The 45,600-nt window shown below is 67.7% G+C and carries 44 protein-coding genes and 1 pseudogene; 26 read left to right on the forward strand and 19 right to left on the reverse strand.

Translation table 11 applies throughout. The features are described from left to right. Window positions 1–94: 94 nt before the first annotated feature. The 4 genes and pseudogenes from VHB27_RS06570 to VHB27_RS06585 form a co-directional block, all read left to right on the forward strand. Window positions 95–301, forward strand: a pseudogene (locus tag VHB27_RS06570) (NAD-binding protein); the annotation flags it as partial. Window positions 302–407: 106 nt separating this feature from the next. Beyond that, window positions 408–2,114 (forward strand): AMP-binding protein, encoded by a 1,707-nt coding sequence (locus VHB27_RS06575; protein ID WP_325598444.1) that lies wholly within the window; start codon window positions 408–410, stop codon window positions 2,112–2,114. Between the two features lie 342 nt (window positions 2,115–2,456). After that, window positions 2,457–3,170: a glycoside hydrolase family 19 protein gene (locus VHB27_RS06580; RefSeq protein ID WP_325598446.1), complete on the forward strand. Its 714-nt coding sequence runs from the start codon at window positions 2,457–2,459 to the stop codon at window positions 3,168–3,170. Between the two features lies 1 nt (window position 3,171). Further along, window positions 3,172–3,816, forward strand: coding sequence for a hypothetical protein (locus VHB27_RS06585; protein WP_325598448.1), 645 nt, complete (start codon window positions 3,172–3,174; stop codon window positions 3,814–3,816). A 37-nt stretch (window positions 3,817–3,853) separates the two neighbouring features. Here VHB27_RS06585 and VHB27_RS06590 read toward each other — a convergent pair whose 3' ends face one another. Then, on the reverse strand, window positions 3,854–4,141 hold the full coding sequence (locus VHB27_RS06590; RefSeq protein ID WP_325598450.1) for a hypothetical protein: 288 nt from the start codon (window positions 4,139–4,141) through the stop codon (window positions 3,854–3,856). 170 nt (window positions 4,142–4,311) lie between these two features. Between VHB27_RS06590 and VHB27_RS06595 the strand changes: the two genes are divergently transcribed. Further along, a complete protein-coding gene (locus VHB27_RS06595; protein ID WP_325598452.1) occupies window positions 4,312–5,499 on the forward strand; it encodes an iron-containing alcohol dehydrogenase in 1,188 nt (395 codons plus the stop codon). Between the two features lie 6 nt (window positions 5,500–5,505). Here VHB27_RS06595 and VHB27_RS06600 read toward each other — a convergent pair whose 3' ends face one another. After that, window positions 5,506–6,084: a YqaA family protein gene (locus VHB27_RS06600; protein WP_325598454.1), complete on the reverse strand. Its 579-nt coding sequence runs from the start codon at window positions 6,082–6,084 to the stop codon at window positions 5,506–5,508. An 87-nt stretch (window positions 6,085–6,171) separates the two neighbouring features. Between VHB27_RS06600 and VHB27_RS06605 the strand changes: the two genes are divergently transcribed. Next, a complete protein-coding gene (locus VHB27_RS06605) occupies window positions 6,172–7,857 on the forward strand; it encodes a thiamine pyrophosphate-dependent enzyme (protein ID WP_325598456.1) in 1,686 nt (561 codons plus the stop codon). Between the two features lie 29 nt (window positions 7,858–7,886). On the opposite strand, the gene VHB27_RS06610 is transcribed toward VHB27_RS06605, so the two are convergent. Beyond that, the gene (locus VHB27_RS06610) at window positions 7,887–9,110 is read right to left on the reverse strand and encodes an MFS transporter (protein ID WP_325598458.1); all 1,224 of its coding nucleotides are present in this window, start codon (window positions 9,108–9,110) and stop codon (window positions 7,887–7,889) included. Between the two features lie 160 nt (window positions 9,111–9,270). Here VHB27_RS06610 and VHB27_RS06615 point away from each other — a divergent pair, with 160 nt between their 5' ends. Further along, the gene (locus VHB27_RS06615; protein ID WP_325598460.1) at window positions 9,271–10,161 is read left to right on the forward strand and encodes a VOC family protein; all 891 of its coding nucleotides are present in this window, start codon (window positions 9,271–9,273) and stop codon (window positions 10,159–10,161) included. A 113-nt stretch (window positions 10,162–10,274) separates the two neighbouring features. Beyond that, entirely contained in the window at window positions 10,275–11,072 is a 798-nt protein-coding gene (locus VHB27_RS06620; RefSeq protein WP_325598462.1) for a hypothetical protein, read from the forward strand. A gap of 22 nt (window positions 11,073–11,094) precedes the next feature. Here VHB27_RS06620 and VHB27_RS06625 read toward each other — a convergent pair whose 3' ends face one another. The 3 genes from VHB27_RS06625 to VHB27_RS06635 form a co-directional block, all read right to left on the reverse strand. Continuing rightward, entirely contained in the window at window positions 11,095–11,577 is a 483-nt protein-coding gene (locus VHB27_RS06625) for an RES family NAD+ phosphorylase (RefSeq protein ID WP_325598464.1), read from the reverse strand. Between the two features lie 11 nt (window positions 11,578–11,588). After that, window positions 11,589–12,134, reverse strand: a complete 546-nt coding sequence (locus VHB27_RS06630) for an antitoxin Xre/MbcA/ParS toxin-binding domain-containing protein (RefSeq protein ID WP_325598466.1) — start codon at window positions 12,132–12,134, stop codon at window positions 11,589–11,591. 62 nt (window positions 12,135–12,196) lie between these two features. Then, window positions 12,197–13,510, reverse strand: coding sequence for an MFS transporter (locus tag VHB27_RS06635; RefSeq protein WP_325598468.1), 1,314 nt, complete (start codon window positions 13,508–13,510; stop codon window positions 12,197–12,199). A gap of 78 nt (window positions 13,511–13,588) precedes the next feature. Here VHB27_RS06635 and VHB27_RS06640 point away from each other — a divergent pair, with 78 nt between their 5' ends. Genes VHB27_RS06640 through VHB27_RS06680 form a run of 9 tightly spaced genes read left to right on the forward strand, consistent with a single transcriptional unit; the run spans window position 13,589 to window position 20,951 of the window. Next, window positions 13,589–14,104, forward strand: coding sequence for a thioesterase family protein (locus VHB27_RS06640; protein ID WP_325598470.1), 516 nt, complete (start codon window positions 13,589–13,591; stop codon window positions 14,102–14,104). Between the two features lie 3 nt (window positions 14,105–14,107). Beyond that, window positions 14,108–14,728 carry a Uma2 family endonuclease gene (locus VHB27_RS06645; RefSeq protein WP_325598472.1) on the forward strand — a complete coding sequence of 207 codons (621 nt, stop codon included), beginning with the start codon at window positions 14,108–14,110 and terminating at the stop codon, window positions 14,726–14,728. Between the two features lie 11 nt (window positions 14,729–14,739). Beyond that, window positions 14,740–15,393 (forward strand): TIGR04283 family arsenosugar biosynthesis glycosyltransferase, encoded by a 654-nt coding sequence (locus VHB27_RS06650; protein WP_325598474.1) that lies wholly within the window; start codon window positions 14,740–14,742, stop codon window positions 15,391–15,393. Next, window positions 15,390–16,019, forward strand: a complete 630-nt coding sequence (locus VHB27_RS06655; RefSeq protein WP_325598476.1) for a TIGR04282 family arsenosugar biosynthesis glycosyltransferase — start codon at window positions 15,390–15,392, stop codon at window positions 16,017–16,019. The genes VHB27_RS06650 and VHB27_RS06655 overlap by 4 nt, the downstream gene beginning before the upstream one ends. After that, entirely contained in the window at window positions 16,019–17,134 is a 1,116-nt protein-coding gene (locus VHB27_RS06660; protein WP_325598478.1) for a serine hydrolase domain-containing protein, read from the forward strand. Before VHB27_RS06655 ends, VHB27_RS06660 begins: the two co-directional genes overlap by 1 nt. After that, window positions 17,131–17,922, forward strand: a complete 792-nt coding sequence (locus VHB27_RS06665; RefSeq protein WP_325598480.1) for an enoyl-CoA hydratase-related protein — start codon at window positions 17,131–17,133, stop codon at window positions 17,920–17,922. Before VHB27_RS06660 ends, VHB27_RS06665 begins: the two co-directional genes overlap by 4 nt. A 16-nt stretch (window positions 17,923–17,938) precedes the next feature. Continuing rightward, on the forward strand, window positions 17,939–19,309 hold the full coding sequence (locus VHB27_RS06670) for an MmgE/PrpD family protein (RefSeq protein ID WP_325598482.1): 1,371 nt from the start codon (window positions 17,939–17,941) through the stop codon (window positions 19,307–19,309). After that, the gene (locus VHB27_RS06675; RefSeq protein WP_325598484.1) at window positions 19,306–20,049 is read left to right on the forward strand and encodes a glucose 1-dehydrogenase; all 744 of its coding nucleotides are present in this window, start codon (window positions 19,306–19,308) and stop codon (window positions 20,047–20,049) included. The genes VHB27_RS06670 and VHB27_RS06675 overlap by 4 nt, the downstream gene beginning before the upstream one ends. Window positions 20,050–20,063: 14 nt before the next feature. After that, window positions 20,064–20,951, forward strand: a complete 888-nt coding sequence (locus VHB27_RS06680) for an MBL fold metallo-hydrolase (RefSeq protein ID WP_325598486.1) — start codon at window positions 20,064–20,066, stop codon at window positions 20,949–20,951. A gap of 90 nt (window positions 20,952–21,041) precedes the next feature. Here VHB27_RS06680 and VHB27_RS06685 read toward each other — a convergent pair whose 3' ends face one another. From VHB27_RS06685 to VHB27_RS06695, 3 genes are all read right to left on the reverse strand, one after another. Continuing rightward, the gene (locus VHB27_RS06685) at window positions 21,042–22,694 is read right to left on the reverse strand and encodes a thiamine pyrophosphate-binding protein (protein WP_325598488.1); all 1,653 of its coding nucleotides are present in this window, start codon (window positions 22,692–22,694) and stop codon (window positions 21,042–21,044) included. A gap of 129 nt (window positions 22,695–22,823) precedes the next feature. Beyond that, window positions 22,824–24,332, reverse strand: a complete 1,509-nt coding sequence (locus tag VHB27_RS06690; protein ID WP_325598490.1) for a pyruvate kinase — start codon at window positions 24,330–24,332, stop codon at window positions 22,824–22,826. A gap of 107 nt (window positions 24,333–24,439) precedes the next feature. Continuing rightward, window positions 24,440–25,672 (reverse strand): CaiB/BaiF CoA transferase family protein, encoded by a 1,233-nt coding sequence (locus VHB27_RS06695; protein WP_325598492.1) that lies wholly within the window; start codon window positions 25,670–25,672, stop codon window positions 24,440–24,442. A gap of 123 nt (window positions 25,673–25,795) precedes the next feature. Here VHB27_RS06695 and VHB27_RS06700 point away from each other — a divergent pair, with 123 nt between their 5' ends. After that, window positions 25,796–27,781, forward strand: a complete 1,986-nt coding sequence (locus tag VHB27_RS06700) for a protein-disulfide reductase DsbD family protein (RefSeq protein ID WP_325598494.1) — start codon at window positions 25,796–25,798, stop codon at window positions 27,779–27,781. Here VHB27_RS06700 and VHB27_RS06705 read toward each other — a convergent pair. From VHB27_RS06705 to VHB27_RS06715, 3 genes are all read right to left on the reverse strand, one after another. Next, a complete protein-coding gene (locus tag VHB27_RS06705; RefSeq protein WP_325598497.1) occupies window positions 27,758–29,377 on the reverse strand; it encodes a SulP family inorganic anion transporter in 1,620 nt (539 codons plus the stop codon). The two genes, VHB27_RS06700 and VHB27_RS06705, sit on opposite strands and share 24 nt — an antisense overlap. A gap of 114 nt (window positions 29,378–29,491) precedes the next feature. Beyond that, the gene (gene thpR, locus VHB27_RS06710; protein ID WP_325598499.1) at window positions 29,492–30,028 is read right to left on the reverse strand and encodes an RNA 2',3'-cyclic phosphodiesterase; all 537 of its coding nucleotides are present in this window, start codon (window positions 30,026–30,028) and stop codon (window positions 29,492–29,494) included. Window positions 30,029–30,036: 8 nt separating this feature from the next. Further along, window positions 30,037–30,702: an arylesterase gene (locus VHB27_RS06715; protein ID WP_325598501.1), complete on the reverse strand. Its 666-nt coding sequence runs from the start codon at window positions 30,700–30,702 to the stop codon at window positions 30,037–30,039. Between the two features lie 219 nt (window positions 30,703–30,921). Between VHB27_RS06715 and VHB27_RS06720 the strand changes: the two genes are divergently transcribed. The 4 genes from VHB27_RS06720 to VHB27_RS06735 all read left to right on the forward strand — a co-directional run bounded on the left by VHB27_RS06720 (window position 30,922) and on the right by VHB27_RS06735 (window position 36,250). Next, complete coding sequence (locus VHB27_RS06720) at window positions 30,922–31,644, forward strand: ABC transporter ATP-binding protein (protein WP_325598503.1); 723 nt, start codon at window positions 30,922–30,924, stop codon at window positions 31,642–31,644. Continuing rightward, window positions 31,641–34,148, forward strand: coding sequence for an ABC transporter permease (locus VHB27_RS06725; protein WP_325598505.1), 2,508 nt, complete (start codon window positions 31,641–31,643; stop codon window positions 34,146–34,148). Before VHB27_RS06720 ends, VHB27_RS06725 begins: the two co-directional genes overlap by 4 nt. A 143-nt stretch (window positions 34,149–34,291) precedes the next feature. Then, complete coding sequence (locus VHB27_RS06730) at window positions 34,292–35,059, forward strand: Bax inhibitor-1/YccA family protein (protein ID WP_325598507.1); 768 nt, start codon at window positions 34,292–34,294, stop codon at window positions 35,057–35,059. A 414-nt stretch (window positions 35,060–35,473) separates the two neighbouring features. After that, the gene (locus VHB27_RS06735) at window positions 35,474–36,250 is read left to right on the forward strand and encodes a hypothetical protein (RefSeq protein ID WP_325598509.1); all 777 of its coding nucleotides are present in this window, start codon (window positions 35,474–35,476) and stop codon (window positions 36,248–36,250) included. A gap of 61 nt (window positions 36,251–36,311) precedes the next feature. Here the strand turns inward: VHB27_RS06735 and VHB27_RS06740 are convergent, their stop codons facing one another. From VHB27_RS06740 to VHB27_RS06750, 3 genes are all read right to left on the reverse strand, one after another. Then, window positions 36,312–37,577, reverse strand: coding sequence for an NAD(P)/FAD-dependent oxidoreductase (locus VHB27_RS06740; RefSeq protein ID WP_325598511.1), 1,266 nt, complete (start codon window positions 37,575–37,577; stop codon window positions 36,312–36,314). A 94-nt stretch (window positions 37,578–37,671) separates the two neighbouring features. Continuing rightward, complete coding sequence (locus VHB27_RS06745; protein WP_325598513.1) at window positions 37,672–38,319, reverse strand: hypothetical protein; 648 nt, start codon at window positions 38,317–38,319, stop codon at window positions 37,672–37,674. A gap of 9 nt (window positions 38,320–38,328) precedes the next feature. Continuing rightward, a complete protein-coding gene (locus VHB27_RS06750; RefSeq protein WP_325598515.1) occupies window positions 38,329–39,549 on the reverse strand; it encodes a hypothetical protein in 1,221 nt (406 codons plus the stop codon). 105 nt (window positions 39,550–39,654) lie between these two features. On the opposite strand from VHB27_RS06750, the gene VHB27_RS06755 reads away from it, so the two are divergent. After that, window positions 39,655–39,873 (forward strand): hypothetical protein, encoded by a 219-nt coding sequence (locus VHB27_RS06755; RefSeq protein WP_325598517.1) that lies wholly within the window; start codon window positions 39,655–39,657, stop codon window positions 39,871–39,873. 16 nt (window positions 39,874–39,889) lie between these two features. Next, entirely contained in the window at window positions 39,890–40,579 is a 690-nt protein-coding gene (locus tag VHB27_RS06760) for a DUF899 domain-containing protein (protein ID WP_325598519.1), read from the forward strand. A gap of 94 nt (window positions 40,580–40,673) precedes the next feature. Here the strand turns inward: VHB27_RS06760 and dnaA are convergent, their stop codons facing one another. From dnaA to VHB27_RS06775, 3 genes are all read right to left on the reverse strand, one after another. Beyond that, window positions 40,674–42,167 carry a chromosomal replication initiator protein DnaA gene (dnaA, locus tag VHB27_RS06765; RefSeq protein ID WP_325598531.1) on the reverse strand — a complete coding sequence of 498 codons (1,494 nt, stop codon included), beginning with the start codon at window positions 42,165–42,167 and terminating at the stop codon, window positions 40,674–40,676. A 407-nt stretch (window positions 42,168–42,574) separates the two neighbouring features. Then, window positions 42,575–42,844 (reverse strand): 30S ribosomal protein S20, encoded by a 270-nt coding sequence (gene rpsT, locus VHB27_RS06770; RefSeq protein ID WP_325598521.1) that lies wholly within the window; start codon window positions 42,842–42,844, stop codon window positions 42,575–42,577. Between the two features lie 168 nt (window positions 42,845–43,012). Then, window positions 43,013–43,909, reverse strand: a complete 897-nt coding sequence (locus tag VHB27_RS06775; RefSeq protein ID WP_325598523.1) for a cation diffusion facilitator family transporter — start codon at window positions 43,907–43,909, stop codon at window positions 43,013–43,015. A gap of 294 nt (window positions 43,910–44,203) precedes the next feature. Here VHB27_RS06775 and VHB27_RS06780 point away from each other — a divergent pair, with 294 nt between their 5' ends. Together VHB27_RS06780 and VHB27_RS06785 are read left to right on the forward strand one after the other, a co-directional pair. Next, window positions 44,204–44,713 carry a hypothetical protein gene (locus VHB27_RS06780; protein WP_325598525.1) on the forward strand — a complete coding sequence of 170 codons (510 nt, stop codon included), beginning with the start codon at window positions 44,204–44,206 and terminating at the stop codon, window positions 44,711–44,713. A 7-nt stretch (window positions 44,714–44,720) separates the two neighbouring features. Next, on the forward strand, window positions 44,721–45,239 hold the full coding sequence (locus VHB27_RS06785; RefSeq protein ID WP_325598527.1) for a GNAT family N-acetyltransferase: 519 nt from the start codon (window positions 44,721–44,723) through the stop codon (window positions 45,237–45,239). Window positions 45,240–45,247: 8 nt separating this feature from the next. Here the strand turns inward: VHB27_RS06785 and VHB27_RS06790 are convergent. Beyond that, on the reverse strand, window positions 45,248–45,600 hold a 353-nt coding region (locus VHB27_RS06790), incomplete at its 5' end, for a TauD/TfdA dioxygenase family protein (protein ID WP_325598529.1).

Consider the following 45,600-nt stretch of genomic DNA (forward strand, 5'->3'; position numbering starts at 1 on the left):
CAGCATCATCAGCCCTGCCTCCTCGGCCGCCGCCGCGACGGTGCGGGCGCTGTCGACCTAGTGCCCGGCCCCCGGTCCGGCGCCGGCCGCGCCCTCGAACCGGGACTACGCGCCGGGCTTCATGACCAAGCTGATGGTAAAGGACGTGCGGCTGTCGCAGGCGGCGGCGGAGTCCGTCGGCGCGCCGACGCCGCTGGGGGCGCAGGCACTGAGCTTCTACGAGAAGGCGATGGAAGCAGGGGACGCGGAGAAGGATTTCTCGGTTGTGTTCCGCTGGCTGGCGGGGCAGACGCGGGGATAGCGGGCCGCGGCTGCCGTCTGACGGCCGTTCCGCGCGGTGTCGGGGTGCGCTATAACCACGCGCAACGACGCCCCGGAGATGGGCGGCGGGGAGACGGAGACGGATCATGACCACTCAGGCCTTCAAGACCGCGCGTGATTTCCTGTTCGCCCATCGCACTGACTACATCGCCGCCCATCGTGATTTCCGCTGGCCCGACCTGGACGATTTCAACTACGCGCTGGACTGGTTCGACGCCGAACTGGCCACGACCCACGCCAACGACCTGGCGCTGAAGATCGTCGGCGCCGGCGCCGCCACGCGGACGTTCGGCGCGCTTTCGGAAGCCTCCAGCCGCGTCGCCAACGGGTTGCGCGCACTTGGCGTCAAGCGGGGGGAGCGCATCCTGCTGATGCTGGGCAACATCGTTCCGCTGTGGGAGGTGATGCTGGCGGCGATGAAGCTGGGTGCCGTCGTGATCCCCGCGACGACCTTGCTGACGCCTGCGGACCTGAAGGACCGTTTCGACCGCGGGCGGGTGCGGCATCTGGTCGCCGCCGGCGCCGATGCGGCGAAGTTCGACGGCCTGGACCCGACCGTCACGCGGATCGCGGTCGGCGACGCGCCCGCCGGCTGGCACAGCTACGAGGCGCTGCTGCAAGCGCCGGCGGCGTTCGTCCCGGACGGGGCGACGAAGGCGACGGACCCGCTGCTGCTCTATTTCACCTCCGGCACGACGTCGCGGCCGAAGCTGGTGGAGCACACCCACCAATCCTATCCGGTCGGGCACCTGATCACGATGTACTGGATCGGGCTGCAGCCGGGGGACATGCACCTGAACATCTCCTCGCCGGGCTGGGCCAAGCATGCCTATTCCTGCTTCTTTTCCCCCTGGAACGCGGCGGCCACGGTGTTCATCGCCAACCAGCCGCGCTTCCACGCCGCCGGCATGCTGGACGCGATCGTCGAACACAAGGTCACCACGATCTGCGCCCCGCCCACGGTCTGGCGGATGTTCGTGCAGGAGGACCTGGCGCGCTGGAAGACCTCATTGCGGGAGGTCTGCTCCGCCGGCGAGCCGCTGAATCCCGAGGTCATCGAGCAAGTGCGGAAAGTCTGGGGCCATACCCCGCGCGAAGGCTACGGCCAGACCGAGACCACCCTGCTGATCGGCTGTTTCCCCGGCCAGGCGGTCAGGCCCGGCTCGATGGGCCTGGAATCCCCCGGCTATCGCATCGCGCTGCTCGACACCGAGGGGCAGAAGGCGGAGGAGGCCGAGGTCTGCGTGGAACTCGATCCCGCGCCGGTCGGGCTGATGCGCGGGTACCGGAACGACGACGGTTCGTTCGTGCCGCTGGGCCGCAAGACCGGCAACCACCTGGCCTATCGCACCGGCGATGTCGCAACGCGCGATGCCGACGGGTATTACACCTATGTCGGGCGGGCGGACGACGTGTTCAAAGCCTCGGATTACCGCATCAGCCCGTTCGAGCTGGAAAGCGCGCTGGTCGAGCACGCCGCGGTGGCCGAGGCGGCGGTGGTGCCGGCGCCCGATCCGGTGCGGATGGCGGTGCCGAAGGCCTATATCACCCTTGCCGCAGACCACGAACCGGACGCCGCCACGGCGCTGTCGATCTTCCAGCACCTGCGCGCGACGCTGGCGCCCTATAAGCGGGTGCGGCGGATCAGCTTCGGCGGGTTGCCCAAAACGATTTCCGGCAAGATCCGCAGGGTCGAGCTGCGGCAGACCGAAGAGAGACTGGCCAAGGCGAGACAGAGGGCGGACGGGGAGTTCCGGGAGGAGGATTTCCCTGAGCTTTCAGGACGGGGATAAGGGGTTGCAAAAGCGACGTTCCCGACGGGAACCGTGCCATCGGTGCGGTTGAAAGCCGGCCGTCGATAGGATGGTCGGCAGGCCGGCGGGAGAATGTCGGAAACGAAATTGCTTGACATTCGGCATGAAATGTGACTTAATTCCCACATTCGAGCCATGCCAGCCGCCCCGCATCTTTCAACCGGCGTTGATCCCGATCTCCGGGGAACGCGATTAGGGGGAGCGCGATCAGTGCCGGTCTACGGTTCCGTGATCTCCGTATCTCCGAAAGTCCGCTCGGCGGACGCCGCCGTACATTACATTGGAAACCATTTCACCTCGTCCCGATTTGAAGGAATCCCAGTGTCCGCCCCGACAGACCTGTTCGCCGAACCTTCACTGTCCCCAGCCGCCGCGGCGGCGACGCTCGTCCTCACCACGTCCCGCCCATCCCTTTCCGATCGTCTCGTTCGGGGCCTGCGTGCCGTCGCGCCGCGCCTCTCCGACGCCGATCGCGCCGCCTGGGCCCAAGCGCTGGCCACCCCGCTCGGACAGGCCGCCGTCACCACCCCCAACCGCATTGCCGCCTTCCTCGGGCAGTGTTCGGTCGAAAGCGACGGGTTCCGCGTGCTGGAGGAAAACCTCAGCTACAGCGCCGCGCGCCTCTGCGCCGTCTGGCCCAGCCGTTTCCCGTCCGAGGCCGCCGCCCAGTCCTGCGCGATGGAACCGGAACGGCTGGCGAATACCGTCTACGCGGACCGGCTGGGCAACGGCGACAGCGCCTCGGGCGACGGCTGGCGTTTTCGCGGCCGGGGCCTGATCCAGATCACCGGGCGGGAGACCTACACGAAGTTCGCCGCGGCGATGCACCTGGCGCTGGACGCGGCGGTCGAGCATGCCGCGACCCGGCAAGGGGCCGCCGACAGCGCCGCCTGGTTCTGGTCCTCGCGCAGGCTGAACGCTCTCGCCGACGCCTGGATGTTAGAAAAAATGACAATCACCATCAACGGCGGCTCCCAGGGCGCGGCGGAACGCGCGCGCCTGTGCGAGGCCGCGCGCCATGCCATAGGAGCCTGATATGTTCGCTGCCCTGATCCCCCTGGTGCTGACCCTGGCGCCGCAACTCGCCGGCCTGATCTTCGGGTCGAAAGGCGCCGACGCGACCGCGAAGGTCGCCTCCGTGGTGCAGACCGTCGTCGGCACTGCCGCCGACCTGACCGCGCCGGGCGGCGCGGAGGCGGCGGTGGCGCATCTGCAGGCCGATCCGCAAGCCTCCAACGAACTGGCGGCGAAGTTGGCGGAACTGCACGCGCAGATGCAGAAGGACGCGGACGCCGAGGCCGACGCGCTGCGCAAGGACGCGCTGGACGACCTCAAGACCCGCCTCGCGGACACCGGTTCGGCGCGCGACATGGCGACGGAACTGGCCAAGACGCATAGCGGGCTGGCGTACGGAGGCGTGGTGGTGTCGATCGTCATCGTCGCCGCGTTCGGCTGGACCACCTATTCCGTGCTGGCCAACCGCCTCAGCGCGTCCGACGGCCAGTTCGGCTCGATCCTGGTCGGCACGCTGGCGGCGATGGCCTCCCAGGTGGCGAATTACTGGCTGGGCTCCAGCGTGAGCAGCACCACCAAGAACGCGCTGCTGGCAAACGCGCAGAACACCTTGGCGACGAGCGTGCCCAGCAACCTGCTGCCGGCGGCGACGTCCCGCCGATCCTGAGCGATATCCGGCCGAGGCGTGCCGACGCCCCGGCCGGTCACGGCACGTGGACGATCTGGCCGGGCATCAGGACGTGCAGCAGGAGCAGCAGCAGCACGACGATCACCGCCAGCCGCAGAATGCCGCCGAGAAGCCGGAGCGCCGCCAGGATCACGATCACGGTCACGGCGATCAGGATGATCGACTGAAATCCCTGGGGAACGCCCGCGGTATCCATGGCCTGCCGCAACGCGGCTTCGATCGCCACGACCGCGGCCAGGATCAGGCCCCCCAGGCGGGCCAGCAACTGAACGATGTCGTTCAGGATCTGCTGTAGACTGGCCATCACACCCTCCGTTCCTGAAACGGCCATGCGCCGTTCCTCCCAACTCTACCTCTTCTGCTGGACGCAGCGTCGATTCGGGAGAGGGGATGAGGCCCATCCGGGTTCGATCGGGCGGTGACGACGCCCGCCGCGCGCGCTAAACCGCGCTGACAACGCCGGAGGAAGCCGCGATGACCCAGATCAACATGAATTTCGCCTCGCCCCGCCTGATGCTGGTCACCGGCGGCGCGGTGAAGCAGGTCGCCGAGGTACTGGGCAAGTTCGGCCTGTCGCGTCCCCTGGTGGTCACCGATCCGTTCATGGTGAAGTCGGGGCACGTGCAGCACTGCCTCGACCCGTTGGCGGCGGCGGGGATCGCGGCGTCCGTGTTCAGCGACACGGTGCCCGATCCGACCGACACGGTGGTCGAAACCGGCGTGGCGGAGTTGCGGAAGGGCCAATTCGACTGCCTGATCGGCTTCGGCGGCGGCTCGCCGATCGACACGGCGAAGGCGATGGCGATCCTGGCCGCAGGCGGCGGGAAGATGCGCGACTACAAGGCGCCGTTCGCCGCCGACAAGGGGACGCTGCCGGTCATCGCCATCCCCACCACCGCCGGCACGGGCAGCGAATGCACGCGCTTCACCGTCATCACCGATGTCGAGCGCGACGAGAAGATGCTGATCGCCGGCCTCGGCGCGCTGCCGCTGGCGGCGCTGGTAGATTACGAGCTGACCTACTCCGTCCCGCCGCGCACCACCGCCGACACCGGCGTCGACAGCCTGACGCACGCGCTGGAAGCCTATGTGTCGAAGCGCGCCAACCCGATCTCCGACGCGCTGGCGCTGTCGGCCATGGCGCTGATCGGGGCGAACATCCGCACCGCCTATGCCGAACCGCGCAACGCGGTGGCGCGCGAGGCGATGATGCTGGGCGCGACCGAGGCGGGGCTGGCGTTCTCCAATTCCTCCGTCGCGCTGGTGCACGGGATGTCGCGGCCGATCGGGGCGCATTTCCATGTGCCGCACGGGTTGTCGAACGCCATGCTGCTGCCGGCCATCACCCGCTTCTCCGTTCCGGGCGCCGAGGTTCGGTATGCCGCCGCCGCCCGCCGGATCGGCTTCGCGGCGGCCGGCGACGGCGATGCCGTCGCGGCGGCGAAACTGGTGACGGGCCTGGAGCAGCTCAACAAGGACCTCTCGGTGCCGACGCCGGCGGAATACGGCATCAAGGAAGCCGACTGGACCGGCAAGATGGCATTGATGGCGGAGCAGGCGCTGGCCTCCGGCAGTCCCGGCAACAATCCGCGCGTGCCCAGCGCGGCGGAGATCGTGGGCCTGTATCGGGAGGTGTGGATCGGCGCGGCGTCGAACCGCTGATCCGGCCTACAGGAATTTCAGCGCCAGGAAGCCGGCGACGATCCCCACCGCCAGCGCGGTGGTCACCAGGGTCAGCCGCTTCTCGATGAACACGCGCACCGAATCCCCGAAGAAGTGCAGCAGCGTGGCGACCAGGAAGAAGCGGCCGCCGCGGGTGACCAGGCTGGCCGCCATGAACAGGCCGAAGCTGAATTGCGCCGCGCCCGCGGCGATGGTGACGATCTTGTAGGGGATCGGCGTCAACCCTTTGATCAGGATGATCCACACGCCGTATTCCTGGAACCTCGCCTGGAACGCTGCATAGGCGTTGCCATAGCCGTAGAATTGCAGGATCGGCCGAGCGAGCTGGTCGAAGACGGCGTAGCCGATCAGGTAGCCGAGGGCGCCGCCCACGACCGACCCGATCGTGCAGACCAGCGCGAAGCGCCAGGCCGCGCGTGGTTTCGCCAGCGCCATCGGGATCAGCAGCGCGTCAGGCGGGATGGGGAAGAAGCTGGCCTCGGCGAAGGCGATCGCCGCCAGCCACCATGTCGCATAGGGAGAGGCCGCGAGCGCCATGACCCGGGCGTAGAACCGCTTGAGCATGGGCGCGCCTGTTAGCAGAGCCCGCCGGTCTGGTCACTTGAAGATCGCGCGCCTATCGTCGGCGTGACCGAAGGGAGAAATACCAGGATGACCACCACCGTCGCCCGCCTGCTGGCGGACAGCCTCGAAGCCCATGACGTCGACCAGATTTTCTGCGTGCCGGGCGAGAGCTATGTCGGCCTGACCAGCGTGCTGACCGAACGCAACTCCATCCGCATGATCGTCTGCCGGCACGAGGGTGGGGCCGGCTTCATGGCCGTCGCGGACGGGCGGCTGCGCAACCGGGCGGGGGTCTGCATCGTCTCGCGCGGGCCGGGATTGTCGAACGCGCTGGTGTCGCTGCATTCGGCCTATCACGACGCGACGCCGATGGTGATGCTGGTCGGACAGGTGGAGCGCAAGGATTTCGGCCGCCTGGCGTTGCAGGAGCAGAACTATTCCAAGCTGCTGGCCGACATCACGAAGTCGGTGATCGAGGTGAACGAGCCGGAAATGGCGTCCGAGGCCATCGCCCGCGCCTTCCATGTCGCCGAAAGCGGCACGCCCGGGCCGGTCGCGGTGATCTTGCCGGAAGACATCTTCGATGAAACCACCGACGCGGAGCTGAACCGGCCGCGCCCGCGCGTCGTCGCCGGGCCGCGCACGCAGGACCTCGACAAGCTCGCCGGGATGCTGGCGAAGGCGGAGCGCCCGCTGATCCTGACGGGCGGGGCGCTGCTGGCGGACAGCCTGCACGACCAGCAGGTCTACGCCGACCTGCGGAAACTGTCGGAGACCTGGGTGCTGCCGATCAGCCCGACGCATCGCCGGCCGCAACTGTTCGACGCGCATCATCCGAACTATGGCGGCTACATGGGCATCCGCGTCCCGCCGGCGCTGATCGGCGAGATGAAGAAGGCCGACCTGCTGGTCGCGCTGGGGGAGCGGCTGACGGACACGGTCAGCCAATCCTATACGTTCCCCTCGGCGCCGCAGCCGCAGCTTCCGCTGGTGCATGTCTGGCCGGACGCGAACGAGGTCGGCCGCGTCTGGCGCGCCGACCTGGGCATGCCCTGCGATCCGTATGAAGTCATCAAGGGCCTGCTTGCCCGCACGCCGCCGTCGGATGCCGCCAAGCGCCGCGGCTGGGTCGACGGGCTGCACAAGATCCATCTGTCGCTGCTGGAAAAGACCTGGGAGCCGACCACCGACGGGCTGAACTTCGCGGCCGTGGTCTGCGAGATCGACAAGCATCTGGCGCCGGACGCGGTGGTGACCTCGGATGCCGGCAATTTCGGGTCGTATCTACATCGGTATATCAGCTTCAAGCCGGGGCAGGAGTTCCTGTCGTCGGTGGTCGGGGCGATGGGGTCGGGGATGCCGATGGCCGTCGCCGGCTGCCTGCGCCGGCCGGGCCGGCAGGTCGTCGCGTTCATGGGCGACGGCGGCGCGTTGATGATGGGCAACGAGATCGCCACCGCCTGCCAGTATGGCGGCAATCCGATCGTGGTGATCTCGGACAATTCCATGTACGGCACGATCGGCATGCACAGCTATGTGCGCTATCCGGACCGCAAGTTCATGGACGCCACGCGCCTGACCAATCCGGACTTCGCAGCTTGGGGCCGGTCCTTCGGCGCCGAGGGGATCACCATCCGTTCCGAGGCGGAGGTTGCCGAGGGCATCGCCCGTGCCTTCGCGGTGAAGACGAAGCCGGTGGTGGTGCACTGCCTGACCTCGGCGATTCAAATGAGCGCGTGGCGCCGGTTCCAGAAGGGCGACGTGCTGCCCTGACGGTCCGGTGGCGGGAGGGAGGGGCGTGGTCAGGCCCGCCTTTCCCGCCGGCGCCAGACGACACCGATCGCCGTCACCGCGGCGAACCCGGCGGATGCGACGATGTCGATCGCCATCCTGGGGCCGGCGAAATCCGCGATCGTGCCCATCAGCAGGATGCCCAGCGGGCCCATGCCGATGCAGACGGTTAGCAGCCCCATCAGGCGCGAGCGGATCGGCATCGGCGCGTGCAGCACGATCAATGAGGTCTGCATGTTGGAAAACGCCGCCGACCCGAACCCGCCCAGCGCCAGCAGCCCGAACGCCAGCCAGAACGACGGCATCATCGGCATCGCCACGACGCAGGCCATGTAGAGCATCGACCCGCCGACCATCAGCACGCGCCCGCTGATCCGTGGCTCCTTCGTCGTCAGCCAGGCGCCCCCCAGGGCGGCGCCGAACGCTTCCGCCGCGGCCAGGACGCCCACCAGCGTGGCGGAGACGTGGAAGACCTGCCGGCCGATCGGGGCGAGCAGGGCGCTGTAGGGGAACCCCATCAGGTTCATCGCCACCGTCACCGCCAGCACGCCGCCGATCACGACGTCGCGGCGGACATGGCGCAGCCCTTCCATCAGGTCGCGCGGCACGTGGCCCAGGACCAGCCGCCGCGTTTCCTGCCGGTAGGACAGGCCCGATCCCAGCCAGGCCGACACGGCGTAGACGCAGGCCGACACGGTGAAGCACCCGCCCAGCCCGCAGCGCTGGTACAGCGCGCCTGCCGCCAGCGGTCCGACCAGGCGCGTAACGGAGTTCGACATCGTGTCGAGCGCCAGTGCCCGTGACACCAAAGGCGGTTCCACGCACTCGCCGACCATGCGGCGGCGGGTGGCGTTCTCGGTCGACCACACGATGCCGGCGACCGTCGCGGTCAGCACGATGTGCCAGGGACGGGCGATGCCGGCGAGGCCAAGCAGCGCGACGGCGGCGGAGGCAAGACAGGTCAGAACCTGGCCGGCGAACAGCACGTGCTTGCGGTTCAACGCCTCGGTCACCACGCCGGAGAAGGCGCCCAGCAGGAGCATCGGCATGGTCCGAGCGGCGGAGACGATCGCGACGGCGAAGCCGGACCCGGTGACGTCCAAGGTGAACAGCGCGGCCGCCAGCACTTCGAACCAGCGCATCGTGTTGACGCAGGAACCGATGGCCCAGAGGCGCAGGAAGGCGGCGGAACCGAACAGCGCGCCCAGGCCGGATCGGGTGGCGATTCCGGTCATGGCTGTCGGGCCGGCAATGGTCGGGCAGTCACGACGTTTCCCCGATGGTCTCGTTAGGCGGTCTCGTTATCCGGCACCTAAGCAAATCCGGGCCGCCATGGACCAGTCCCATAGCCCTGATTATAGTGCAACCCAGACGCAAATGATGGGGGCACTAGGGATGGACACAGTCATCACGCCGACCTTCGATCGCACGCAGGAAGACCTCGGCAACATCGTCGAACTCGGGCACGTCAACGTGCGCGTGCCGGACCAGGCGAAAGCGGTCGCCTATTACATCATGGGCCTTGGTCTCACCCGCGACCCGTACCTGATGGCGGGGCTGGAGAACATGTGGGTCAATGTCGGCCGCGGGCAGTTCCACCTGCCGACACGCGGCACCGACGTGGTGCGCGGCACCACGGGCCTGGTGATGCCGGACCTGGAAGCGCTGCTGCGCCGGCTGGACTATGCCAAGAAGTTCCTGGAAGGCACCAAGTTCAGCTTCAAGGAAGTCGGTGACACGGTCGAAACGACCTGCCCGTGGGGCAACCGCATCCGCGTGCACGCGCCGGATCATGCCAAGTTCGGCCCGATGCGCGTCGGCATGCCCTATGTCGAATGCGACATCGCCGCCGGCACCAACCTTGCCGCCATCGCCAAGTTCTACACCGAGATCCTGGGCGGCATCGCCGGCGTTGCCAGCGACGAACGCGGGCCATACGCCTGGGTCAGCACCTCGGCCGAGAGCAAGGTGACGTTCCGCGAAAGCAAGACGCCGCTGCCGGAGTACGACGGGCACCACATCCAGATCACGCTTGCGGACTTCTCCGGCCCGCACAAGAAACTGCTGGAGCGTGGGCTGATCAGCGAGGAAAGCGACCAGCACCAGTACCGGTTCCTGGATATCGTTGACGTCGATACCAACAAGCCGCTGCACCGGATCGAGCATGAGACGCGCAGCATGCGCCATCCGATGTTCAACCGGGTGTTCGTCAACCGGAACCCGGATATGAACAACCGCAACTTCGTGCCGGGCTATGAGGTCGGACTCTGGGCGATGCCGGCCTGACCATCGTTTCGACGTCAAACGGGCTCGTTCAAGGGGCCGATCGCGGCATCGGCCCCATACGGGACCGGAGAACCGGTCCGATGCCTGGCGCTCGCCGTCACGGGGAGAGATCCATGCCACTGACACCCTACCACGTCGAGGCGGTCAATACGGCCAAGGCGTCCGAGAACAAGATCCACGACGACGCCACCGCCCAGCGCTTCGGCTTCAAGGGCGGGTTCGTCGGCGGGGTCAATGTCTATGGCTACATGGCGCATCAACCCGTCGCGCGCTGGGGACGCGCCTGGCTGGAACGCGGCACCGGCGAGGCGCGCTTCGCCAAGCCGGTCTATGAAGGCGACATCGCCGAGGTCTCGGCGACCGAGGATGCCGGCGGCCTGTCGCTTCTGGTCACCAGCGACGGGGTCGAATGCGCGACCGGCCGCGCGGTGCTGCCGTCCGAACGGAGTCCGGTGGTGCTGGACGACTATGTGGCCGTCGCGCCGCGAACCCAGCGCCCGCCGGCCGACGAACGCTCCCTGCGCGTGGGCGACTGGCTGGGCATGCAGCCGCTCAAGGCAACCGCGGAATGGCATGCCGAAATGCTGCGCGACCTGCGGGAGACCGAAGGGCTGTACGCGCGTGAGGGGATCATCCATCCCGGCACGACGCTGCGGTGCTGTAACTGGGTGCTGACGCACAACGTCGTGCTGCCGGCCTGGATCCACATGGGTAGTTCGGTACGAAACCTCTCCCTCGCTCACATCAACGACACCCTGACCCTTCGCGCTCGGGTGACCCAGAACTACGAGCACAAGGGACATAAATGGGTGGAGCTGGAATGCCTTTTGGTTGCTGATGAAACAAGACCGGTGATGCACGCGATGCACATCGCGATCTATCGTCCCCGTCAGTTGGCCGAGGCGGCGTAGCTGCCCCGACATTGCCGTGTGCTCACACGACTTGGCGTCGTATTCGTTGCGAACCGAATAACCGTGGATCGAGCGTGACCGGATGGTCCGGCCCGACCGTGATCCGCCGGGAGTCCGGATGGTCCGGATTGACAATGACATTCGTGTCCCGTCCAGCCGTCACCACCGAGGGCACGATCAGCAGGGCGGACCGGCCACTTTCGATCCAGCCTCGACCGTAGGCCTGAGCGACGGAGGCATCCCGCGGATTGTCCCAACCGGGGTAGGCGGCTGGATCGAAGGTTTCGCGTGTTACGTTATCCGGCACGATCGCCTCGACAAACCGAGCGGCGCTGGGTGGTGTCTTGCGATTTGCGTGAACGAGGACTTCGAGCAGGCACACGGCGAAGCCGGTGCCCGTGTAGATCGCCGGCAGTCCCGGTGGGTTCCAACGCTGACCGAACAGCCGCGCGCCCTCACCGGACCAGATCGGGTGGCGGCCGGTCACGATGCGCCAGAGCCGCAAGGGGGAGTCGCTCAGAGAGCGAGGCCGTATTCGAGCGCGGTCAGAAGCTGTTCGACACGCCGTGTTCCCAGATCGGTCTTGACGGCGTCCATCGGGCTGCGTCCATCGAGTTCAGGATGCGGCGTCGTCATGAACGCGCGTGCTTCATCGATCGAGCCCAGGGCGCGGCAGGCATGGACGAAAAGCCGAGCGGCGCGTTCCGTGCGCTCGCTTTCCTGCAGAGACAACAGGTTGGTTCGGCGGTCGAGCGTCGTCTTCGGAACAATGCCCCATTCCAAGGCGGAAATCCGAACCTTGTCGTCACCGGCGATCGATTCCGCCACATGCCGCAGGGCAGCGCGGGGCAGGCCTTGCTCGACCGCCCGCGCGATGAAGACGGGAGACGGAGACGGCACGACGCCGGCCCCTCGCGCCGGCTTGACCTTGACGACGACCGAAGCGCCGTCGTCATCCCGGATCACCGGATCATGGTGTCCCCCGCGTGCCGTGACATGTCCCCGCAGGAACGCGAGACCCATGATGTCGGCGATGGCCTTCGCATCGTAGTCCGTGAGCATGTCCGATCCTGACCAGTTGGGAAGAAATAATGCCCCAGATGGCCAGATGCAAGGCCCGCAGCCTATCCCCGTCCCAGCCGCGAGAAGCTGATCACCGACGCCACGCCCGAGAACCCGGCCGCAACCCCCAGCGCCACCGTCACCTCCTGCCCCACTTTCCCCGCCAGCAGCCCGAAGATCACCGCCACCGTCACGCCGCCCGTGGTCATCCCTGCCAGCCGCGCGGTGGACAGCATCCCCGACGCCACCCCCGACCGCGACCGTGGCGCGGCAGCGATCAATGCTCGATTGTTCGGCGCCTGGAAGAATCCGAACCCGATCCCCGAGATCATCATCCGCCACACCACGTCGATGAACCGCGGATCGGGCGGCAGCATGTTCAGCAAGACGAGGCCCGCCGTCAGCACCACCAGCCCGATGCCTCCCAACAGCCCGGCCGGATAGCGGTCCGACAGCCGCCCGGCGATGGGTGCGACGACCATCACCACCGCCGGCCAGGGCGTGATCAGCAGCCCGATCTGCGACTGGGTCATGCCGCCGCCGATCGCGAAATAGAACGGCAGCGCCAGGTAGGCGATGCTCTGCGACGCATACGAGCAGACCGACGTCGCCACCGACAAAGCGAAGATCGGCTTGCGGAACAGGTCGACCGGCAGCATCGGCGCGGCCAGGCGCCTCTGCCGCCGCACGAGGAACCATGCGGCCGCCGCCCCCAGCGCCAGCAGCGTTCCCACCAACGCGCGGCCCTGTCCCTGGCCGATGCCATTGAGCCCCAGCAGCAGGAACCCGAAGGTCGCGGCGTTGAGTCCGGCGCTGATCCAGTCGAACCGGTGGCCGGCCAGCGGCGTCCGTGGCAGCGATCCGCGTGCCAGCACCAGGGCCACCACCCCCAGCGGGACGTTGAACAGGAACAGCCAGTGCCAGGACGCGACCGCCAGGATCGCCGCCGCCACCGACGGGCCGGCAGCCGAGGAGGTCGCCACCACCAGCGCCACCGACGCCACGCCCCGGCCGAGTTGCGCGCGCGGAAAGATGAACCGCACCAGTGCGGTGTTGACGCTCATGATCCCTGCCGCGCCAAAACCCTGCAGGACCCGAGCGGCGACGAGGGTGGGGAGGGAGGGGGCAAAGCCGCAGGCGAGGGAGGCGACGGTGAACGCCGTCAGGCCCACCCCGTAGATCACACGGTAGCCGATGATGTCGCCCAATGCCGCCAGCGGCAGCAGCGAAACCGTCACCGACAGTTCATACGCATTGACCACCCAGGTCGCCGCCGCCGGCGTGCTGTCCAGTTCCCGCATCATCGTCGGCAGGGCGATATTGGCGATCACCGTCCCCAGCACCGCCAGGATGATCGCGATCGTGATGGTCAGCATGGCCTTCCGGCGCGCAGCGGGAGGCAGTCCGTCCGATTCTTCGGCACGGATCGTGGCAGGGCTCGTCATGAGCCCAACTTGACCGAGGCCCGCTTCGGCAACAAGGTGCGCCGCACCATGAGCAAGCCTGTCATTGAAATCGAGGACGTGGTCCGTCCGGAATGGATCGATTCCAACGGTCACATGAATCTCGCGTATTATGTCGTCGTTTTCGACTACGCGACCGACGCGCTGTACGACGCGCTCGACATCGGCAACGCCTATCGCGCGCGTACCCAGTATTCCTGCTTCACCGCGGAAACCCACACGCTCTACGAACGCGAACTGCACCTGGGCGAGAAGCTGCGGGTGCGCAGTTGGCTGTTGGGTGCCGACGCCAAGCGGGTCCACTACTTCCACGAGATGTTCCACGACGCGAGCGGCGAACGGTCCTGCGTGCAGGAACTGATGGCGCTGCATATCGACATGCGCGTCCGCCGCGTCGCTCCGTTCGAGGCGGAGAAATACGCAACGATGCAGGCGCTCGTGCGCGAATACGCGCCGATGGAATTGCCGAAGGGCTGCGGACGGCGGATCGCTCTGCCCGGAGGCTGAGCCGTGATCCACGGGGTGTCGCACTACCTGCTGCGAAAGCTGCTCGTCCGCCCCAGCAAGCGCAAGCACAAGCCGTCGCCGGTCATGATGCTGGCTGAGTCGTTCCTGCCCTGGCTGGCGCAGCAACCGGCGGATGCGGACGGACGGCGCGAACTGGTCTGGGCCGAGGTCGTCACCCGGCCCGACCACGGCGCCGACCACGCTCGGGCCCGGGCGCATGTCGCCGACTGCCTGGCGCAGGCCCTGGCCGCCGCCGGCGTCAAGGCGGATGTCCATACGGACGGGACGCTGATCCGGATCGACGACCTGCACGTCTGGGCGCCGGACGTCGTGGTCCGGTTCGGCACGCCCCTGCCGCCGGACGTGCCGGCCTGCGACGATCCCGTGATCATCGCCGAGATCCTGCCGGCCGGCACGCCGCGCAAGGACATGCAGGAACGCGCCGCGTTCTATTTCCAGGTCGCGTCGCTGCGGCACTACCTGATCCTGCGGCTCGACGATCCGGTCGTCATCCATCATGGGCGCCAGGACGACATGGTCCAGGCGCGGATGGTCCGCGATGACACGCTGTACCTCGACCCTCCGGGCGTGAAGCTGGGCGATCCGCGCTGGCCGCCGCGTTGAGGGGGGGGGCGGTGGACCTGTCGGTCATCATCCCCACGCTGAACGCCGCGGCTGCGCTGCCGGCGACGCTGGCTGCCATCGGTCCGGGGCCGGAAATCGTCGTCGCCGACGGCGGCAGCACCGACGGCACGGCCTCGGCGGCGGACGGCATCCGCCTGGTGGCCGCGCCGCGCGGGCGGGGCAGTCAGCTTGCCGCCGGAATCGCCGCCGCGTCCCATCCCTGGCTGTTGCTGCTGCACGCCGACACGCGCCTGAGCGCGGGCTGGCGAGCGGCCGTCGCGGCGCACCAGGCGCGCACGCCCCGGGCCGCCGGCTATTTCCGCTTTCGCCTCGACAGTACCGATCCGCGGGCACGCCGGCTGGAACGCCTCGTCGCCTGGCGCTGCCGGGTGCTGGCGCTGCCCTATGGCGACCAGGGGCTGCTGATCCATCGGGACCTGCTGGCGGCTGCCGGCGGCATGCGTCCCTTGCCGTTGATGGAGGACGTGGACCTGGTCCGCCGCCTCGGCCGGCATCGGCTGGCGCCGCTGGCGGCCGACGCTGTCACCTCGGCCGTGAAATGGGAGCGGGATGGCTGGACCCGCCGGTCCGCGCGCAACCTGGCTTGCCTGTCGCTGTGGTTCGCCGGCGTGCCGCCGGAGGTCATCAAGAGGCTCTATGGATGAGGGACACCGTCATCGTCTTCGCGCGCGCCCCGCGCCTGGGCGCCGTCAAGCGGCGGCTGGCGCGCGATATCGGCGACCGCGCCGCGCTGCGTTTTCATGTGGCGACGCTGACCGCGCTGCTGAACGGGTTGATTTGCGACGGGCGGTTCGACGTGGTCCTGGCCCAGGCACCCGACCGTGCCCGTTTCCGTCTGTCCGCGCTGGCGCGGCCGGTGCGCCGGATCGGGCAGGGGCGGGGCGACCTCGGCGCACGCATGAACCGGTGCCTGCGGCCCTTTCGCCGCGTGGTGCTGATGGGGGCGGACATCCCGCTGGCCTCGGCGGTGGATGTCGCGGCAGCGTTCCGGCGCCTTGGAACCGCCGACGCCGTGTTCGGTCCGGCGCGCGACGGCGGCTATTGGCTGATCGCCCTGGGGCCGCGCCGGCCCGCTGACCTGTTCGGCCACACCCGCTGGTCCACCGAACACGCCCTGGCCGACACGCTGCGCCAATTCCGGCGTCACCGCGTGGCGTTCCTGCGTACCCTTTCCGATGTCGACACGATCGAGGACTGGCGCGCGACCCTGGTCACGTCACCCTCGGGAGGCCATAGTGCGCCGCCAACCGAACCGGAGGACCTGTCCTGATGCCGCTCCCGTCCATCGTGCCGCCGCCGCATGGCCAGGCATGGCCCGAGGCGCCCGCCGATGTCGCCGGCATGAACTGGATCTGGCTGGAGGAAGCCGGCCATTTCGCCACGGAGAACGAAATCCCCTGGCCGTACGACCTGCGCCTGCACCTGGAAAGCGGCTATTTCGAACCGCCGCCGTTCAACGAGATCCTGGGCCCCATCCGTCCGCGCGGCCCGGCCAACGGATTGGTGCTGCGCAACGGGTTCAAGGTCGCGACCTGGGGGGAGACGGACCAGGTCGACTACACGTTCTCGGCTGCCAAGAGTTATCTGAGCCTGCTGGCCGGTGTCGCCGTGACGGATGGGTTGATCGCCGACCTGGACGAACCCGTTGGACGCACCGTGCGGGACGGCGATTTCGACAGCGCGCAGAACCGCGACGTGACCTGGCGGCACTTGCTGCAGAACACATCGGAATGGGAAGGCGAACTGTTCGGCAAGTCCGACATGATCGACCGCAACCGCAACCTGGGCCTGGAAGGCAAAGGCAGGAAAGGCGACGCTCGGCCCTTGTCGGCGCCCGGAACGCACTGGGAATACAACGACGTCCGCGTCAACCGTCTGAGCCTGGCGCTGCTGCACCGGTTCGGCCGGCCGCTGCCCGAGGTGTTCGCCGAACGCATCATGCGGCCGATCGGCGCGTCGGACGATTGGCGATGGGACGGGTATCGGACGTCGTTCGTGGATGTCGGCGGCCAGATGCTGCAAAGCGTGCCCGGCGGCACGCATTGGGGCGGTGGCGTGCTGATCCATGCCGAGGACCAGGCGCGCATCGGGCTGCTGATGCTGCGGCGGGGCGAATGGGGCGGCAGGCGCATCTTGCCGGAAAGCTGGATCGCTGAATCGCTGAAGCCGTGCGCGCTGAACCCAAGCTACGGGCTGCTATGGTGGCGCAACGCCGGCCACCGGCTCTACAAGAACGCGCCCGAGGACAGCATCTTCGCGCGCGGCGCCGGCGGCAACCTGACCTGGATCGCCCCGTCTCTGGGCATCGTCGCCGTGCTGCGCTGGAACGATCCGACCGCCGCCGACACGTTTTTCCGACTGATCATGCAGGCTATCGAGCAATGAGCACTTACGAAACGATCACCGTCACCCATCCGCAGGACCACACCGTGCTGGTCACGCTGAACCGGCCGGAGGTCGCGAATGCGATGAACACCCAGATGGGCCTCGACCTGCTGGCGGTGTTCGACGGGTTCTGCGCCGCGCCGAACAAGCAGCGCTGCGTCGTGCTGACCGGTGCGGGCGCCAAGGCCTTCTGTGCCGGTGGCGACCTGAAGCAGCGCAACGGCATGACCGACGAGCAGTGGCAGGACCAGCATCTGATCTTCGAGCGGATGGTGCGCGCCATCATCGCCTGTCCGGTGCCGGTGATCGCGGCGGTCAACGGGGCGGCCTATGCCGGCGGGATGGAGATTTCGCTTGCCTGCGACTTCATCTATGCCGCGGACCATGCCCGCTTCGCCCTGACCGAGGTCACGCTGGGCATCATGCCCGGTGCAGGCGGAACGCAGAACCTGCCGCGCGCGGTGGGGCCGCGACGCGCCAAGGAGATCCTGCTGACCGGCAAGCCCTTCACGGTGCAGCAGGCGTATGACTGGGGTATGGTCAATCGTATCTGCAAGGCGGATACGCTGGTCGCCGAAGCGTTGGAGACCGCGGCCGCCATAGCGGCCAACGCGCCGATCTCCACGCGGCAGGTGAAGCACGCGGTCAATTACGGGATGAACATGGACCTGCAGAGCGGGATGATGTTCGAAATCGAGGTCTATAACCGCATGGTCCCGACCGAGGACCGGCGCGAAGGCATCCGCGCCTTCAACGAAAAGCGGAAACCGGTCTACAAAGGGCGATAAAACCACGGAGGAACCCATGAACGCGATCAGCGACATCCGAACCGGCGAGGGCCTGACCCGCGCCCTGGCCGAACAGGCGCGCGCGCTGCGCCACCAGGACATCCCCGACACGGCCCGCCTGTGGGCCAGGCAATGCATCCTGGATGCGATCGGCTGCGGGATCGCCGGCACCTCGGATGAGCTGGTCGACCTGCTGCTGGCGGAAATGCGCGAACAAGGCGGCGTCGAAACGGCCTCGGTCTTCGCTCGACCCGGCAAGCTGCCGCCGCTGTCGGCGGCGCTGGTGAACGGCGCGGCGGCGCATGCGCTGGATTTCGACGACGTGAACCTGGCGATGCCGGGCCACCCCTCGGTCGCGATCCTGCCCGCGCTGCTGGCGTTGGCCGAGGAGCGCGGTTCCAGCGGCGCCGACGTGCTGACAGCGTTCGTCGCGGGGTATGAACTGCAATGCCGCGTCGGCAAGGTGATCGCGCCGGGCCACTACGACAAGTTGGGGTTCCATGCGACGGCGACGGTGGGCAGCTTCGGCGCGGCGGCGGCGTGCGCGCACCTGCTGGGGCTGGACGGCGAAAAATTTGCCCGTGCCCTGGGCATCGCAGGCACCCAGGCGGCGGGGCTGAAGTCGCAGTTCGGCACGATGTGCAAGCCGCTGCATGCCGGCAAGGCATCCTATAACGGGCTGCTGGCCGCGAAGCTGGCGGCGCGCGGCTTCACCAGCCGCACCGACATCATCGAATGCGGCCAGGGTTTCGCCCGCACCCACAGCCCGGACTTCAATCCGCAGCGCGCCTTCGACACGCCGCCGAGCGGTTGGTACGTTTGCAACAATCTCTTCAAGTACCACGCGTCCTGCTACATGACGCATGCCGCGATCGACGCGTCCCGGTCGTTGCGGGAGGAACATGGCTTTGCCCCTGAGGACATCGAGTCGGTCGGCGTGCGGATCGAGGAAGCCTGCGACCGCATCTGCAACATCCCCGCGCCCACCACGGGGCTGGAAGCGAAGTTCTCCCTGCGCCTGACCACGGCGATGGGGCTGGCGGGGGTCGATACGTCGCGGCTGGGTTCTTACTCGACGGAGGTCGCGGCCGATCCGGTGCTGGTCGGGCTGCGCGACAAAGTGTCGCTGGACCTGCGTCCCGGCATCAGCAACACGTTCAGCGAGGTGTCGCTGAAGCTGCGGGACGGACGGTCGATCTCGGCCCAGCACGACTCCGGCGTGCCGGCCGCCGACGCGGTCAAGCAGGGGGAACGCCTGGAGAAGAAGTTCATCGCCCTGGTCGATCCGGTGCTGGGCGCGGAAGCCGCCGGCACGCTGGTCAGCGCTATCCGCCATTTCGACGAGCAGCCCGATATCCGCGGCATCATGGCGGAGGTTTCGGCATGAGACTGAAAGACAAGGTCGCCATCATCAGCGGCGGCGCCCATGGCATGGGTGAATCCGAGGCACGCCTGTTCGCCAAGGAAGGCGCGGCCGTCGTCATCGCCGACGTGCTGGACAAGGAAGGCCAGCATGTCGCCGCGGATATCGAAGCGGGGCAGGGCCGAGCGCGCTTCATCCATTGCGACGTGACGTCGGAGGCCGATTGGAAGAAGGTCATCGATGAAACCATCGCGACCTATGGCCGCCTGGACATCCTGGTGAACAACGCCGGCATCAGCGGCAGCTCGGTTGGCGATGCCGACGACCTGCAGGGCTGGCAGCGCATCATGGCGATCAACGCGCAGGGCGTCTTCCTGGGCACCAAGCTGGCGGCCGCGGCGATGATCCCGAACGGCCGCGGGTCGATCGTCAACATCTCCTCGATCATGGGCTTCGTCGGCAGCGCGGACAGCCACCCCGGCTATGCGGCGTCGAAAGGCGCCGTGCGGCTCTATACCAAGGCGGCGGCGGCGAAATACGGGCCGCACGGCGTTCGCGTGAACTCGGTGCATCCGGGCTACATGCCGCCGATGCTGAACGCCACAAACGCGGCGGGCCGAGCGGCGAAGATCGAGCAGACCCCGCTGCGCAGGCTGGGGGAGCCGATCGAGGTCGCGTATGGCGTGCTGTTCCTGGCGTCCGACGAAGCGTCCTTCGTCACGGGCACGGAACTGGTGATCGACGGCGGATATATCGCGCAATAACGAGAGGACAGAGGATGGTTCAGGTTCCAAACGCCCAGATTCCGGGCGTTTATCACCGTAAGATCGGCGACATCGTGGTGACTGCGCTGTCCGACGGGTATCTGGATGGCACGGTGGAAGTGATGCAGAACATCGCGCCGCCCGACGCCGAGAAAATCCTGTCGGATGCGTATCGTCCAGGGCGGCGGACCTCGGTCAACTGCTACCTGGTCTACTCCGCCGGGCGATTGGCGCTGATCGAGACCGGGTCGGGCGACTACCTGCTGCCGACAGCGGGCAAGCTGCAGCAGAACCTGAAGGCCGCAGGCGTGAACCCGGCGGATATCGAGGCGGTGATCCTGACGCATATGCACCCGGACCACTCCGCCGGCCTCGCCAACCCGAAGACCGGCGAGAAGTTCTTTCCGAATGCCGAACTGATCGTTCATCAGAACGAACCGCGGCATTGGAACGACGACGGGGCGATGTCACGCGCCGACGACCGCGCCAAGCGCCTGTATTTCGCCGCCGCTCGGGAACAGATGGCGCCGTACCACAACCAGATGCGGACCTTCGACGGGGCTGTCGAGGTGTTTCCAGGCGTAACGTCCGTGCCGCTGCATGGACATACGCCGGGGCATTCGGGCTATATGATCGCGTCCGGCGGCAAGTCGCTGCTGATCTGGGGCGATATCGTGCATGTGCCGGAGGTGCAGGTGCCTCGGCCCGAGGTGACGATGGCCTTCGACACGGACCCCAATGCGGCGGCCGCGACGCGGAGGCGGATCTTCGACCAGGTGCTGGCGGACCGGCAGTTGATCGCGGGGATGCACGTGCATTTCCCCGGCTTCGCGCATCTGGTGAAGCAGGGGGACCGCTATTTCATGCTGAACGAGCCGTGGGACCAGGCGTTCGGAGGGTAATCCGGTTTTCCTCTCGTGGCCCGGCTTGACCGGGCCACCCATCGGTTCAGGGGAGAGAGATGGCCCGGCCAGGCCGGGCCATGACAGTGATCAGGTCGAGTAATCCGAGAACGCCACGCCGGCGAACCGCGCGCGGTAGTCCGTGCGGACGTTCACCAGCGCGACCATGCCCTCATCGACTTTCTTCTGCGCCCGTTCCAGCGCCGGCATGATATCCTCGGCCTTGGTGATGTATTCGCCATAGCCGCCCAGCGCTTCGCAGATTTTGTCGTATCGAGTGTAACCAAGGTCGCGGCCGGGCTTTTCCCGCTTCGGATCGCCGGTCCAGCCGCCGTTCAGGCTGACGACGACCAGCAGCGGGATCTTGTGACGGATCGCGGTGTCCAACTCCATCGCGTTCAGTCCCAGGCTGCCGTCGCCGTGCACCACGATCACCTGCTTGTCCGGGCAGGCCACCTTGGCGCCCACGCCGAACGGCAGGCCCACGCCCATGGTGCCGAACGGACCCGAGTTCAGGCGATGCCCCGGCGCGAAGGTCGACATGGTCTGGCGACCGAAATTCAGCGTTTCCTGCCCGTCCACGCACAGGATCGCGTCGCGGTTCATGAAGTCGCGCACCGCCTCCAGCATGCGGACCGGATGGATGTCGCCGTCCTCGGCATATTTGTTCGCGCCCGAACCGGCGCGCTTGGCGGTCTCGCCGTCCTTCAGCGTCTTGCGCCAGTCGGCGTAGAGGCCCGGCTCGACGCGGCCCTTGATGCCTTCCAGCAACTGTCCCAGCACCGCCTTGCAGTCGCCCACGATCGGGATGTCGACATAGCGGGCGGCGGTGCCGATCTCCGCCGGATCGATATCGATACGGGCGATCTTCGCGGAAGGCCCGAACCGGGGCGGGGAGGCATGGCCGATGATGTAGTTCATCCGCGTGCCCAGCACGAGGATCAGGTCGGCGTCGCGGAACGCGCCCGATCGCATCGTCAGATACGAATACGGGTGATCGTCCGGCACGACGCCGCGGCCTTGCGGGGTGGTGTAGAACGGGATGCCGGCGGCCTCGACGAACGCCTCCATCTCTTTCCACGCTTGCGACCAGATCACGCCCGATCCGGACACGATCAGCGGCTTCTTGGCTTCCGACAGGGCCTGGATCAGCGCTTCGACCTGGCGCGGGTCACCCAGCGGACGGCTGTCCAGCAGCGGCCGGCCGGCGAAGCTCCAATCCACCAGGTTCTCGTCGATCTTCTGGTACAGCATGTCGCCGGGGCAATCGAGATATACGGGTCCCGGCTTGCCGGTCATCGCCTTCTGGAAGGCGAAGCTGATCTGCTGCGGGATGCGCTTGAGGTTGATTAGCCGGTCGACATGCTTGCAGCAGCCGCGCATCAGCTCGACCTGGTCGATTTCCTGGAACACCTGCCGGCCGAACTGCGACAGCGGCGACGACCCGCCGAAGGCGATGACCGGGCAGCAATCGATCAGCGCGTTGGCGATGCCGGTGATCAGGTTGGTGACGCCAGGACCCGAAGCGGCCATGCAGACCGACGGCACCTGCTTCAGGCGCGAATAGGCCTGGCAGGCGAACGCGGCCGCCTGCTCGTGGCGGACGTCGATCATCCGGATGCCTTCCTTGATGCAGGTGGCCTCGGCCAGCAGCATCGGCCCGCCCATGATGAAAAAGAGGTCCTTGACGCCCTCTTTCTGCAAACACCGAGCGATGATTTCCGAACCGGTGATTTCCGCCATTGTGAACGTCTCCTTCCCTCGCTGACCGCTGGCTGATCCGGCCCCCGTCGTCGTCTTGCTTGCCCGGTGATGCCGTCGCGCGCGCCGCCGTCGTAAGACCGCGCCACGCGCCGCCGTCACGATACCGCATTATGCCGCGCTGTCGAATCGCGGCAGCCCCAGATCGCTCAGCGGCCAGGACTGCAACGCGCCGAATCGCGCGGTTTTCTTGTCCTGGTGGCGGTCCATCCGGCGCAGCACGTCGGCGAGGAATCGCACGCCCTCCACCACGAACGGTCCTTTGTTCAGCATCACGCATTCCGCCCGCTGCGCCATCGCCGCGTCGGTGGCTTCCGGACGGCTGGGCATGCCTTCGGCGACAAGGTCGCTCAGCACCTCCGTCGCCCAGACGACGGGCACCCGCGCGGCTTCGCACAGCCACATGATCTCTTCCTGGATCTCCGACATGCGGGCGAAGCCGAGTTCGATCGCGAGGTCGCCGCGGGCGATCATGACGGCGGCCGGTCCCATCGCGGCGGCCTGCACGATCAGGCGCGGCAGGTTGCGCACGGCCAGCGGCGTCTCGATCTTCAGGATCACCGGCAGTGCCGGCTTGCCGGGTCGCCGGCGTTGCAGTTCACGGTGCAGCATGGCGATGTCCTCGGGCCGCTGCACGAAGGAGAAACCGACGCTGTCGGCGATCTCGGCCACCGTATCCAGGTCCTGCCGGTCCTTGTCGCACAGCGGGGACAGGTGCAGTTCGGTATCCGGGAAGTTGACGCCCTTTTCCGCGCGCAGGCGGACGCCCTTGGCGCGGGCGCTGAACACCTCCACCTCGACCCGGCCTTTGTCTTTCGCGATGACGCGGGTGCCCAGCTTGCCGTCGTCGATCCAAAGGTCCTGTCCGACCTGAAGGTGATCCAGTATCTCAGGAAACGAAATGGTCGCGATCGTCGTGTCGCCGTCCCGCGCCTCGGCCATCCCGGCAACGAAGGCGATGCGGTCGCCACGGAAGGCGCGCGGCTTTTCGGCGATGGTGTGCAATGTTTCGATCCGGCATTTCGGTCCGGCGACATCCATCAGGATGCGGCATTGCCGGCCCGCCGCCGTGGCCGAAGCCCGTACCAGCGCCGCCATCGCGCGCCAGGTGGCGGGGTCGTCGTGGGCGCAGTTGATGCGCGCGCAGGTCATTCCGGCTTCGACCAGGCCGTCGATCAGCGCCCGGTCCGTCGCGGCCTCGGTCGGCAGCGTCACCATGATCCGCGTGCTGGCGCCGATCGCATCGGCGCCGAAGAAGCGGTGCTGTTCCATCCGAAGCGTCCGTTCGCCCGCCGCCATCCGTCCCGGCGGCGGGTAAGGGGCGTCGGTCTCGCCGCACAGCCGCGCGAGCGTGGTGCATAGCGCGTCCAGGGACGCCATCACGTGTGCCTCGCTGCGTCCCAGGGACGACAGGCCGAACCGCGACAGCGACGGCTGCAGGTCGGACAGGTCATGGCGGCGAAGCGCCAGATAGGCGGCCAGGTTCGCCATCGCCGGCATCAGCCGGTGGTCCATGGCGGTCGCTTGCCAGGATTGGACGACCGTCCCCGCCTCCCGCTCCACCGCGTCGCGAAGAGCGCGCATCTGTGTCAGCAGGTTCGCCACCGATTGCTCCGTCATCGTCCGGCCCCTTTTGTCCGGACGGCAGGATAACCGCCTGGGAGGTCGCCGGGTTGACGGCGCGCAATCCGAACGATGAAGAAATCGAGACGCCCAGGAGGACCTTGTCAGCCGATGACCTTGCCGGTGCGCAGGTCGCCGATCTGGTCCTTGCCCAGGCCCAACCAGCCGGCCAGCACGTCGTCGTTGTTCGCGCCCAGCAGCGGCGCGGGCTTCAGTTCCGGTGGGCGCCCGCCGAAGCGCACCGGCCAGGCGACCATCTTGAAGGCGCCGCGCTCGGGATGCTCGAAGGTCTGGATGATGCCGCGGTCCTCGAAGCTCTTTTCGTTGTACAGCTCCATCGTATCCAAGACGGCCCCGGCGGGGATTCCGGCGGCGCCGATGATCTCCATCGCTTCGTGCTTGTCGTGTTGGCGCGTCCACGCCGCGACCATCTCGTCGACCTCCTGCTTGCGTTCCGCACGCGCCGCCGGGCTGTCGTAGCGCGCGTCGCCGATCAGATCCTCGCGCCCGATCACCGCCAGCAGGCGGCGCCAGTGCTCCGGATTGGCGCGGGAGGTGTAGACGTAGACGTAATCGTTCGGACCGCCGCCCTTGCAGGGGAACGTGCCCATCGGCGGGTTGCCGCCGGTGACCGAGGTATCCGCCGCCCGCGGCGCTGCCTTGCCGGTCGCCGCCTGCACCGCGAACGCGATCCGAAGGTAGTGCATCATGGCGTCCTGCATCGCGACCTGCAGGTGTTCCCCCTCGCCGGTGCGGCTGCGGCGGAACAGCGCGCCCAGGACGGAGATCGCCAGCAGCATCCCCGTGCCGGTGTCGCCCAGCGACGGGCCCGGCTTCAGCGGCCGCCCATCCAGCTCGCCGGTCGTGCTCATGATGCCCGAGCAGGCCTGGGCGATCATGTCGAACGCGAGGTTCTTCTCATACGGGCTGCCTTCGCCGAAGCCCTTCACCTGGCAGTAGACGATCGAAGGATTGATCGCCTTGATCACCTCATAGCCCAGGCCCAGGCGCTCGATCGCGCCGGGGGCGAAGTTCTCCACCATCACGTCGGCCTTGGCGGCCATGTCCTTGACCAGCTGCAGGCCCTTGGGGTCCTTCAGGTTGACGGTGATCGACTTCTTGTTGGCGTTGAACTCCAGGAAATACGGATGATCGGGGCCGGGCCCCGGTCCGCCCAGCTTCCGGCCCGGATCGCCGGCGGCGGGGTTCTCGACCTTCACCACCTCGGCCCCCAGCCATGCCAGGACTTCGGTGCAGGACGGTCCCGCCTCGAACTGGGTCATGTCCAGAACCCGTATCCCGGAAAGGCAGTCCGCGCCGAAGCTGTTGCTTGTCATTTACGTTTTCCCGTTTTTCGTGACGTTTCCGCGAACGCTAGGCTTAAAAAACCGCCATGGGTAGTCCCGCACGGGCACCCCGTCTGGTGTGCCGGCGCAAGGAAGGGCATATGGGGCATCGCCATGACCCGCATCCTGCTGTTCCTCCTGGCTCTCCTTCTCCCCGTCGCCGCCCAGGCGCGGGAGAGCGAGCCCGTCACCAGCGCCAGGGCGACGGCGACGCTGGTGTCGGATACCGATGCGATCCAGGCGGGCGTGCCGTTCCGGGTGGGGCTGCGACTCCAGCTTGCGCCCGGCTGGCACACATATTGGAAGAACCCGGGCGATGCCGGCGTGCCGCCGGAGCTGACCTTCGACAATGCCAAGGCCTCGGCCATCTCATGGCCCGCGCCACGCCGCATCTCCGAAGGCACTGTCATGACGTATGCCTATACACAATCGGTGCTGCTGCCGGTGACGGCGACGGCCGCGCCCGGCGTGCTGAAGGCGCATGCGCAATGGCTGGTCTGCAAGGAGATCTGCGTGCCGGAGGAAGGCGATTTCACGCTCGACCTGCCGGCCGGCACGCCGGCGCCCTCGGCCCAGGCGCCGCTGTTCGCCGCGCATGACCGGGCAGTGCCACGCCCCTCGCCGTGGCCGGCGACGATCGCGCGGGATGGGACGCTCTTCGTCAAGGGCGCTGGCCTTGCCAAGGCGGGCGTCATGGACGCCTCGTTCATTCCCGACGCGCCGGGGGCCATCGACGACGATGCCGCGCAGCCGTTGTCGGTACGGAACGATGGCTTCACGCTGGCGTTGAAGCTGGCGAAGGGTTTCGATCCGGCGAAGGGCCTGGCGGGCGTGCTGTCGATCCACGACCGTTCGGGCACGCAGACCGACGTCACGGTCAATGCCATGCCGGGCCCGGCGCCTGCCGCCAATGGACCGTCCCTGGTGCAGGTCCTGCTGTTCGCCTTCCTGGGCGGGTTGATCCTGAACCTGATGCCCTGCGTGTTCCCGATCCTGGCGATGAAGGCCGTGACGCTCGCCAACCATCGGCATCATGCGCACAGCCTGGCCTATATGATGGGTGTGCTCGTCACCTTCGTCGGTCTCGCCGCCGCGCTGCTCGTCGCGCGGCAGGCCGGCGTGGCGGCCGGATGGGGGTTCCAGTTCGCCTCGCCGATCTTTGTCGCACTGGTGACGTGGCTGCTGTTCGCCGTCGGGCTGAACCTGTCCGGCGTGTATGAGGTCGGCGGGCGGCTGGCGGGCGTCGGAAGCGGCCTGGCCGATCGCGGCGGCGTCGTGGGGAACTTCTTCACGGGCCTGCTGGCGGTGCTGGTGGCCACGCCCTGCACCGCTCCCTTCATGGGCGCGGCGATCGCGGCCGGCCTCGCCGCGCCGCCGGCGGTGACGCTGCTGGTGTTCGCAGTGATGGGGCTTGGCCTCGCCATCCCTTACGTCGCGCTCGCGTCCATCCCTGGCCTGGTCGGGCTGTTGCCGCGGCCTGGGCACTGGATGGTGGTGTTCAAGCAGGTTCTGGCGTTCCCGATGTATGGGGCGGCGGTCTGGCTGCTGTGGGTCGTCAGCCAGGAAGCGGGTCCCATGGGCGTGCTGATCACCGGCGCCGGGCTGGTGCTGGTGGGGTTCGCGGCCTGGGCCTTTGGCGCCGCGCGAGGACGGGGACGGCGCTTGGGGGGCGCCGCAGCCGCCATCGCGCTGCTCGCCGCGGTCGCCATCCTGCCGCAGCTTTCGACCGCGTCCGCCGCGCGGCAGGTCGCCTCCGCCTCCAATACCGAGAGCTTCACTCCCGCTCGGCTGGCCGCGCTGCGCAGCGAAGGACGGCCGGTCTTCGTCAACATGACCGCTGCCTGGTGCGTCACCTGCCTGGTGAACGAGCGGGTGGCCCTGGACAGCGACGCGGTGCAGCAGGCCTTCGCGGATCACAAGGTCGCGTATCTGAAGGGGGATTGGACCCGGCAGGACCCGGCGATCACCGCGTTCCTGCGGGACCACGGGCGGGACGGCGTGCCGCTGTATGTCTATTTCCCCAGCGACGGCGGGACGCCGAAGGTGCTGCCGCAGATCCTGACGCAGCGGACGGTGCTAGGGCTGTTCGGGCAAGGCTGAGCCGGCCGCGGTCGCCGCCGTATAGGCATCCACGACGCTGTGAAAGCATCGTGCGTCGGATGCCAGGTCCGGGGCGGTGCGAGCGATGGCGTCGCGGATATGGTCCTTCGTCCGCGCCAGCAGCAGGCGGCGGCCGGCTTTCCGCAACGCCTCGTCGCATTCGGCCAGCGCGTCGATCGCGGTGGAGTCGAGGTCCGAGCTTTCCTCCAGGGACAGGATGACCTGCCTGATGGACGCGTCATCCTCGGCCCAACGGGCGATCCTGGTGAGGACCCGTTCGGCGTTCGCGAAAAACAGCGGTTCCGCCGGACGCAGGATCAGCAGGCCGGGATACGCTTCGGCCTCCGGATGGCGCGTCCGGCTCGTGAAGTCGGTGGTGCCGGGCAGGCGGCCCAGTTCGCTGACGCTCGCGCCGGAGAGCCGCTGCAGGAGGGCCAGCACGGAGATGGCGACGGCCAGCAGCATGCCGTCCAGGACACCGAGCAGAAGCACCGACAGCACGGCGGTGGCGGCGACGTAGGCGTCCCGGCGCAAATACCAGAGTCGCGCGAGCGGGGCCGGGTCGAGGGCATGGGCGAGCGACGCGATGACGATCGCGGCGAGCACCGGCATGGGCAGCAAAGCAATGAGCGTTCGGCCCCAGACGGCCAGCACCAGCATGGCGGCCATGGCGGCCACGCCCGCCATCCGGGTCCGGGCGCCCGCCGTCTCGGCAGCGGCGGAGGCGGAAAATCCGGCGCCGACCGGCATCCCCTGCGCGATCCCTGACAGCAGGTTGGCGCAGCCCAACGCCACCAGTTCGCGGTTCACCATGATCCTGTCGCCGTGCAGCAGCGCGAAGCCGCGGATGGACCCCCAGGATTCGGCGAAGAGGATCAGAAACAGGGGGGCCGCCAGTTCCGCCACGCCACTCCAGCCAGCGGGGGACAGGTCGGGCCAGGCGAGGTGCGGCCACTGCACCGGCAGCGCGCCCACCAGGGCGACGCCATGGGCCGGCAGGTCGGCCGCGGCGCTCAACCCCACGCCGGCGGCGAGGACGAGGGCGGGCGCCGGAAGGCGGCTGTATCGCCGGATCAGCAGGATCGCGGCCAGCGCGGCGACCCCCAGCAGCACCGCGCCGAGGCGCCAGGAGGGCAGGGCGAGCAGCAGGTGCCAGAGCAGGGGCAGGGTATCGGCCCGTCCGTCCTGCACGCCGGTGATGGCGGGAAGCTGCTTCACCGTGATGGTGATGGCGATGCCAAGCGTGAAGCCGCGCAGGACCGGACGGGAGATGAAGCTGGCCAGCACGCCAAGCTGCGCCACGCCCGCCGCCACGAAGCAAAGGCCGGCTGCCAGCACCGCTGCTTCCGTCACCGAGGCGGCGTTGCTCCCCTGCACCTGTTCCGACAGCAGCAAGGCCGCCAGGATGGCCGCCGAGGACGAAGTCGGGGCGACCATGGCGAACCGGCTGCGCCCCAGCGCCGCATAGGCGGCAAGTCCGGCGATGGTGGCGACGATGGCGTGCCCTGGCGCCAGCCCGGCGATGCCGGCATAGGCGATGGCGGACGGCAGCAACAGGCCGGCCACCGAAATTCCGGCCGTGACGTCGCGGATCATCTGATACCGACCGGCATGGATGGTGACTTCCTTCCGCGCCGTGGCCCTGCCAGGCCGGGCCACGGCGGAGGGACGCGATCAAGGGGCACGATCGGCGCCGCTCGGCATCGGCCTCTATGCCAGTTCGTACTCCACCTCGGGCGTATAGACAGATGCCTCTTTCCCAAGCTGGGAGCTGAACAGCGTGAAGTGCTCCACCGGCATGGGGTCGGCGCGGAACAGGTTATGGGCCTGCACGAACGACACGACCTTGCCCTCCGGCGCGTTGTCCAGGCGCGCCAGCGTCACATGCGGCTGGAAGCGCCGCCGCTCCGGTTCCAACCCGCAGCGCTGCAAGGCGGTTTCGATCTTGGTCTGCAAGTGGTCCAATTGCGGGTTCCGCTCCACGCCGACCCAAAGCGCCGTGCTGCGCCCGGCCTTGGTGAAGGTCCCCACCCCCGCGAGCGTCAGGGAAAAGCCGCGCGCCCGCAGGCCGCTCAGCGCCAGGTCGATCTCCTCGGCGCGATGGCCGGGGGTTTCGCCGATGAAGCGCAGCGTCAGATGGTAGTTCTCGGGGGGCACCCAGCGCGCGCCCGCGATCCCGGCACTGGCCAGGACGGCCAGCCGTTCCCGCAGGGTCCAGGGCAGGTCGAGAGCCACGAACAATCTCATCTGGCCACCTATCCCGGTTTGATCTCCGCCAGCAGTTTTTCCACCAGGGGCAAGATTCGCGCAACCACGCGGCGCACGCCCTCGGGGTTCGGGTGCATGCCGTCCGCCTGGTTCAAGGCGGGGATGGTCGCCACGCCTTCCAGGAAGAACGGATCGTAGAGCACCCCTGGCCGCTTCCCCAGCCGGTCGAACACCGCTCGGTATGCCTTTTCATAGTCCGGCCCGAGATTGGGCGGCGCGTACATCCCCGTGAGCAGCACCGGAATCCCCCGTTTCGCCAGGTCGTCGAGGATCGCGGTCAGGTTCGCCTCCATGTCCTTGGGGTCGACCCCCCGCAGCCCGTCATTGGCGCCAAGCTCCACGATCGCCGCGTCGGCGCCTTTGGGATCGCCGTCGTCCCCGCCCAGCGTCCAGTCGAGCCGTGCCAGGCCGCCCGCCGAGGTGTCGCCGGACACTGCCCCATCGATGATCCGCACGTCGTGGCCGGCTTTCCTCAGGGCTTCCCGCAACTGCACCTCGAACCCCTGGTCGTGGGGCAGCCCGTAGCCGGCGGACAGCGAGTCGCCCAGGACCAGCAGACGGGGTTCGGCCGGAAACGCGGGGGACGCGAATGCCAGCCCGCACCCCAGGGCAAGCCAGAAACGTCCCCTGAACGCCGCTGCGACAAATCCCAAGCCAACCTCCTGTCATCGCATGAGCGGCACTGCCCGGACGCCGGCACGCCACCATCATATGGGGTGTGCCGGTGGGGTGTGCCGGTGGACTTAACCGACGGACTTTCCGTGACGGTTTGATCCCGGTGGATTTGCCGGACGGACTTGCCGGCGGATTGGCCCACCTTACTCGTCCGCTAGGTCTTCCGCCCGCGCCGTGCCGCCCAATATACAGCGCCGATGGACGCCACGCCGCACGCCCTTCCTTCCTCCGCCCCTTTGGCCGAACCGCTCGTGCGGATCAGGGGCCTCACCCTCACCGTCCCATCCGCTGCGGGGCCCGTCCACATCCTGCGCGGGGTCGATCTCGACATCGCCAAAGGCGAGGCCGTGGCGCTGGTCGGCCCCTCGGGCTCCGGCAAGACCAGCCTGCTGATGGTGCTGGCGGGGCTGGAACGGGCCACCGGCGGCAGCGTGACCGTCGACGGCCAGACCGTCACGGACATGACCGAGGACGCGCTGGCGAAGCTGCGGCGGGAGCGGATCGGCATCGTTTTCCAGGCCTTCCACCTGATCCCCACCATGACGGCGCTGGAGAACGTCTCGGTTCCCCTGGAACTTGCCGGCATCCGCGACGCCGCGTCCCGCGCCCGCTCCGCCCTCGACTCCGTCGGGCTCGGCCATCGGCTGATACATCTGCCTGGACAATTGTCGGGCGGCGAGCAGCAGCGCGTGGCGCTGGCCCGAGCGTTCGCGCCCGAACCGGGCTTGCTGCTGGCGGATGAACCGACGGGCAACCTGGACCAGGCGACGGGCGAGCAGGTCATCGACTTGCTGTTCGCCATGCGCGCCCGCACCGGTGCGACGCTGCTGCTGATCACCCACGATCCGGGTCTTGCCGCCCGCTGCGACCGGCAGGTCCATATCGCCGACGGCCGCGTCGCCGAGGCGGTCGCCGCGTGACGCTGGCGTTCCGGCTCGCGCGGCGGGAACTGCGCGGCGGCGTCCGCGGATTATGGATCGTGGTCCTGTGCCTGGCGCTGGGCGTGGCCGTCATCGCCGCGGTCGGGTCGCTGCGTGCGGCCGTGAACGCCGGCCTGGCCGCTGACGGGCGCGCATTGCTGGGCGGAGACCTGGCCATCGATACCGGACCCGAACCCGTGCCGGGGGCGTTGCGCCAGTGGCTGGCGGGACAGGGCGCGCGGACGTCGGAAGTCGTGCAGATGCGCTCGATCCTGGTGGCGCCGCCGTCGGGCCGGTCGGCGGGACAGCGGCAACTCGTCGATTTGAAAGCGGTCGACGCCGCATGGCCCCTGGTCGGGACGGCCGGGATCGACCCATCCCAGACCTTGCCGGCGGCGTTCGCCGATCATGGCATGCTGGTCGAGCAGATCGTCCTCGACCGGTTGGGCCTGAAACGGGGGGATAGCGTCCGGTTGGGAACCGCGACCTTCCATATCGCCGGCGTGCTGACGGCGGAGCCGGACCGCGTGGCAACGGCGTCGATCCTGGGGCCGCGCGTGCTGATCAGTGCCGCCGACCTGGGGTCCACCGGCCTGCTGGCGCCCGGCGCGATGGTGCGGTACGCGGTGCGGCTGACGGCGCCCCATCCGGCGGCGATCGCGGCGGCGATCCCGGACCGGTTTCCGGGTCAGGGATGGCGGGTACGCGACCCCGGCGACGCGGCGCCGGGCGTGACGCGGTTCATCGACCAGATCGCGCTGTTCCTGACGCTGGTCGGCCTGACCTCCTTGCTGGTCGGCGGCATCGGCGTGGCCAATGGCGTGCGGGCCTGGCTGGACGCCCGCGCTCGGACGATCGCGACGCTGCGCTGCCTGGGCGCGTCGCCCGCGCTGGTCTTCGCGGTGTGCCTGATCCAGGTCCTGGCGCTGGCCTGCGTGGGCATCGTGGCGGGGCTGCTGATCGGCGCGATCCTGCCGATGGCTGCCTCCGGCCTGCTGTCCGGCCTGCTGCCGGTGCCGCCGGTCGCCGGGGTCTATCCGCTGCCGCTGGCCCTGGCGGCCGGGTTCGGCATCCTGATCGCGCTTTGCTTCGCGCTCTGGCCGCTGGGCCGGGCCGCGCGGATCCCCGGCGGCGCGCTGTTCCGGGACGGGCTGATCCCGGAGGGCACCAGGCCGTCCTGGCCGCTGGTCATCGTGAACGTCCTGCTGGGCGGCGCGCTGGTCGCACTGACCATCCTGGCTTCGGGCGATCGGCGATTCGCCCTCTGGTTCTGCCTCGCCGCGCTGGCGACCCTGGTGCTGTTCCGTGCGGGCGGATGGCTGGTGATGCGTGGTTCCCGGATGGCCGGCGGCGTGGGCGGTCCGGCGGCGCGGCTTGGCATCGCCAACCTGCACCGGCCCGGCGCACCGACCCCGCTGATGCTGCTGTCCGCCGGGCTGGGCCTGTCGACCCTGGCGGCAGTGGCGCTGATCCAGGGCAACATGGCACGGCAGATCCAGGACCAGTTGCCCGAGAACGCGCCCAGCTTCTTCTTCGTCGACATCCAGAACGACCAGGCACCGGCCTTCGAGAAGATCGTCGCCACCCAGCCCGGCCGGCCCGAGATGCACATCGTTCCGTCCCTGCGTGCGCGCGTCGTCGCGGTGAAGGGCGTGCCGGTGGACCAGGTGAAGGCCACGCCCGACACCGCCTGGGCGCTGCGCGGCGACCGCGGCCTGACCTATGCCGCCATGCCGCCCGCCGGCACGCGGCTGGTCGCCGGGCACTGGTGGCCGCCGACTTATGACGGACCGCCGCTGGTGTCATTCGACGCCGGCCTCGCGCAGGGTTGGGGCGTGCGGGTCGGCGACGTCATCCGGGTCAATGTCCTGGGCCGCGACGTCGACCTGAAAGTCGCCAGCCTGCGCGACATCAACTGGCGGACGCTGGGCATCAACTTCTTCATGGTCGCGAGCCCCGGCCTGTTGGCGCACGCGCCGCATTCCAACATCGCCACCGTCAAGCTGCCGAGGGCGGAAGAGGGCGCGCTGCTGCGGGCCGTGACCGACGTGCTGCCGAACGTGACCGGCATCCGGGTGCGGGACGTGCTGGGGGCGCTCGCCGGCCTGCTGAACCAGGTGGCCGCGGCGCTCAGCATCACGGGCGGCGTCACCCTGCTGGCCGGCGCCTTCGTCCTGGTCGGCGCCATCGCCGCCGGCCAGCGCCGCCGGGTGCGGGAGGCGGTGATCCTCAAGACCCTGGGCGCGACGCGCGCGCAGATCCGCGCGGCGTGGCTGACCGAGTTCGGCATATTGGGGCTGGTGGCGGGCCTGATCGCCGCGCTGGTGGGGTCAGCCGCGAGCTACGGCGTCATGCATTACATTCTGCACACGGACTGGATTTTCCTGCCTGCAACGCTCATTTACACGCTTATGGGAGCGCTCGCTATTATGCTCGTGTTCGGTTATGCTGGGACATCGGCTGCACTGCGGGCAAGGCCTGCGCCGCTCTTGAGGAACGAGTAGCGCGGGCACGAGCCTTGCTCGCCCCGTGGTGAAGCTGCCCTCCGGTCCCTCTCGCCTCATCCCCCGGATGCCGGCGGCGGACGAACGGAGGAACCAAACCGGGCATCCGTGGGAACGGGCGCTCGCTCGAAAGGAAAAGGAACATGGCGTTTAGTCCGCAATTCGGTGCCTATCCTCGGACGTCCGCGACGACCGCGGCGGTATTCGATGCTGGCCTGCGGGCATATATGCTGCGGGTCTACAACTGGATGGCGTCCGGCCTTCTGCTGACTGGCGTTGTCGCTTATGCGATCGCCAATACGTCGCTGCTGAACGCGTTCTACCCGCTGGTGCAGACCCCGATGGGCATGGTGCACCAGGCAAGCGCGCTGGCGATGATCTCCATCTTCGCGCCGCTGGCCTTCGTGCTGGTGCTGTCGCTGGGGGTGAACCGGCTGTCGGTCTCGGCCGCGCAAGGCCTGTTCTGGGCATTCTGCGTGGCGATGGGCGCCAGCATGGTCAACATCTTCCTGATCTACACGCAGGAATCGATCGTGCGGGTGTTCTTCATCACCGCCGCGACCTTCGGTGCGACCAGCCTGTATGGCTACACGACGCGATCCGACCTGACCCGGGTGGGCAGCTTCATGATGATGGGCCTGTTCGGCATCATCATCGCCAGCCTGGTCAATTTCTTCGTGCAGTCCAGCGCCCTGCAGTTCGCGCTGAGCATCATGGGCGTGGTCGTGTTCACCGGCCTGACGGCCTATGACACGCAGCGGATCAAGAGCAGCTACCTGCAGTTCGCCTATGCCGACGGCCCCCAGGGCGCGGCCAAGCGCAGCGTGTATGACGCGCTGAGCCTGTACCTGAACTTCATCAACCTGTTCATGCTGCTGCTTCAGTTGCTGGGCAACCGGAACAACAACTGACGCGGCCACGACCGGGTCTTGTGACGAAAGGGCGGGTTGATCCCGCCCTTTTTCGTTGGCCGGCAACCAGACCTGGCGCGGCGTGCCGAGGATGGCCGCACACGGTCGACCCGAACTCGGGGCCAGGGCGGGCGAGGCGGGTCTCGAACGGCTCACGCAGGGTCGCGGAATCGTGATGTCGATCGGCCACAGCCAGGGTCTTTCAGCCAGGTTTGTGTAGTATTCAATACGCTGTGCCGGTTACAGTAATAAATACTACAATTCTGTGAACGCCATTCATGGACCGACACCAGCCCGGACGGCCTTTCCGGCTTCGGCCCTGGCGCGGGCCGGTCCTGTTCACCGGCCTCGCCCTCTCTTTGGCGTGGACCTGCTTGCGCCGGGTCTCGCAACGCTCGTGACAAGGACTCCGCCATGGACAATCGGCTGCATGGACTGAGCAAGGTCCCCGAGGTGACGCTGACGTTCTGGGTCATCAAGATCGCCGCCACGACGCTTGGCGAGACGGGAGGCGACACCGTCACGATGACCCTCGGTTGGGGATACCTCGCCGGAACCGCACTGTTCGCCTTGCTCCTCGCGGTGCTGGTCGCGGCGCAGATCCGGGCCCCGCGCTTTCATCCGCTGCTCTATTGGGCAACCATCATCGCCTCCACGACATTCGGCACGACCATGGCCGACTTCGCGGACCGATCGTTGGGCATCGGGTATACCGGCGGCTCCACGCTGCTGCTCTGCTGCCTGTTGGCGTCGCTTGCCTGCTGGTATCGGGTGGAGGGCACGATTTCGGTGCGGACGATCACCACGCCTCGCGCCGAGGCGTTCTACTGGCTTGCGATCACCTTCTCCCAGACCCTCGGCACGGCCTTGGGTGACTGGGCGGCCGATACCGGAGGTCTCGGCTATGGCGGCGGCGCCGCGTTGTTTGGAGCCGGGCTCCTGGTGCTGCTTGGCTTCTATCTCCGGACCCAGGTTTCGCGTGTCGTGCTGTTTTGGGCCGCCTTCATCCTGACGCGGCCACTGGGCGCCACGGTGGGCGATTTCCTCGACAAGCCCGTGGCGCATGGCGGCTTGGCCCTGAGCCGGCCGCTCGCTTCACTGATGATCACGGTGTTCATCATCGGCTGCCTGGTGGTCCTGCCGCAGCGGGCCGGCCGGCATCCGGGAGACGACGCGACAGAGGCTGCCTGAGGGAGGTGCCTAGGGGGCTGCCTGGGGGGCCGTTTAGGGGGGAACCGTCACCGCCGGGCGGCTAAGCCGCCAGATGCGACCCGTCAAAGCGCCGGTCCGGCCGGTATGGCGCGATGTCCAGGTTCGGCGTTTCGTCGCGTGCCAGCGTGCCGACGACCGTTCCGGTCACCGCGCCGAACGTGACCCCAAGATGCCCGTGGCCGAAGGCGAAGATCACGTTCCGATGCCGCTTCGACCGTCCGATCACCGGTAGCGAATCGGGCGTCGAAGGGCGTGAGCCGACCCAGCGGGAGGCGACGTGCACCTCCAACCCCCGCAGCATCCCCGCCGCCGCGCGGAAGATCCGCTCTGCGCGCGGATGGTCCGGCGGGGCGTCGATCGCCGTGAGTTCCGCCATCGTGGTCATGCGCAGGCCGGTGTTGAGCGTCACCACCGAGACGTTGTGATCGCCGGACACCAGCGGGACTTTCGGCAAATGCGGCGCGTCCTCGATCATCACGTGATAACCGCGTTCGGGGATCAGGTTCACCGCTTCGCCCAGCATGGCCACCAGGTCGCGGGACCACGCGCCGGCGGAGACCACGACCAGGTCGCAGTCGTGGCGGCCGGCATTGGTGACGATGCGGGTCACGCCGGCAGGGCCGGTTTCGAAGCCGGTGACGGTCTCGGTCAACAGCCGCCCGCCACGCTGGCGGAAGGTGTCCACGATCGCCTCGGTCAGGTGCAGCGGGTTCACCACGGTCTGCACGATCGGGAAATAGGCGCCGGCGACGACCCGATCGGACAGCGCCGGTTCCAACTCATGCAGCGCCGGGCCCAGCAGTTCCACGACCTCGATGCCGTGGCGCCGGCGCAGGTCCAGGCCGCCCTTGGCGTTCCGGAACGCTTCCGTCGATTGATAGGCCTGGATCAGCCCGGTCGTGGAGATCAGGTCGGGGCGACCGATCTCGGCCAGCAGCGACTCGTACTCCGTCCCGGCCCGCGACAGCAGTGCCGCCCGCGCGCCGGCGATCGCCTCCACCCGCGCCGGCGCCAGCGCGTCGCGGAACCGCATCAGCCAGGGCAGCGAGCGGCCGAGGAACCCCAACCGGATCACCAGCGGATGCATCGGGTCGAGCAGCATCTTGGGCACGTCGCGCATCATCCCCGGCATGCCCAAAGGCGGCACGGAGGCGAGGCCGATGCTGGCGGAGTTGCCGAAGGTCGCGCCGTAGCCGGGCCGGTCCTTCTCGACCAGCGTGACGTCGAAGCCGCGGCGCAGCAGGGCCAACGCACAACAGGCCCCGACAATGCCGCCGCCGAGGACGAAAGCGCGTTCTTGACTCATATCGTGGTGTACCCTTCAGCCGGACCCGTCCGCACGCGGACGGACAACGGTAGCCGTCACCACCGCCGGCTGACAACGGAACGATGTGTTCCGCTCAAGAGGCTGCGTCCGCACGCCTCGGGCGGCGGATGGCGCGCAGCCTCCCGCTGTTCCCGCCGCCGCAGAAAAACCGGTCGCCCCCATCCGATTCCAGCCCGGAAACGCCGGCTCCCGGCGGCATGTCCAGGCGCGCGATCACTGCTCCCGTCCGTGGATCGATGCGCCGGACGTCGCTGGTCTCGTCCTGCCAGGTGCCGTGCCACAACTCGCCGTCGACCCAGGTGACGCCGGTGACGAAGCGATCGGATTCGATGGTGCGAAGCACGGCCCCGGTCTCCGGGTCGACCTGATGGATCTTCCGAGCGCGGTACTCGCCGACCCAAAGCGCCCCCTCGGCCCAGGCAAGGCCCGAAACCCCGCCGGCGGGTGCCGGGATGGTCGCCAGCACCTTGCCGGTCCCGGGGTCGATCTTCCGGATCGTGGCCTCGGCGATCTGGTACAGGTGGCGTCCATCGAACGCCGTTCCCGCGTCCGCCGCCACATCCAGCGAGCCGACGATGCCGCCGCCTTCGGGATCGAGCGCGTTCAGCCTGTTGCCGGAGGCGAACCAGACCCGTTGCCCGTCGAAACTGACCCCATGCACGCCATCGACCTCGGGGAAGGGACCGTATTCGCGGAGGATTTCAGCGTCTGTGCGTTTCATGCCCGCACGCTACCCGCGCGCCAGCGGGGCTGGGAGTAACAAGCTTGTCGGGAAACCCGGCACGTTCGGCGCCATCCACCGGCACGCTCGACCGCGGCCGAAGGATTCGACCCGGCCAGCGTCGGCCAGTGCTTCCAGCGCGCGCTGCGTGGTGCGGGGGCTGACGCCCAGCGCCAGCGCCAGCGCCGAACTCGACCACGCTTCCCCGTCCGCGAGCAGGGCCATGACCTCGGCGTGGTCGCCCTCGACCGGGGGCGCGAGCACCGCGACCGTCCGCGTCTTGCGCGGCTTCAGCACGAAGCCCCGGCTGGTCGCGGTCAGTTCGGCCACGGGTCCGAGCGTTTTGCGCAGCCGGCCGATTTCGACGCGCAGCCGCGCGCGGTGCGAGTCGTCCGCGTCGCGGCCCCGGAACGCGCACGCGATCAGCGTCCCTCGCGCGACGTCTCCGGGCCACGCCTCGGCGAGGGCCCGGGCGAGGGCGAACAGCACCGGACGGCCGGCAAGCGGAACGATGACCGGACCGGCGCGGACGACCAGGCGGCATGCATCGATCAGGAGCGCGCCCGAGTCGACCAAGGCCTCGATCGCGGGGAGCCTGAGCGGTTGGGTGCCGGCGTGCGTGATCATCCGCGCGGCGGGTGCATCGAGCGCCTGTGCCGCTCGCTCCACCTCGGACGCGAGGGCGGGGATCGCGACCTGGCGCGCGGCATGCGCGGCCCGGTCGAGCGCGGCGCGGGCCGCCTCCGCCCGGATGCGCCGCATCGCGACGCCGACGGCGACCAACCAATATCCTGCCCGCGACGCCGGCGGCAGCGCATCGGCATCGAGCATGTCCAGCGTCCGCTCGGCTTCGTCGAGACGCCCGATCAGGAGAAGCCGCCGGGCTTCGAGATAGCCGGCATGCGCCGCGTTCGCCCGGTCGCCCCGCGCTTCGAGCACCCTCCGCGCCGCGCCCAGCGTCCGGGTCGGTCCGCCCAGATCGCGCGACACGAGCGCGATCTCGGCTTCGGCGATGGCGCACCGCGCTCGGGCCGTCGCCTCGTCCGAACCGAAGCCGCGCGCGGCGCGGCGCAGCAGGTCCTTCGCTCGCGCCAGGTCGCCGAGCTGGGCCATGGCGATGCCGCGTAGCGCCAGCGCCGGCGGGTCGTCGCGCAGGGCGACCCGCTTCAGCGCCGCCAGCGGATCACCCGCCGCGAGCGCCCGTGCCGCAGCGGTTATCAGCGAGTCCATCGAAGAAATCCCGCCACACTTGTCACTCTCATTCCGCGTTTGCCTTGGCTTACCTCCCGGTCAGCCGACAATCGATCGGGAGACGGATGATGACAACGTCCTCAAATGGTGCAGACGGGAGGTTGGGCCAGATGGCTCACCCTCGCGGCATCGCCGACCTTCGCGGTCATGGCGTGGATCGCGGCGAAGGATGCGTCGCCGATGCCGTTCTGTGCCTCGGGGTCTAGTCTGCCGATCGACGGGATGGCGGCGATGTATGCGCTGATGAGCTTCTTTCATCTGCCACCCTGGCTGAAGCTCGCTTTCGGCATCGCGAACCGATAACCCAAGGAGAGCGACCATGGACCATGCAGTTGTTTCACATGAAGAATGGATCGAGGCCCGCAAGACGCTTCTCGCGAAGGAGCGTGCGATGACCCACGCGCTCGACGCGCTGCGCGCCGAGCGCCGGCAGATGCCGTGGGAGAAGATCGAGAAGCCCTATGTTTTCGAAGGCCCCGAGGGTCGATGCTCCCTCGGAGACTTGTTCCGAGGCCGCAGCCAGCTTGCCATCTACCATTTCATGCTGACGCCAGGTTCGGAGCACATTTGCCCAGGCTGCTCCTTTGTTTCCGATCATATCGACGCGGCGCGGCAGCATTTCGAGCATGCGGACCTGGCGTTCGCCGCGGTCTCACGCGTGCCGCTGCGGCGGATCGAGGAGGTGAGGGACCGGATGGGCTGGACGTTCCCCTGGGTCTCCTCCCACGGCAGCGACTTCAACTTCGATTTCGGTGTGTCGTTCACGCCGGAGGAGATTGCCGCCGGCCGTGCGATCTACAATTACGGCACGGTGATCCAGCGCAGCCAGGACATGTTTGGGGTGAGCGTCTTCGTGAAGGAGGATGGGGCCATCTACCACAGCTACTCGACCTACCACCGGGGGGCCGAACTGCTGATAGGGGCGTTCAACTGGCTGGACCTGGTACCCAAGGGGCGGAACGAGAGCACCGGGACCATGAGTTGGGTGCGGCGGCACGATGAGTATTGAGGGGGAAAGGTAGGAACGGGTGATACAAGCCGGACCGGCGGCATCGATGAGTCCGCCGGTCCGGCTGGAGCAGGTTAGCTGGTTTCCCGGACGATCATTGCGCTTCCAGCAAGCGTCGAAGCAACTCCACATCTTCCGCGAATGTTCCGTCGCGCTCCATCAGTTCGCTGACGCGACTGACGGCGTGCATCACCGTGGTGTGGTCGCGGTTGCCGAACTTGCGGCCGATCTCGGGCAGTGAGCGGCTGGTCAATTGTTTCGCCAGATACATCGCCACCTGGCGCGGCCGCGCGACGGCGCGGGCGCGGCGGGCAGAGGACATATCGGTCAGGCGAATCGAATAATGTTCCGCTACTTTCTTCTGGATCTCCTCGATCGTCACCTTGCGGTCGTGCGCCTTGAGGATATCGTGCAGAACCTCGTGTGTCGTTTCCAACGAAATAGTGCGGTTGAACAGGTTCGCGTGCGCGACCAACCGGTTCAACGCGCCCTCCAGTTCCCGCACGTTGGAGGTGATCTTGTGCGCCAGGAATTCCAGCACCTTTGCCGGCACGGGACATCCCGCTCGGCTGGCCTTCGCCTCCAGGATCGAAATCCGGAGTTCGTAGGTGGTGGAATGCAGGTCCGCCACCATGCCGCATCCGAGCCGCGTGCGCAGCCGATGCTCCAACCCATTGAGGTCGGAGGGGGATTTGTCGGCGGACACGACGATCTGCTTGCCCTGCTCGACGAGGTAGTTGAAGGTGTGGAAGAACTCTTCCTGCGTGTTCTCCTTCCCGATCAGGAACTGCAGGTCGTCGATCATCAGCACGTCGACGCTGCGCAGGTTTTCCTTGAACTCCATCGTGGCCTGGCTGCGGATGGCGGCGATGAAGCGGTACATGAACTTTTCGGCCGACATATAGGCGACCGAGACCGGTCGCGTGGTCCGATCGGTCAATTCCCAGGCGATCGAATGCATCAGATGGGTCTTGCCCAACCCCACACCGCCATAGAGGAACAGGGGGTTGAAGCCGGGGCTTGACGGCATTTCGGCGACACGCCGAGCACATGCGTATGCAAATTCGTTGGGTTTGCCGACGACGAAGCCTGCGAATGTGAAGCGCGGGTCGAGCGGTGCTGCGATGTCCGGACGCGGCTCGACGATGCGGTCGTCGCTCCACGCAGGCGTGGTATCCATCGGCTGTTCGGTGCGGATCGGGGCGGGGCGAAGGGCCGCGACGTGGCGTCCGTTCGCGGCGGGCGCCGTTTCCTCGGGCTGAGGCAGCACCGGGTGCGTCGACAACGGTTCGGCCAGGGCAATATCGCGGCCTTCACCGACGCGTATGTCGACACGTCGGACGGCGGGGCTTTCGGCTTGCCACAGCGCGCGCAGGCGGTCGCCGTAGCGGCTGGAGACCCAGTCGCGCAGGAAGCGGGTCGGTAGATAGATGGTGAGTTCATCGCCGTCCTGAACGCCGAGGCTCATTTGGCGCAGCCACGTTCGGTATTCGACGTCTCCGACCTCGGTCTGAAGGCGCCCTCGAATCCGGCCCCATTGTGCGGAAAGCTGGGTCTGTTCGAGGGTTTCCGGATCGGTTGTCGTCATCCAAGAACTCCCCCACGCTGCGGCCGTAGCCAGGACACACGTTTTCTTTCGGCCGTCTATGCCGACCGTTGGCAAGTCTTCAATTTGGTCAAGGCGCGGACTAAGCCCCCTCCCCATCACAGGGAATTTCGTTTTGATTGCGTCCGTCCCGCTGACACGTCCGAGTATGTCAGACTTTAAATTCGAGGCAATGGGAAACTCGCTCCGGATAAAACAATGGAAAGAAAAGATAGAAGATTACTCAAATAGAGTATGATGTATGGAAATAAACACCCGGCTGACTATTGTCATCAGCGGGGCGTTTCAATAACGCAATAGGCCTGCCGCCGCCATGACTGGATCAGGCGGAGTATCGGCCAATATTGCGTAGGAAGGCGAACCGGCCTGGCGCCGGTTCGCGGGACGGGTCAGGCGCCGGGCAGCGCCTTGATCCGGGACGACAAGCGGGAAAGCTTGCGCGCCACCGTGTTGGCATGCACCACGCCCTTGCCTCGCGCCCTCTGCATCTCGGGCTGCGCAGCCCTTAGAGCCGTCTGCGCCGCGGCCTTGTCGCCGCTGGCAATGGCCAACTCGACCTTCTTCACAAACGTACGCATCCGGGACTTACGGGCCTGGTTGCGCGCCGTTCGGGTTGCCGTCTGTCGAATGCGCTTCCGCGCGGATGCAGTGTTCGCCATTCTCGTTCGTTCGTCAGGGTTGAAGAGCCGACGACAAAGGACCGTGAACCCGAAATCCCCGTGTCATCAGCGGAAGATCAGGGTTCTAGCTATCCGCCAAACACGTGTCAAGGAGCGGTAAAGCAATCAAGGGTTGTAATTTCGAGTGAAAATCGCGGTAAGCCAGTGTCATAGCACCGGTACGCCACATTGTTTCGCTTTCTCCTCCGGTTCGACATGGATCGTAATCATCAGGTGGTCCATCTCGGCCTTCAGCGCGGACTCGATGCGATCGCAGATCGCATGCGCGGCCGCCACCGTCATGTTGCCCGGCACGACGAGATGAAACTCCAGGAACGTCAGCCGCCCGGCGTGACGGGTGCGCAGATCGTGCGCCTCCAGCGCCCCGGTCGCGCTTTCGGCCACCAGTTCCCGGATCCGGTTGACCACCGCCGGCTCCGGCGCCGCGTCCATCAGCCCGCTGACCGAGGCGGAGATCATCCGCGTCCCCGACCACAGGACATACACCCCCGTGGCCGCGGCCAGGATCGGGTCCAGGACCTGGTCGCCGGTGGAAATCGCCAGCAGGAACCCGACCGCAATGCCGATGGAGGTCACCACGTCGGCCGCGATGTGCCGCCCGTCCGCCTGCAGGGCCGGGGAACGCAGCCGCTTGCCCGCGCCGGTCAGCACCCAGGCCCAAATGGCGTTGATCGCCGTCGCCGCGGCGTTCAGTGCGACCCCCTGCAAGGGCAGGCCCAGGGTCCTGGGGTGCTGGTAGGCATCCCATGCCTCCCGGAAAATCATCAGGGACGCGAGGATGATCAGCACCCCCTCGATGACCGCGGCGAAAAACTCCGCCTTGTCATGTCCGTATGGATGGTTCGCGTCGGCCGGGCGGGAGGCGAAGCGGAGCGCCGCGAAGGCGATCAGGCTGGCGGCGACGTTGACAATGCTCTCGGCCGCATCCGAATACAGCGCCGCGCTGCCGGTGACCCACCAGGCGGCAGCCTTCAAGGTCAGTACCAGGCAGCCGGCGATGAGGCTGCCCAAGGCGTAATGGGTGCTGGCGAGAGCGATTTTCATCTCCCGCGCCCGTAGCACACCGGGGACATGGCGTCAGCCGCCGCCTCTTCCGGCGGCCGGAGGCAGGGAGACAGATAGCAACGGGGCGATCAACTGCTCGTGAGGCTCGGGCAGGAGTAGTTTTGTCAATGCATTACACGACGTACCGGTCAGTGTCTGTGAACACTGACCGTTAAAAAATTGATAGGAAACAGGTATGGTAGTACAGCTCATTCTCGGGTAGAGCACGGACTGGGTCACTCCACGCTCGATCCCGTCCGATTCTTATCTCGTAGCAGCCTAGAGAGGAAAGACATGCGCCGCCTGGTCACCGCCTTTGCCGCCTTCAGCCTGATCGCGTCCCAGTCCGCGTTCGCCGCGCGCCCCTGCACCTCGCTGTCGGACCAGTCCACGTTCGAGATCCAGGCGCTGCGCAGCGAACTGATGGTGCTGGCCACCGGCTGTCATGACGACACGCAATATAACGCGTTCATCCGCCGCTACCAGCCGGAGCTCCAGGCGAACGAGCGGCAGGTCGCTGCGTATTTCCAGCATCGCTATGGCCGGCTGGGGCAAACCGAGCATGACCGGTTCGTGACCGACCTGGCGAACGCGATGTCGCGGCAGGGCAGCGAGATCGGCGGAGATTTCTGCGCGCGCAACGGAATGATGTTCCATGAGGTCCTGGCGCTGAAGGGCACGTCGGAACTCAGCGACTATGCCGCGGGAAAGGACCTGATCCCTGCCAGCATCTCGGTCTGCACGCCGATGGCCACCCGTGAGGCCGTGGTCCGCAAGGCGGGCGCGAAGGCCGCCAGGAAGTAGCACGCGGTTGCCGGTTCCAATCCTCCGGACGCCGCGTCTTGTCCTGCGCGGCTTCCGGGCCGGCGACTGGGACGCTTACGCCGAAATGATGGCGGATATCGAGGTGCAGCGGTTCCTCGCCGGCCGAGCGTTCAGCCGCGAGGAGAGCTGGACGTCGATGGCGACGTTCTTGGGCAGTTGGGAATTGCGCGGCTACGGCATGTTCGCCGTCGAGCATGCCGGCGCATTCGTCGGACGCGTCGGAATCTACCACCCGGCCGACTGGCCTGAACCGGAGCTCGGCTGGTCGCTGGCCGCCCATGCCTGGGGCCGGGGTTTCGCCACGGAGGCCGCATCAGCCGTCAAGGACTGGGTGCTCGCCACGTTCGGATGGCCCCGGCTGGTCAGTTTCATCGCCAAGGAGAACATCCGCTCCCAGCGGGTCGCGGAAAAGCTGGGGGCGGTGCGGGACGGACCGATCACCCTGCGCGGAACGACGGTCGAGCAATGGGTGCACCCGACCGCGATGCAGGGCGTGGTGGTCTGATCCGGCGGCTACGCGGCCAGTTGCTCCGCGGTCATGCTGTCGCCCGCGACCGTCGTGCGCCGCATGTCCCGCACCAGGCTTTCGTCGAAGCGGCGCACCCGGTGCATGGTGACCCGATTGTCCCAGACGACCAGGTCGAATTGCCGCCATTTATGAGAATATGTGAATTGCGGCTGTGTCGCGTGCTCCGTCAGGTCGCGGATGAAGGCGCGTGCCTCGGGCATCGGCCAGCCGACGATCGTGCCGATATGCGACGATAGATAAAGCGACTTGCGTCCCGTCACCGGATGCGTGCGCACCAGGCGCTGGCGCACCGGCTTGAACATCCGCTGTTCGTCGTCGGACAATTCGGTGAAGCCCA

The organism is Rhodopila sp., assembly GCF_035548235.1.
In the GTDB taxonomy this organism is placed as follows: domain Bacteria; phylum Pseudomonadota; class Alphaproteobacteria; order Acetobacterales; family Acetobacteraceae; genus Rhodopila.

Excerpts from the sequence above, each read along its gene's own strand:
- VHB27_RS06745 (WP_325598513.1), bottom strand. The coding sequence starts at position 38,319 with ATGAAACGCACAGACGCTGAAATCCTCCGCGAATACGGTCCCTTCCCC.
- VHB27_RS06575 (WP_325598444.1), top strand. The coding sequence starts at position 408 with ATGACCACTCAGGCCTTCAAGACCGCGCGTGATTTCCTGTTCGCCCAT.
- VHB27_RS06735 (WP_325598509.1), top strand. The coding sequence starts at position 35,474 with ATGGACAATCGGCTGCATGGACTGAGCAAGGTCCCCGAGGTGACGCTG.
- VHB27_RS06720 (WP_325598503.1), top strand. The coding sequence starts at position 30,922 with ATGGACGCCACGCCGCACGCCCTTCCTTCCTCCGCCCCTTTGGCCGAA.
- VHB27_RS06695 (WP_325598492.1), bottom strand. The coding sequence starts at position 25,672 with ATGACAAGCAACAGCTTCGGCGCGGACTGCCTTTCCGGGATACGGGTT.
- VHB27_RS06665 (WP_325598480.1), top strand. The coding sequence starts at position 17,131 with ATGAGCACTTACGAAACGATCACCGTCACCCATCCGCAGGACCACACC.
- VHB27_RS06680 (WP_325598486.1), top strand. The coding sequence starts at position 20,064 with ATGGTTCAGGTTCCAAACGCCCAGATTCCGGGCGTTTATCACCGTAAG.
- VHB27_RS06600 (WP_325598454.1), bottom strand. The coding sequence starts at position 6,084 with ATGCTCAAGCGGTTCTACGCCCGGGTCATGGCGCTCGCGGCCTCTCCC.
- VHB27_RS06585 (WP_325598448.1), top strand. The coding sequence starts at position 3,172 with ATGTTCGCTGCCCTGATCCCCCTGGTGCTGACCCTGGCGCCGCAACTC.
- VHB27_RS06660 (WP_325598478.1), top strand. The coding sequence starts at position 16,019 with ATGCCGCTCCCGTCCATCGTGCCGCCGCCGCATGGCCAGGCATGGCCC.
- rpsT (WP_325598521.1), bottom strand. The coding sequence starts at position 42,844 with ATGGCGAACACTGCATCCGCGCGGAAGCGCATTCGACAGACGGCAACC.
- VHB27_RS06590 (WP_325598450.1), bottom strand. The coding sequence starts at position 4,141 with ATGGCCAGTCTACAGCAGATCCTGAACGACATCGTTCAGTTGCTGGCC.
- VHB27_RS06755 (WP_325598517.1), top strand. The coding sequence starts at position 39,655 with ATGGTGCAGACGGGAGGTTGGGCCAGATGGCTCACCCTCGCGGCATCG.
- VHB27_RS06605 (WP_325598456.1), top strand. The coding sequence starts at position 6,172 with ATGACCACCACCGTCGCCCGCCTGCTGGCGGACAGCCTCGAAGCCCAT.
- VHB27_RS06750 (WP_325598515.1), bottom strand. The coding sequence starts at position 39,549 with ATGGACTCGCTGATAACCGCTGCGGCACGGGCGCTCGCGGCGGGTGAT.
- VHB27_RS06595 (WP_325598452.1), top strand. The coding sequence starts at position 4,312 with ATGACCCAGATCAACATGAATTTCGCCTCGCCCCGCCTGATGCTGGTC.
- VHB27_RS06685 (WP_325598488.1), bottom strand. The coding sequence starts at position 22,694 with ATGGCGGAAATCACCGGTTCGGAAATCATCGCTCGGTGTTTGCAGAAA.
- VHB27_RS06635 (WP_325598468.1), bottom strand. The coding sequence starts at position 13,510 with ATGCTGACCATCACGATCGCGATCATCCTGGCGGTGCTGGGGACGGTG.
- VHB27_RS06775 (WP_325598523.1), bottom strand. The coding sequence starts at position 43,909 with ATGAAAATCGCTCTCGCCAGCACCCATTACGCCTTGGGCAGCCTCATC.
- VHB27_RS06740 (WP_325598511.1), bottom strand. The coding sequence starts at position 37,577 with ATGAGTCAAGAACGCGCTTTCGTCCTCGGCGGCGGCATTGTCGGGGCC.
- VHB27_RS06675 (WP_325598484.1), top strand. The coding sequence starts at position 19,306 with ATGAGACTGAAAGACAAGGTCGCCATCATCAGCGGCGGCGCCCATGGC.
- VHB27_RS06780 (WP_325598525.1), top strand. The coding sequence starts at position 44,204 with ATGCGCCGCCTGGTCACCGCCTTTGCCGCCTTCAGCCTGATCGCGTCC.
- VHB27_RS06620 (WP_325598462.1), top strand. The coding sequence starts at position 10,275 with ATGCCACTGACACCCTACCACGTCGAGGCGGTCAATACGGCCAAGGCG.
- VHB27_RS06700 (WP_325598494.1), top strand. The coding sequence starts at position 25,796 with ATGACCCGCATCCTGCTGTTCCTCCTGGCTCTCCTTCTCCCCGTCGCC.
- VHB27_RS06760 (WP_325598519.1), top strand. The coding sequence starts at position 39,890 with ATGGACCATGCAGTTGTTTCACATGAAGAATGGATCGAGGCCCGCAAG.
- VHB27_RS06610 (WP_325598458.1), bottom strand. The coding sequence starts at position 9,110 with ATGACCGGAATCGCCACCCGATCCGGCCTGGGCGCGCTGTTCGGTTCC.
- VHB27_RS06690 (WP_325598490.1), bottom strand. The coding sequence starts at position 24,332 with ATGACGGAGCAATCGGTGGCGAACCTGCTGACACAGATGCGCGCTCTT.
- VHB27_RS06615 (WP_325598460.1), top strand. The coding sequence starts at position 9,271 with ATGGACACAGTCATCACGCCGACCTTCGATCGCACGCAGGAAGACCTC.
- dnaA (WP_325598531.1), bottom strand. The coding sequence starts at position 42,167 with ATGACGACAACCGATCCGGAAACCCTCGAACAGACCCAGCTTTCCGCA.
- VHB27_RS06670 (WP_325598482.1), top strand. The coding sequence starts at position 17,939 with ATGAACGCGATCAGCGACATCCGAACCGGCGAGGGCCTGACCCGCGCC.
- VHB27_RS06630 (WP_325598466.1), bottom strand. The coding sequence starts at position 12,134 with ATGCTCACGGACTACGATGCGAAGGCCATCGCCGACATCATGGGTCTC.
- thpR (WP_325598499.1), bottom strand. The coding sequence starts at position 30,028 with ATGAGATTGTTCGTGGCTCTCGACCTGCCCTGGACCCTGCGGGAACGG.
- VHB27_RS06655 (WP_325598476.1), top strand. The coding sequence starts at position 15,390 with ATGAGGGACACCGTCATCGTCTTCGCGCGCGCCCCGCGCCTGGGCGCC.
- VHB27_RS06730 (WP_325598507.1), top strand. The coding sequence starts at position 34,292 with ATGGCGTTTAGTCCGCAATTCGGTGCCTATCCTCGGACGTCCGCGACG.
- VHB27_RS06705 (WP_325598497.1), bottom strand. The coding sequence starts at position 29,377 with ATGATCCGCGACGTCACGGCCGGAATTTCGGTGGCCGGCCTGTTGCTG.